Origin of the sequence: Pseudoxanthobacter soli DSM 19599 (genome assembly GCF_900148505.1) — a bacterium.
In the GTDB taxonomy this organism is placed as follows: Bacteria; Pseudomonadota; Alphaproteobacteria; order Rhizobiales; family Segnochrobactraceae; genus Pseudoxanthobacter; species Pseudoxanthobacter soli.
This window is the reverse complement of record NZ_FRXO01000002.1, coordinates 629178-684421: the sequence shown is the minus strand read 5'-3', so window position 1 is coordinate 684421 and position 55244 is coordinate 629178. Positions and strand designations below refer to the sequence as shown.

56 protein-coding genes and 1 riboswitch (2 of these 57 cut by a window edge) are annotated in these 55244 nt (G+C 69.4%); of the genes, 28 read left to right on the top strand and 28 right to left on the bottom strand.

Going from position 1 to position 55244, the window contains the following annotated elements; translation table 11 throughout:
- Positions 1-1525, bottom strand: partial view of an elongation factor G gene (locus tag BUF17_RS07410; RefSeq protein ID WP_084564199.1) — the 5' portion only. 698 nt of this gene lie to the left of the window's left edge; 1525 of the gene's 2223 nt are visible here — the first part of the coding sequence; its start codon is at positions 1523-1525; the stop codon falls past the left edge of the window.
- A 296-nt stretch (positions 1526-1821) separates the two neighbouring features.
- Here BUF17_RS07410 and BUF17_RS07405 point away from each other — a divergent pair, with 296 nt between their 5' ends.
- Entirely contained in the window at positions 1822-2595 is a 774-nt protein-coding gene (locus tag BUF17_RS07405) for a protein tyrosine phosphatase family protein (RefSeq protein ID WP_084564197.1), read from the top strand.
- 84 nt (positions 2596-2679) lie between these two features.
- Here BUF17_RS07405 and folD read toward each other — a convergent pair whose 3' ends face one another.
- The 3 genes from folD to BUF17_RS07390 form a co-directional block, all read right to left on the bottom strand.
- Positions 2680-3558: a bifunctional methylenetetrahydrofolate dehydrogenase/methenyltetrahydrofolate cyclohydrolase FolD gene (gene folD, locus BUF17_RS07400; protein ID WP_073627291.1), complete on the bottom strand. Its 879-nt coding sequence runs from the start codon at positions 3556-3558 to the stop codon at positions 2680-2682.
- A 295-nt stretch (positions 3559-3853) separates the two neighbouring features.
- A complete protein-coding gene (locus tag BUF17_RS07395; protein ID WP_244530798.1) occupies positions 3854-4561 on the bottom strand; it encodes an alpha/beta family hydrolase in 708 nt (235 codons plus the stop codon).
- 20 nt (positions 4562-4581) lie between these two features.
- Positions 4582-5826 (bottom strand): O-succinylhomoserine sulfhydrylase, encoded by a 1245-nt coding sequence (locus BUF17_RS07390; protein ID WP_073627004.1) that lies wholly within the window; start codon positions 5824-5826, stop codon positions 4582-4584.
- Between the two features lie 150 nt (positions 5827-5976).
- Positions 5977-6054, bottom strand: a riboswitch (SAM riboswitch).
- Between the two features lie 164 nt (positions 6055-6218).
- Here BUF17_RS07390 and BUF17_RS07385 point away from each other — a divergent pair.
- The 5 genes from BUF17_RS07385 to BUF17_RS07370 all read left to right on the top strand — a co-directional run bounded on the left by BUF17_RS07385 (position 6219) and on the right by BUF17_RS07370 (position 10968).
- Positions 6219-7316: a 2'-deoxycytidine 5'-triphosphate deaminase gene (locus BUF17_RS07385; protein ID WP_073627002.1), complete on the top strand. Its 1098-nt coding sequence runs from the start codon at positions 6219-6221 to the stop codon at positions 7314-7316.
- 268 nt (positions 7317-7584) lie between these two features.
- The gene (locus BUF17_RS22860; protein ID WP_175563639.1) at positions 7585-7740 is read left to right on the top strand and encodes a DUF5993 family protein; all 156 of its coding nucleotides are present in this window, start codon (positions 7585-7587) and stop codon (positions 7738-7740) included.
- 13 nt (positions 7741-7753) lie between these two features.
- Positions 7754-8362 (top strand): disulfide bond formation protein B, encoded by a 609-nt coding sequence (locus BUF17_RS07380; protein ID WP_073627000.1) that lies wholly within the window; start codon positions 7754-7756, stop codon positions 8360-8362.
- 90 nt (positions 8363-8452) lie between these two features.
- The gene (locus tag BUF17_RS07375) at positions 8453-8929 is read left to right on the top strand and encodes a secondary thiamine-phosphate synthase enzyme YjbQ (RefSeq protein WP_073626998.1); all 477 of its coding nucleotides are present in this window, start codon (positions 8453-8455) and stop codon (positions 8927-8929) included.
- Between the two features lie 284 nt (positions 8930-9213).
- Positions 9214-10968: a glycosyltransferase family 2 protein gene (locus BUF17_RS07370; protein ID WP_073626996.1), complete on the top strand. Its 1755-nt coding sequence runs from the start codon at positions 9214-9216 to the stop codon at positions 10966-10968.
- Positions 10969-11021: 53 nt separating this feature from the next.
- Here BUF17_RS07370 and BUF17_RS07365 read toward each other — a convergent pair whose 3' ends face one another.
- The 3 genes from BUF17_RS07365 to BUF17_RS07355 all read right to left on the bottom strand — a co-directional run bounded on the left by BUF17_RS07365 (position 11022) and on the right by BUF17_RS07355 (position 13449).
- Complete coding sequence (locus tag BUF17_RS07365) at positions 11022-11966, bottom strand: polyprenyl synthetase family protein (RefSeq protein ID WP_073626994.1); 945 nt, start codon at positions 11964-11966, stop codon at positions 11022-11024.
- A gap of 124 nt (positions 11967-12090) precedes the next feature.
- Positions 12091-12624: an alkylhydroperoxidase, AhpD family gene (gene ahpD / locus BUF17_RS07360; protein WP_073626992.1), complete on the bottom strand. Its 534-nt coding sequence runs from the start codon at positions 12622-12624 to the stop codon at positions 12091-12093.
- A gap of 270 nt (positions 12625-12894) precedes the next feature.
- Positions 12895-13449 carry a peroxiredoxin gene (locus tag BUF17_RS07355; protein WP_073626990.1) on the bottom strand — a complete coding sequence of 185 codons (555 nt, stop codon included), beginning with the start codon at positions 13447-13449 and terminating at the stop codon, positions 12895-12897.
- Positions 13450-13799: 350 nt separating this feature from the next.
- On the opposite strand from BUF17_RS07355, the gene BUF17_RS07350 reads away from it, so the two are divergent.
- The 10 genes from BUF17_RS07350 to ptsN all read left to right on the top strand — a co-directional run bounded on the left by BUF17_RS07350 (position 13800) and on the right by ptsN (position 23098).
- Positions 13800-14768: a hydrogen peroxide-inducible genes activator gene (locus BUF17_RS07350; RefSeq protein WP_073626988.1), complete on the top strand. Its 969-nt coding sequence runs from the start codon at positions 13800-13802 to the stop codon at positions 14766-14768.
- A gap of 119 nt (positions 14769-14887) precedes the next feature.
- Positions 14888-15598 carry a transglycosylase domain-containing protein gene (locus BUF17_RS07345; protein WP_428977632.1) on the top strand — a complete coding sequence of 237 codons (711 nt, stop codon included), beginning with the start codon at positions 14888-14890 and terminating at the stop codon, positions 15596-15598.
- Between the two features lie 148 nt (positions 15599-15746).
- On the top strand, positions 15747-15932 hold the full coding sequence (gene rpmF / locus BUF17_RS07340) for a 50S ribosomal protein L32 (RefSeq protein WP_073626986.1): 186 nt from the start codon (positions 15747-15749) through the stop codon (positions 15930-15932).
- Between the two features lie 363 nt (positions 15933-16295).
- On the top strand, positions 16296-16910 hold the full coding sequence (locus BUF17_RS07335; protein ID WP_073626984.1) for a ribonuclease D: 615 nt from the start codon (positions 16296-16298) through the stop codon (positions 16908-16910).
- 149 nt (positions 16911-17059) lie between these two features.
- Complete coding sequence (gene lptC / locus BUF17_RS07330) at positions 17060-17935, top strand: LPS export ABC transporter periplasmic protein LptC (RefSeq protein WP_175563638.1); 876 nt, start codon at positions 17060-17062, stop codon at positions 17933-17935.
- Complete coding sequence (locus tag BUF17_RS07325; protein WP_084564194.1) at positions 17932-18663, top strand: LptA/OstA family protein; 732 nt, start codon at positions 17932-17934, stop codon at positions 18661-18663. Before lptC ends, BUF17_RS07325 begins: the two co-directional genes overlap by 4 nt.
- Positions 18664-18773: 110 nt before the next feature.
- On the top strand, positions 18774-19580 hold the full coding sequence (gene lptB, locus BUF17_RS07320) for an LPS export ABC transporter ATP-binding protein (RefSeq protein ID WP_084564192.1): 807 nt from the start codon (positions 18774-18776) through the stop codon (positions 19578-19580).
- A gap of 111 nt (positions 19581-19691) precedes the next feature.
- The gene (gene rpoN, locus BUF17_RS07315; RefSeq protein ID WP_073626980.1) at positions 19692-21365 is read left to right on the top strand and encodes an RNA polymerase factor sigma-54; all 1674 of its coding nucleotides are present in this window, start codon (positions 19692-19694) and stop codon (positions 21363-21365) included.
- 510 nt (positions 21366-21875) lie between these two features.
- A complete protein-coding gene (gene hpf / locus BUF17_RS07310) occupies positions 21876-22454 on the top strand; it encodes a ribosome hibernation-promoting factor, HPF/YfiA family (RefSeq protein WP_073626978.1) in 579 nt (192 codons plus the stop codon).
- A gap of 179 nt (positions 22455-22633) precedes the next feature.
- A complete protein-coding gene (ptsN, locus tag BUF17_RS07305) occupies positions 22634-23098 on the top strand; it encodes a PTS IIA-like nitrogen regulatory protein PtsN (RefSeq protein WP_073626976.1) in 465 nt (154 codons plus the stop codon).
- A gap of 375 nt (positions 23099-23473) precedes the next feature.
- On the opposite strand, the gene BUF17_RS07300 is transcribed toward ptsN, so the two are convergent.
- The 4 genes from BUF17_RS07300 to leuD form a co-directional block, all read right to left on the bottom strand.
- On the bottom strand, positions 23474-23734 hold the full coding sequence (locus tag BUF17_RS07300; RefSeq protein WP_073626974.1) for a BQ00720 family protein: 261 nt from the start codon (positions 23732-23734) through the stop codon (positions 23474-23476).
- A gap of 66 nt (positions 23735-23800) precedes the next feature.
- Positions 23801-24232 carry an Hsp20 family protein gene (locus BUF17_RS07295; RefSeq protein WP_073626972.1) on the bottom strand — a complete coding sequence of 144 codons (432 nt, stop codon included), beginning with the start codon at positions 24230-24232 and terminating at the stop codon, positions 23801-23803.
- A gap of 296 nt (positions 24233-24528) precedes the next feature.
- Positions 24529-25434, bottom strand: coding sequence for an HpcH/HpaI aldolase/citrate lyase family protein (locus tag BUF17_RS07290; protein ID WP_073626970.1), 906 nt, complete (start codon positions 25432-25434; stop codon positions 24529-24531).
- Positions 25435-25441: 7 nt separating this feature from the next.
- Positions 25442-26047, bottom strand: a complete 606-nt coding sequence (gene leuD, locus BUF17_RS07285) for a 3-isopropylmalate dehydratase small subunit (RefSeq protein WP_073626968.1) — start codon at positions 26045-26047, stop codon at positions 25442-25444.
- A 158-nt stretch (positions 26048-26205) separates the two neighbouring features.
- Here leuD and BUF17_RS07280 point away from each other — a divergent pair, with 158 nt between their 5' ends.
- Both BUF17_RS07280 and pdxY read left to right on the top strand, forming a co-directional pair.
- Complete coding sequence (locus tag BUF17_RS07280; RefSeq protein WP_073626966.1) at positions 26206-26412, top strand: hypothetical protein; 207 nt, start codon at positions 26206-26208, stop codon at positions 26410-26412.
- Positions 26413-26503: 91 nt separating this feature from the next.
- A complete protein-coding gene (gene pdxY, locus BUF17_RS07275) occupies positions 26504-27439 on the top strand; it encodes a pyridoxal kinase (protein WP_244530796.1) in 936 nt (311 codons plus the stop codon).
- A 78-nt stretch (positions 27440-27517) separates the two neighbouring features.
- Here the strand turns inward: pdxY and BUF17_RS22055 are convergent, their stop codons facing one another.
- The 8 genes from BUF17_RS22055 to argH all read right to left on the bottom strand — a co-directional run bounded on the left by BUF17_RS22055 (position 27518) and on the right by argH (position 37284).
- Entirely contained in the window at positions 27518-28222 is a 705-nt protein-coding gene (locus tag BUF17_RS22055; RefSeq protein WP_084564190.1) for a L,D-transpeptidase, read from the bottom strand.
- 152 nt (positions 28223-28374) lie between these two features.
- Positions 28375-29319 carry a YihY/virulence factor BrkB family protein gene (locus BUF17_RS07265; RefSeq protein ID WP_139282443.1) on the bottom strand — a complete coding sequence of 315 codons (945 nt, stop codon included), beginning with the start codon at positions 29317-29319 and terminating at the stop codon, positions 28375-28377.
- 190 nt (positions 29320-29509) lie between these two features.
- The gene (locus BUF17_RS07260) at positions 29510-30004 is read right to left on the bottom strand and encodes a GNAT family N-acetyltransferase (RefSeq protein ID WP_073626962.1); all 495 of its coding nucleotides are present in this window, start codon (positions 30002-30004) and stop codon (positions 29510-29512) included.
- 299 nt (positions 30005-30303) lie between these two features.
- Positions 30304-30612, bottom strand: a complete 309-nt coding sequence (locus BUF17_RS07255; RefSeq protein WP_073626960.1) for an alkylphosphonate utilization protein — start codon at positions 30610-30612, stop codon at positions 30304-30306.
- A gap of 129 nt (positions 30613-30741) precedes the next feature.
- Positions 30742-33489 (bottom strand): TIGR02302 family protein, encoded by a 2748-nt coding sequence (locus BUF17_RS07250; protein ID WP_175563637.1) that lies wholly within the window; start codon positions 33487-33489, stop codon positions 30742-30744.
- 496 nt (positions 33490-33985) lie between these two features.
- Complete coding sequence (gene lysA / locus BUF17_RS07245; protein WP_073627279.1) at positions 33986-35257, bottom strand: diaminopimelate decarboxylase; 1272 nt, start codon at positions 35255-35257, stop codon at positions 33986-33988.
- A 135-nt stretch (positions 35258-35392) separates the two neighbouring features.
- Positions 35393-35635, bottom strand: a complete 243-nt coding sequence (locus BUF17_RS07240) for a lipoprotein (protein WP_073626956.1) — start codon at positions 35633-35635, stop codon at positions 35393-35395.
- 242 nt (positions 35636-35877) lie between these two features.
- Positions 35878-37284 (bottom strand): argininosuccinate lyase, encoded by a 1407-nt coding sequence (gene argH, locus BUF17_RS07235; RefSeq protein ID WP_073626954.1) that lies wholly within the window; start codon positions 37282-37284, stop codon positions 35878-35880.
- A gap of 65 nt (positions 37285-37349) precedes the next feature.
- Between argH and tlpA the strand changes: the two genes are divergently transcribed.
- Positions 37350-38054, top strand: coding sequence for a thiol:disulfide interchange protein TlpA (gene tlpA / locus BUF17_RS07230; RefSeq protein WP_073626953.1), 705 nt, complete (start codon positions 37350-37352; stop codon positions 38052-38054).
- A 52-nt stretch (positions 38055-38106) separates the two neighbouring features.
- Here tlpA and BUF17_RS07225 read toward each other — a convergent pair whose 3' ends face one another.
- The 4 genes from BUF17_RS07225 to BUF17_RS07210 all read right to left on the bottom strand — a co-directional run bounded on the left by BUF17_RS07225 (position 38107) and on the right by BUF17_RS07210 (position 41358).
- Complete coding sequence (locus BUF17_RS07225) at positions 38107-38988, bottom strand: 3-hydroxybutyryl-CoA dehydrogenase (protein WP_073626951.1); 882 nt, start codon at positions 38986-38988, stop codon at positions 38107-38109.
- 168 nt (positions 38989-39156) lie between these two features.
- Entirely contained in the window at positions 39157-39744 is a 588-nt protein-coding gene (locus BUF17_RS07220) for a cob(I)yrinic acid a,c-diamide adenosyltransferase (RefSeq protein WP_073626947.1), read from the bottom strand.
- A gap of 52 nt (positions 39745-39796) precedes the next feature.
- On the bottom strand, positions 39797-39988 hold the full coding sequence (locus tag BUF17_RS07215) for a twin transmembrane helix small protein (protein WP_073626945.1): 192 nt from the start codon (positions 39986-39988) through the stop codon (positions 39797-39799).
- 89 nt (positions 39989-40077) lie between these two features.
- Positions 40078-41358 carry a ubiquinone biosynthesis hydroxylase gene (locus tag BUF17_RS07210; RefSeq protein ID WP_244530795.1) on the bottom strand — a complete coding sequence of 427 codons (1281 nt, stop codon included), beginning with the start codon at positions 41356-41358 and terminating at the stop codon, positions 40078-40080.
- Between the two features lie 209 nt (positions 41359-41567).
- On the opposite strand from BUF17_RS07210, the gene tesB reads away from it, so the two are divergent.
- The 6 genes from tesB to BUF17_RS07175 all read left to right on the top strand — a co-directional run bounded on the left by tesB (position 41568) and on the right by BUF17_RS07175 (position 47955).
- Complete coding sequence (gene tesB, locus BUF17_RS07205; protein ID WP_073626943.1) at positions 41568-42437, top strand: acyl-CoA thioesterase II; 870 nt, start codon at positions 41568-41570, stop codon at positions 42435-42437.
- A gap of 264 nt (positions 42438-42701) precedes the next feature.
- The gene (locus BUF17_RS07200) at positions 42702-43040 is read left to right on the top strand and encodes a P-II family nitrogen regulator (RefSeq protein WP_073626941.1); all 339 of its coding nucleotides are present in this window, start codon (positions 42702-42704) and stop codon (positions 43038-43040) included.
- 643 nt (positions 43041-43683) lie between these two features.
- Positions 43684-44022, top strand: coding sequence for a P-II family nitrogen regulator (locus BUF17_RS07190; RefSeq protein WP_073626938.1), 339 nt, complete (start codon positions 43684-43686; stop codon positions 44020-44022).
- Positions 44023-44069: 47 nt separating this feature from the next.
- The gene (locus BUF17_RS07185; protein ID WP_073626936.1) at positions 44070-45407 is read left to right on the top strand and encodes an ammonium transporter; all 1338 of its coding nucleotides are present in this window, start codon (positions 44070-44072) and stop codon (positions 45405-45407) included.
- A gap of 318 nt (positions 45408-45725) precedes the next feature.
- Positions 45726-46772 carry an HlyD family secretion protein gene (locus BUF17_RS07180; protein ID WP_073626934.1) on the top strand — a complete coding sequence of 349 codons (1047 nt, stop codon included), beginning with the start codon at positions 45726-45728 and terminating at the stop codon, positions 46770-46772.
- Between the two features lie 91 nt (positions 46773-46863).
- A complete protein-coding gene (locus tag BUF17_RS07175) occupies positions 46864-47955 on the top strand; it encodes an FUSC family protein (RefSeq protein WP_073626932.1) in 1092 nt (363 codons plus the stop codon).
- A gap of 18 nt (positions 47956-47973) precedes the next feature.
- Here the strand turns inward: BUF17_RS07175 and BUF17_RS07170 are convergent, their stop codons facing one another.
- Positions 47974-48819 carry a tellurite resistance TerB family protein gene (locus BUF17_RS07170; RefSeq protein ID WP_073626930.1) on the bottom strand — a complete coding sequence of 282 codons (846 nt, stop codon included), beginning with the start codon at positions 48817-48819 and terminating at the stop codon, positions 47974-47976.
- A 264-nt stretch (positions 48820-49083) separates the two neighbouring features.
- Here BUF17_RS07170 and ubiG point away from each other — a divergent pair, with 264 nt between their 5' ends.
- A complete protein-coding gene (gene ubiG / locus BUF17_RS07165; protein WP_244530794.1) occupies positions 49084-49854 on the top strand; it encodes a bifunctional 2-polyprenyl-6-hydroxyphenol methylase/3-demethylubiquinol 3-O-methyltransferase UbiG in 771 nt (256 codons plus the stop codon).
- A 4-nt stretch (positions 49855-49858) separates the two neighbouring features.
- On the opposite strand, the gene truA is transcribed toward ubiG, so the two are convergent.
- The 3 genes from truA to def form a co-directional block, all read right to left on the bottom strand.
- A complete protein-coding gene (gene truA / locus BUF17_RS07160; RefSeq protein ID WP_073626926.1) occupies positions 49859-50623 on the bottom strand; it encodes a tRNA pseudouridine(38-40) synthase TruA in 765 nt (254 codons plus the stop codon).
- A gap of 118 nt (positions 50624-50741) precedes the next feature.
- On the bottom strand, positions 50742-51698 hold the full coding sequence (fmt, locus tag BUF17_RS07155; protein ID WP_175563635.1) for a methionyl-tRNA formyltransferase: 957 nt from the start codon (positions 51696-51698) through the stop codon (positions 50742-50744).
- 75 nt (positions 51699-51773) lie between these two features.
- Entirely contained in the window at positions 51774-52289 is a 516-nt protein-coding gene (gene def / locus BUF17_RS07150; protein WP_073627273.1) for a peptide deformylase, read from the bottom strand.
- Positions 52290-52381: 92 nt separating this feature from the next.
- On the opposite strand from def, the gene BUF17_RS07145 reads away from it, so the two are divergent.
- Entirely contained in the window at positions 52382-53548 is a 1167-nt protein-coding gene (locus tag BUF17_RS07145) for a DNA recombination protein RmuC (RefSeq protein ID WP_073626924.1), read from the top strand.
- Between the two features lie 229 nt (positions 53549-53777).
- Entirely contained in the window at positions 53778-54653 is an 876-nt protein-coding gene (locus BUF17_RS07140; protein WP_073626923.1) for a DUF3825 domain-containing protein, read from the top strand.
- Positions 54654-54923: 270 nt separating this feature from the next.
- On the opposite strand, the gene BUF17_RS07135 is transcribed toward BUF17_RS07140, so the two are convergent.
- Positions 54924-55244: the 3' end of an NACHT domain-containing protein gene (locus BUF17_RS07135; RefSeq protein ID WP_073626922.1), read on the bottom strand. It continues 4056 nt past the right edge of the window; only the last 321 of its 4377 coding nucleotides appear in the window; its start codon lies off the right edge, out of view; the stop codon is at positions 54924-54926.

Below are 55244 nucleotides of genomic sequence, written 5' to 3'. Positions count from 1 at the left end.
AAAGCCGCTCGATGGCTGCCTTGAGGTGCATCTCGCCCTGGCCGCAGAGCCGGATCTCGCCGGTGACGGCATCCGTGACGACCGCGAGGCCGCCGTCCTCTTCGCACAGCCTCTGCAGGGCGCCGGTCAGCTTGGTCTCGTCCTTACGTTCCGCGGGGGCGACCGCGACGGCGAGCACCGGCGGCGGCGGCGCGAGCGCGATCAGGTCAAGCCCGCCGCCCCGCCGGGAGGTCAGCGTCGCGCCGGTGGCGACACCGTCGAGCCGGGCGAGGGCGGCGATCTCGCCGTCGCCGGCCGGGCCGCGCCGCACCGGCTCCCGGCCCTTCTCCAGCCGGTAGAGACCGGTCGAGCGCACCTGTGCGCCCGATGCCGTGAACAGCGTGGCCTGCTCGGCGAGGCTGCCGGACAGCACGCGGGCGAGCGACAGCTTGCCGAGATGGGGGTCGTTCAAGGTCTTCATCACCTGCACGACCGTGCCGCCGGCCGCTTCGAGCCCGAGGCGGGTGCGGGTGGCATCCACGCACGGCGATTCGTGGCGTAGCGCCTTCATCAGGCGGAAGATGCCGTTGCCGCGTGCCGCCGAACCGATGAACACCGGGCAGATCAGTCCCTCCGCCATCTCGCGCGCGAGGTCGTCGAACACCCGGTCGCGCGGCGGCTCGATGTCCGACAGGAGTTCTTCCAGCAGCGCGTCGTCATAGTCCGCGACCCGCTCCAGCATCTCGAACCGCGCTTCGACCTGGCGCGCGCGCTCGATATCGGGGATCGCCATCACCCGGCTCGCCGCGTGCTCGCGATAGACATAGGCCCGCTCCAGCGCGAGGTCGACGAAGCCGGTGGCGATGCCGTCCCGCCAGATCGGCATCTGCCGCAGCACCAGCGGCGTGCGGCTCGCGCTCTGCAGCATCTCCAGCGTCTCGCGGATGCCGCCGTCCGCGCGGTCGATCTTGTTGAGGAACAGCACGCGGGGAATGCCCCGCTCCTCCAAATTCTTGAGGATGACCTGGAGCGCCGGCAGCTTGCGCGCGTCGGCCTCGCACACCACGAGCGCGAGGTCGGCGGCCGCGACCACGCCGTCGATCTCGGCACAGAACTCGATCGAGCCCGGGCAGTCGACCAGGGCGTAGTCGTCGCCCATGAAGGCGAACCCGGTCACCGTCGCCTCGGTGCCCATGGTGTGGACGCGGCTTTCCGGGCTCTCGGCGGCATCGCGAGCGATGGTCTCCGCCCGGCCGGCGTCGTGGCGCGCCGTGGCCGGATGACCGCCCTCGCGGCAGGATGCGGCGCGGACGACATCGTCGCCGCGCAGCCGCATGGCTTCCACCAGCGAGGTCTTGCCGCTGCCGTAGGGACCGACGACGGCGATGCAGCGCGGTGCCGCCGCCCTTGGTGTGGTGACGGGCTGCTCGTCCTCTTCCACGCGAACGTCCCCGAGCACGGCCTCGCCGTCGGGGAGACGGGCGTTCGAGGGTGGCGCCGGGGGCGCCTCGTCTCCGCTCAACGCGCCCCGATCGTTTCCGCTCATCGCCGGTCTCCTCGTTGATGTTCTTGTCGAGGCCTTCGGTTCGGAACTCCACGCCGTGTTTCCACGCGAACGGCATCGTCGCAGCGGTTTGAGGCCGGCGCAAGGGCGCCGCGCGATTCCGCTCCCGTTCCGGATCGTCGTCGAACAAATGTCCGTTATTTCAACGGGATGAGCCGGCTTGTGCCGGTCGGTGCCGCTCTTGCGGCGCCCGCGCGGCGGCCATGCGGGCCCGCGCGCTTGCGCGAGCCGGCCGGATCGGTCAAAAAGCGGCCCGACATGTCAAGAAGCGGCCCGACATGGCGCGGGCTTCACCGCCGCCGAGCCAGCCGATCGAACCGGGTGCGGGATCGTTGAAATTCTTCCGGGACGCCGAGGGCCGAGAGCGGCACCGCGACAAGCTGCGGGCGAAAAGCCGGCGGCCGATCGTCGGCCTGCGCCGACGGGTGAAGGCGTGGTTGCACCTCATCGTCGTCGACGCCGGCATCTTCCGCCTGTTCTACCGCAACCGCCACAGGGTCGACGACCGGCTGTGGCGTTCGGCCCAGCCTTCGCCGCTCGATATCGCGTGGGCGGCGCGCAACGGCATCCGCACGGTGGTGTGGCTCAGGGGCGACCGTGAACTCGGCGCTTTCGCGCTCGAACGCGACGCCTGCGAACGTGAGGGCCTCACGCTCGAATCCCTGCCGCTGTGGTCGCGCGGCGCGCCGACGCGTGAGATGATCCACGATGCCGCCGCCTTGTTCGAGCGCATCGAATATCCCGCGCTGATCCACTGCAAGTCCGGCTCCGACCGGGCGGGGCTCGCCTCCGCGCTCTACCTGATCCTCGCACGCGGAAAGCCGGTCGCCGAGGCGGCGAAGCAGCTCTCGCTGCGGTTCGGCCATGTGCGCTCGTCGAAGACCGGCGTGCTCGACCTGATGTTCGACCACTACCGCGCCGAAGGCGAGCCCGCGGGCCTGAGCTTCCTGGAATGGGTCGACCGCGACTACGATCCGGCACGCATCAAGGCGGCGCACAAGTCGACCTTGTGGAGCGACGTTCTGATCGACCGCGTGCTGCGGCGGGAATAGGCCCAAGCTGCCGGGCGGACATTCTCCGGCCGGAACGGCCCGGCGGCAGCCCGGATGCCTACGCGGCCTGGATGCCTGCGCCGGTCAGATCCCGGCGCGGCGCCGTGCTGCGGTGACGGTGTTGCGCAGGAGGCAGGCGATGGTCATCGGCCCGACGCCGCCCGGAACCGGCGTGATCAGTCCGGCGATGCCCAGGGCTTCCGCATAGGCGACATCGCCGACGATGCGCGTCCTGCCCTCTCCGAGATCCGGCGCCGGCACGCGGTTGATGCCGACATCGATCACGGTGGCGCCCGGCTTGATCCAGTCTCCGCGCACCATCTGTGGCCGGCCGACGGCAGCGACCAGGATGTCGGCGCGGCGGCAGACCGCGGCGATGTCGCGGGTGCGCGAATGGGCGATGGTCACGGTGCAATCTTCCTTGAGGAGGAGCTGCGCCATCGGCTTGCCGACGATGTTGGATCGCCCGACGACGACCGCTTCCAGGCCCGACAGCGAGCCGAGATGGTGCTTCAGCAGCATCAGGCAGCCGAGCGGGGTGCAGGGCACCAGCGCGTCGAGCCCGACGGCCAGCCGCCCGGCATTGACGACATGGAATCCGTCGACGTCCTTGGCGGGGGCGATGGCCGCCAGAACGGCGCGCTCGTCGACGCCCTTCGGCAGCGGCAGCTGCACCAGGATGCCGTCCACCGCCGGATCGGCGTTGAGACGGTCCACCAGCGCGATGAGTTCGGCTTCGGTCGTGGTCGCCGGCAGGCGATGCTCGAACGAGGCCATCCCGGCCTCGATCGTCTGCTGGCCCTTGTTGCGCACATAGACCTGGCTCGCCGGGTCTTCCCCGACCAGCACGACCGCGAGGCCCGGCGTCAGCCCGTGGGACGCCTTCAGCGAGGCGACCTCGGCCTTGATCTCGTCGCGCAGCCCGGCGGCGAACGCCTTGCCGTCGATCGGGCGCGTCTCCACGGCGGCGGAAGGAGCGGGGGAGAGGGAATGCGATGCGCCCACGGCTGCGGATCCGTCTGTGGTTGCGACTCTGTAGTTGCGACATGGCGCCCGGGTCCACCGGCCGAAGCGATCGCGCCGCCGGTCGGACGGGCTGCGTCCGGGCGAGGCGCGCTCCAGGGATGGCGCGGGTCGGGCTCGCCGGTGCTGTAGCGGGTGAGCGGCGGTCTTGTCCACAGGGGCGGGGGCATGGCTGCCCCGATGCCGGTGCGGGGCAGGCCGGCCGAACTTCGACCGCGCGTTGCTTTCGGCAAGCTCAGCCGAGCATGGCCGCCGCGACCTGGGCGGCAGCGCGCAGGTTGCCTTCCCACGTCGCTGGCGAGCCGCCGCGCGGGGCGAGGTCATGGCTGCCGTCCTCACACCAGAGCACGCGCACATTGTCCGGCAGCTTCAGCGCGGACACCTCGTCATAATTGCCGAACGGGTCGCGCTCGCCCTGGGCGATCAGGGTCGGGCGCCGCAGCGTCTCGACCGGGGCGAGCCGGGCCGCGGCGGTGTCGCCCACCGCGTCGCCGGGCGCATGGAAGGGGTAGCCGAGGCAGACGACACCGGCGACCCGCGGGTCGAGATCGTCCTCGCAGCCGAGCATCGCCGCGACCCGTCCGCCGAGCGACTTGCCGCCGATCAGCACGGGACCTTCCGTGACCGCGAGGCACTGGTCGAGCGCCGCGCGGAATTCGCCCACGAGCTTCGCCGCGGCGGGCGGCGGGCGCTTGCGCCCGCTCTGCCGGCGCTCGGCCATGTAGGCGAACTCGAAGCGGTAGATGGTGAGGCCGGCGAGCACGGCATGGCCGGTGAAGCGGTTCATGAATGACGAATCCATCGCCGCCCCGGCACCGTGAGCAAGGAGCAGCGTGCCGACCGCGCCGGTCGGCGGCGTGTTCACCAGGAAGTCGAACCCGGCTCCCGCCGCGCTGTCCTTCCCGCCGCCCGCCTGGGTTCCGCCGGAATCCTCACCCGCCATGTCGGCCCGCCTCCGCCTCGTTATCCGGCTTTCGCCACCCGCGGCCGGCCGGCCGCAACACCCGCCGCCGCAATGCCGGCGTCGATGTCCTCGATCAGGTCCTGGACGTCCTCCAGCCCGACGGAAAGCCTGAGCAGTCCCCCGCCGATGCCGAGCGCCTGGCGCGCCTCTTCCGAAAGGCGCTGGTGCGTGGTGGTCTGCGGATGGGTGATGAGGCTCTTCGCATCGCCGAGATTGTTGGAGATGCGGATGAGTCGCAAGGCATTGGAGAACGCGAACGCCGCTTCCTTGCCGCCTTCGAGCTCGAAGGCGATCAGCGACGAACCGGCGCGCATCTGCCGCGCGACGAGGTCCGCCTGCGGATGATCGGGGCGGCCGGGATAGATGACGCGCGCGATGCCATGCTGTCCGGCGAGGTGGTCGGCGAGCCGGGCCGCCGTCGCCGTCTGGCGTTCCACCCGCAGCGGAAATGTCTCCAGCGCCTTCAGCAGCACCCAGGCATTGAACGGCGACATCGACGGGCCGGTCTGGCGCAGGAAGTTGTGGAGGTGGTCGGCGATCCACTTCTTCGACGACAGGATTACGCCGCCGAGACAGCGGCCCTGGCCGTCGATGTGCTTGGTCGCGGAATAGATCACCACGTCGGCGCCGAGTTCGAGCGGCGACTGGTGCAGCGCGGTCGCGAACACGTTGTCGACGATCAGCGTCGCACCGGCCGACTTCGCGATCTCCGCCACGGCGGCGATGTCGACGAGTTCCAGCGTCGGGTTGGTGGGCGATTCCAGGAAGAACGCCTTCGTTTCGGGCCGCACCGCCGCGCGCCAGGCGTCGAGGTCGGTGCCGTCGACGATGGTGGAGGCGACGCCGAAGCGCGGCAGCAGCTCCTCGATGACGTAGAGGCACGATCCGAACATGGCGCGTGGCGCCACCACATGGTCGCCGGCCTTCAGCATGCAGAGGAGCGCCGAGGTCACCGCCGCCATGCCGCTCGCCACGGCGCGCGCATCCTCCGCGCCTTCAAGGCGCGCCATGCGTTCCTCGAACATCGCGACGGTCGGGTTGGAGAACCGCGAATAGATGAAGCCGGGATCCGCGCCGTTGAACCGGGCCTCGGCGGCCTCGGCGGTCTCGTAGACGAAGCCCTGTGTCAGGAACATCGCCTCGGACGTCTCGCCGAACCCGGAGCGGATGGTGCCGCCGTGGACCAGTTCGGTCGCGGGCCGGTAGCGGCGGGGCGATTGGGGAGCAGTAGTGGTCTTGGTCATGGGTCGAACCTCCGGCGGTTCCCGTTCGGGCATCAAAAAACCCGGCCGACAGATGCCGAGCCGGGTCAACGAACGCCGCGGCGGAACCCCATGACAGGACACGGCGGGCTTCGCCCGATCCGCCATCCAGCACGGGCCCCGCCGTCCGGGACGGATGCCCACTCGGCCTTTTAGCGAGTTGTTTAACGTGGCTGCAAGCCGGCCGGCCAAATCACCACGGAACGTCTTCGTACTTATTCCCCCCGGCCGGGCGCGTCAACGCCGAACGCGGCTTCCTGTACAGGCGGCTCATGATCGGCTAGCAGAAGGAAACGGCGGCGGCACCGTTCGTGCGCGATTTTCCCCGGGGGGCGGGGGCACATCGGCCGGCGCCGCTTCAGCGAGGATGGACGATGAGCGACGCGACGGCCGGCATCCTGCCCCGGCAGGAGATCCGCCACCTGATCGAGGCCGGCATCATTGCGAGCGACGTGCCGGTGACGGCGCGACAGGTGCAGCCCGCGAGCCTCGATCTGCGGCTCGGCAACGTCGCCCACCGCATCCGGGCGAGCTTCCTCACCGGTCCGAACGCCACCGTGGCGGACAAGCTCGGCAAGCTCACGCTGCATTCGATCGACATCAGCCGCGGCGCCGTGCTCGAAACCGGCTGTGTCTATCTCGTGCCGATCGAGGAGCGGCTGGCGCTTCCCGCCGGTATCTCGGCGACCGCCAACCCGAAGAGCTCCACCGGACGGCTCGACGTCTTCACCCGCGTCATCACCGATTCCGGCCGCGCGTTCGACACGGTGCCCGCCGGCTACCACGGTCCGCTTTATGCCGAGATCAGCCCGCGCACCTTTCCCGTGCTGGTGCGCGCCGGTTCGACGCTGTCGCAGATCCGCTTCCGGCGCGGCGAGGCCGGTCTCGACGACCGCGAACTTCTCGCCCTTCACGACCGGGAAGGCATCGTCTTTCCGGGCCGGCCTGTGGTGGCGGGCGGCCTGCATCTCACCGTCGACCTTCTCGGCGGCCACGAGCCCGGCGGTCCGATCGGCTACCGCGCCAAGCGCCATACGGGCGTGATCGACATCGACCTTAAGGGCGGCTGCGACCTCTACGACTTCTGGGAGCCGGTCACCACCCGCGGCGAGGCGAGCCTGATCCTCGATCCGGACGAGTTCTATATCCTCGCCTCCTGCGAGGCGGTGCATGTACCGCCAGAGGTTGCCGCCGAGATGGTGCCGATCGATCCGCTGGTCGGCGAATTCCGCGTCCACTATGCCGGCTTCTTCGATCCGGGCTTCGGCCATGCCGCCGCCGGCGGCTCGGGGTCGCGCGCGGTGCTCGAGGTGCGCAGCCACGAGGTGCCGTTCATCATCGATCACGGTCAGGTCGTCGGGCGCCTCGTCTACGAGCGCATGTCGGCCCGCCCGGACGTGCTCTATGGCCAGGATCTCGGGTCGAACTATCAGGCGCAGGGCCTGAAACTCTCCAAGCATTTCCGCGCCTGACGCGCATTCCGGCGGGCCGCCCTGCCATCCCGGCCTGCCCCAGCGCCCCGCAAGCGGTTTTGTCGCAGCCGCCGACGGCCGCAGTTCCTTCGCTCCGCATGTTTTTCCGTCTGGCCAGACTGCCTGCCGGAGCGAGAATCCTTTAGGATTCCGCACTCTGGCGGCAAGGGCGTCGAACGGCGCCCGGAGCAGCCGGGGCGCCAGGGCACACCGGGCGGGCAGCATCATTTAAGCATCATTTAAAGAGACGGGCTGGGGAGAATTCGACATGATGAGTCTGCCGTTCTTCGCGCAGGCGGCGGCGCTGCTCTGCGTCTGGGCGGGGCGAAGAAACGCCGCCTTCGCGCTTCTGGTGCTGTCGCTGATCGTGACGCTCGTGCTGTTCCGCCTGCACGCGACCGATCCCCTCGCGATCGTGCTTTGAGGAGCGCCGAACGATGTCGCCGTCCCTGTCTCGCACCCTGAACATCCTCGGTCTTCTCGCCGTCGGCGCCGTCCTGCTGATCGGCTTCGCCGCGCAGCTTCTCAACGGCGAACTGCCGTGCCCGCTCTGCCTGCTGCAGCGCAGCGCCTTCGCGGCGGTCATGGTCGGGCTCGCGCTCAACGTGCGGTTCGGCCCGCGCCCCAGCCACTATGGCATCGTCATCCTCTCGGCGCTCGTCGGCGCCGCCATCTCCACGCGGCAGACGCTGCTGCATATCGTGCCCGGCACCGGCACGTTCGGCGATGCGATCCTCGGGCTGCATTTCTACACGTGGGCGCTGGTGCTTTTTATGGCCATCGTGCTTGGCAGCGCTGCTATGCTGCTGTTCGATCGACAGTTCGCGCCGATTCCCGCGGGGGCGAAGATGGGCCTTCTCGGTGTCGTGGCGCTGGTGCTGGCGTTCGCGATGTCGTTCGGCAACGGCGTGTCGACCGTCCTGGAGTGCGCCGGAGGCCTGTGCCCCGACAATCCCGAGGGCTACATCCTGCTTCAGGGCGCGAGCCCTTCGGATGCGACGCCTCCGCCGGCTGCCGCGACGGCCCCGGCCCCGGGCGGAGGCTGACAGCCTCGCCCAACCTGAAGACGAAGGCGATGCCCCGGACGACAGCGCGGCAAGACGCTGCGTCCCGGCATCGGTTGATGGAGGAACGCAATGGCTTCGACCGTCGATGACAAACCAAGCATCAAGACCGTCTTCGGTCCCGGGCTCGCGAGCCGGCAGGCCATTGCCCGCGTGGAGGTGCCGACCACCGGGCGCGGCATGGTCGATATCTCCGGCCTCGTCGATCGGTGGCTGACCTCCGTCCAGGCCGTCGAAGGCCTGCTGACGGTGTTCCTGCGCCACACCTCCGCATCGCTCGCCGTGCAGGAGAATGCAGACCCGAGCGCGAGCGCCGACCTGATGGACGCCTATGACCGCCTGGTCCCGATGGACTGGAACTGGCGCCACTCTCTGGATGGCCCCGCCGACATGGCGGCCCACGTCAAGTCGGCGCTGACGGGTGTGAACCTCGCGATTCCCGTGGTGCATGGCCGCGCCGATCTCGGCACCTGGCAGGGCATCTTCGTTGTCGAACATCGCCTTGAAGGGCATCGCCGCGACGTCACGCTGCATTATCTCGGCACCTGAGGGGCACGTCCGAGGATCGTGCCTGCGGCGTCCGGCAACGTTTGCGCTTTTCTGCCGTTTCCGCTGCAAGCCGATTGCCAACGCAACCTGAAATATCCACACTGATAGGTGGTATCGGGTCGTGAGCGATTGTGCGGGCTGAAGCCCGTCCGTCGGTCCGCGACGACCGGGGATGGGGAATCGGCCGGGATGATGCGGTCCGCCGCCTGAAGGCGGTGGCCACGCCCGGGGGGCGTGGGGCGTTCGTCTTGGGGCGGGACGGTCGGATATCGACGGCCGAGTTGATGGCGGCGGTTCTCGGCCTGCCCATGATCGCCGAAGCGGCGCTCGATGAGGCGCTGCGCACCCTCGACGGCCGCGGAATGCCGGCGACCGGCGAGATCCCGCTGATCGAGATCGGCCACGGGCCGGAGGGTCCCATGGTCGCGGTCGCGGTCACGGCGAAGACCGCCGGCCGGCTCGCCGTGCTGCTCGGCCGCAACCCCAGCCTGCGCCGTCGCATCCGGCTGGTCGATCCGGAGGCACTTGCGGCGGCTTTCGCCCGCATCCGCTCGCAGAAGGGACGATGTCCGGCGCGAGCCAACCTGCGCCGTGTCGCGATTCGCGATGTCGACGACATGCTGGCCGGCCTTGTCGCGGCGTCGGGCGACCGGCTGGCCCGTCGGGCGGCGACGAGGGGGCAGGTCATGCTCCTCGCGCTGTTATCGGCCGCCGTCCTCGCCGGTGTCGCCCTGGCGCCCCGCGTGGTGTTCGACCTCGCCAACATCGCGATGTGCATCGGCTTTCTCGCCCAGGCCGCGCTGCGCGAGACGGCGCGGCGCCTTCTCGCGAAGGGCGGGTTCCAGCCGCCAATGCGGCCGCGCGATGAGTGCGCACCCGGTGCCCTTCCGCCGGAAAAGCTGCCGGTCTACACCGTGCTCGTGCCGCTGCGCGACGAGGCGGCCGTCGTCTCTCGTCTGCTCCTGCACATCTCGGCGCTGCGTTATCCGCGCGACCGGCTCGATATCAAGCTCCTGGTCGAGGACGACGACATCGCCACGCTCCATGCACTCGCCCGCCGCAAGCTCGGGCCGCCGTTCGAGATCGTGATGGTCCCGCGCTGCGGCCCGCTCACCAAGCCGAAGGCGCTCGGTGTCGGCCTCGTCCACGCCCGCGGGGAACTGGTGACGGTGTTCGATGCCGAAGACCGGCCGGACCGCAACCAACTGCTCGATGCGGCGGCGGCGTTCGCCGCAGGCGGGCCTCGCCTCGGTTGCGTGCAGGCCCGGCTCTCCATCGACCATGGCGGCGATGCCTGGATCACCGGCCTGTTCGCCATCGAATATGCCATGCTGTTCGATGGCGTTTTGCCGCTGCTTGCCCACGCCGATCTGCCGTTCCTGCTCGGCGGCACATCGAACCACTTCCGGCTGTCGGTGCTGCGCCGGCTCGGCGGCTGGGATGCGTGGAACGTGACGGAGGATGCAGACCTGGCGGTGCGCATCGCCCATGCGGGCTATCGCTCGACGGTGATCGCCTCCACCACCTACGAAGAGGCGCCATTGACCCTGCGGGCGTGGCTGCGGCAGCGCGGCCGCTGGCAGAAGGGCTGGCTGCAGACCTGGATGGTGCACATGCGCACGCCGGTCGGGCTGTGGCGGGCGCTCGGCGCGCGGGGGTTCCTCGCGCTGCAGATCCAGTTCTTCGGCGGCCTCTTCGCCAACGCGGTGCTGCCGCTCTGGCTGGTTCTCGCAGGGCTCACACTCATGGGCAGGCCCGTCGCCGGGCCGGACGGCTCGTTCCGCGGCGATATCGGCTTCACTCTGGCGATCGCGGCGCTGCTGCTCGGCTATGCCACCGCGGTTTCGCTTGCCGTCGCCGTGCTGAAGGCCCGCCCGATCGGCGTCTCGCCACGGCTGCTGTTCAGCTGGCCGATCTACACGCTGCTGCTGTCGCTCTCGATGCTGCGCGCGACGTGGGAATGGCTTCGCAGGCCCCATCACTGGGCGAAAACCGCGCACGGACTCGCGCGGCGCCCGGTGCGCCCGCCCCGGCTTTAGCGCCTATCCCTGTCGTTCGGATCGACCGATCTGACGATCCGGACAGGACGCCTTCAGGAGCGCCGATCAGCGACGAAGCGGGCCGCTTCGCGGAGCATCTCCGCGGCCGGGCCGAACGGCGCGAGCAGGCCCTCCGCTTCCGCGACGAGGTCGGCGAGGCAGCTGCGTGCCCACGCGGCGCCGTGGAGCGCGACCAGCGTGGCCTTGCCCCGGTCGGCATCCTTGCCGGTGCGCTTGCCGACGTCCTCGGCCGCGGCGTCGACATCGAGCAGGTCGTCCGCGAGCTGGAAGGCAAGGCCGATGACGTCGCCGAAGCGCGACAGCCGCGCCCGGTCTGCGTCGGCCGCGCCGCCGAGCACTGCGCCCATCGCACAGGCGGCGGTGATCAGGGCCCCGGTTTTCATCGACTGGATGCGGCGCACCGTTTCCTCGTTGGGGGCGGCGTGCTCGGCCGCGAGATCGAGCATCTGTCCGCCCACCATGCCGGCGGGGCCGCCCGCGCGCGCCAGGATGCCGACGAGGCAGATGCGGGCAGCCGGGTCCGGGTGGGTCGCGGGATCGGACAGGATCTCGAAGGCGAGGGTGAGAAGCGCGTCGCCGGCAAGGATCGCCGTGGCGTCGTCGAAGGCGCGATGGACCGTCGGCTGCCCGCGACGCAGGTCGTCGTCGTCCATCGCCGGCAGGTCGTCGTGGATCAGGCTGTAGCAGTGCAGCGCCTCGATGGCCGCGGCGGCCTCGACCGCGCCGTCGGGCGGCACCGCGCCGCCGCCGGACAGGCGCGCGCATTCGATCACGAGGAACGGCCGGAAGCGCTTGCCGCCGCCGAGCGTGCCGTGGCGCATCGCAGCGGCGAGCCGGTCGGGGATGTCGGCCGCCGAGAGTCGTTCCGCCAGGCGGCGCTCCACGGTGTCGGCGATCTCGGCAAGCCGGTCGAGCAGCGCCGCGCGGTCAGCGGTGGGAGAGGGGCCGGGCTGCGCCGTCTTGCCGTTCTGCGCCATGGTCCGGTCATCCTCGCTCACGCCACGCTGCGTGTGATCGGATGGCGTCTCTTCGGCCCGGGGTCAAGCCCCGGACCGGATCGGGCAGCGAAGTTCCCGCCGTGCGGCGGAGACCGCAGCCGGCTCAGGCAGCCAGCGCCTCGGCGGCCTCGACGGCGATCGCGGCCGATTCGATGATCGAGGCGTAGCGCACCGCCGTCTGGATGTGGTCGGTCGACATGCCGTGCTTGGCGAGCACCGCCTCATGGGCGTCGATGCACATGCCGCAGCCGTTGATGGCGGAGACGGCGAGCGACCACAGTTCGAAGTCGATCTTCTCGACGCCCGGATTGGCGATGATGTTCATGCGCAGCTTGGCGGGCAGGGTGCCGTACTGCTTGTTCGAGGCGAGGTGCACGAAGCGGTAATAGACGTTGTTCATGCCCATGATCGTCGCCGCCGCCTTCGCCGCATTGAGCGCAGCCGGGCTGAGGTGCGCCGCGGCCTCGCCGATCAGGGCGTCGCGCACGACCGGATTGCGGGACGCGATGCCGCAGGCGACGAACAGGCCGTATTTCTGCTGGGGCGTCAGCGTCTCGTCGCCGGACATCGTCGACAGGTTCAGCCGCACGTCCTTGGCGAAATCGGGAATCTTGTCCTTCAGGGCATCGATCGACATGGAAGCTCTCCTGCACGGGCCGGCGGCGATGCGCGGGCGGCCGCGATGACGCACGCCGGTGCGTCGGCTCGTCCGGACCGGCGGGCGACGGGTTCGCCCGGTGGCGGAAGGCCGGCCGGCTCATGAAACGGCGGCGGGCCTCAAAAGCCCCGCGCCGCCAAGGAAAAGCCGCGGCGGATCCGTCGCGGCTCGTCGTCGTTCGTCCGATAGCGTGGCCGGACCGCCGGCAGCGCGGCCGGGAAACCGGCCGCGGCCTGCGGTCCGAAGGCCTCAGGCGACCTTCAGCACCTCGCCGCCGACCGGGCGGTTGCAGGCGCAGAGCTCGTCGGTCTGCAGAGCGTCGAGCACGCGCAGCGTGTCCTTCGGGTTGCGGCCGACATTGAGGTTGTTCACGTAGACGTGCTGGATCTCGCCGAACGGATCGACCACGAAGGTGGCGCGGTAGGCGACGCCATCGGGCGAGCGCACGCCGAGGCCGTCGACCAGCGAGCCGTTGGTGTCGCCGAACTGCCAGATCGGCAGCTTGTCGAGGTCCTTGTGGTCGCGACGCCAGGCGAGCTTCACGAACTCGTTGTCGGTCGAGCCGCCGAGCACCACCGCGTCACGATCCTCGAACTCCTTGGCGAGCGCCGCGAACTCCGCGATCTCGGTCGGGCACACGAAGGTGAAGTCCTTCGGGTAGAAGAAGATGACCTTCCACTTGCCCGGGAAGCTCGCCTCGGTGATCGTCTCGAAGGCGGACTCGCCGTTTTCCTCGTGGTGGTTGAAGCCCGGCTTCACGCCGGCAACGCTGAACGACGGAAGCTTTTCGCCGATTCCGAGCATCGGTGTTCTCCTGCGAGTAAATGCACGGCGGGCCTACCGCCGCTCGATGAGGGGCGCGCATCCGCGATTGGGAATTCGGAATGCACGGCGGCGGCGGGCCGGGAGGGGCCTGCGCGCCGTCTGGAACCGTTTCAAGCACACGCGGCTTCATCGGTCAAAGTCATAATTCCGAATTGTGTGATCGATAAAAGCGATGCGATAGTGGGGCAGACCAGCGACCCCGCCATTCCGGCGGCCTCTGGGGCATGGAACGCCGTGCGGGGTTCCATGCTTTTGATATCGATCAATTTTCCGCATGCCGTCCGTCACCGGGGTGCGACAATCCGCACCTGCGAGCGCGTCCGAGGCCCATGTCCGCCCTGCCCACCATCCGCCAGATGCAATATTTCGTCGCGCTCGCTGAGCATCGCTCGTTCAGCCGTGCGGCCGAGATCTGCCACGTCACCCAGTCCACCCTGTCGGCGGCGATCCGCGCGTTCGAGGAGGTGATGGAGGCCGACCTCGTCGACCGGTCGAGCCGGGTCGTCGCGCTGACCGCGGCGGGCGAGGCCGTGCTGCAGCGGGTGCGGGGCATCCTGGCCGATACGGAGGCGCTGGTCGGCCTCGCCCGGCCGGCGGGGGCGCCGCTGTCGGGCAAGATGCGTCTCGGGGTGATCCCGTCCATCGCGCCGTTCCTGCTGCCCCGGGCCCTGCCGTCGCTGCGGGAGGCCTATCCCGCGCTCAAGCTGCATCTGCGCGAGGATCTGACGCGCGGGCTGATCGAGGACCTGCGCGAGGGCCGGCTCGACGTCATCCTGATCGCCTTTCCCTATGCGGCCGACAATCTGGAGATCGAGCCGCTCGGGGAGGATCGGTTCTTCTTCGTCAGTGCGCGCGAGCACCCGCTGGCGCGGCGCGGCGCCGTCCGGCCCGCCGATCTCGGCGACGAGCCGCTGCTCCTCCTGGAGGATGGCCACTGCCTGCGCCAGCACGTGCTCTCGGCGGTCGGCGACGGCGTGCTTCGCGAACAGCAGGACATCCGTGCCTCCAGCCTGACGACGCTGGTCCAGATGGTCGACAACGGCCTCGGCGTCACCCTCCTGCCGAAGGTCGCGATCGAAGGCGGCGTCACCGCCGGCACGGATCTGTCCATCGTGCCTTACGACGATCCGCGCGCGGCGCGCACGCTGGCGCTGGCCTGGCGCCGGCGCTCGAGCCGCAGCGAAGAGTTCCGGGCACTCGCCCGCCATCTCTCGGGCTTCGTCGGTCCGCATGCCTCTTCCGCCGCGCAGCCCCCGGCGCGCCGTCCCGCCGCCGTGACCGTCGCGAGGGCGTCATGACGGCCGGCTGGGGTGCGGGCGAGGACGCGGGGCCACCGGCGGGCGACCATCGAACGGCGGAGGCCGCTGTGCCACCGGGCCGGGATGCGGCGGCGGAGCCCGGCGAAGCGGCCGGCGTGGTGCCTGCGGCGGTGCCGTCGCGGTCGGGCCGGCGACGGGTCTGGGCGATGCGGGCGCTCAAGGCCCTCGGCGTGGTCGTGCTCGCCCCATTCGTGCTCACGCTGGTCTACTGGGTGGTGCCGCCAGTCTCCACGCTCATGCTGGCGCGCTGGGTGACATTCCAGCCGGTGACGAGGGACTGGGTTTCGTTCGACGAGATCGCGCCGGCCGCCGTGCGCGCGGTGGTCGTGTCGGAGGATGCGCGGCTCTGCCTCCACTATGGCGTCGATACCGTCGAGTTCGACAAGGTGGTGGACGCCTACATGGACGGCCGCCGCACGCGCGGCGCCAGCACCATCCCGATGCAGGTCGCCAAGAACCTGTTTCTCTGGCCGGGCCGCGACGTGATCCGCAAGGGGCTCGAAATCCCGCTGGCGCTGTGGATCGATCTCGTGCTGCCGAAGCGGCGGATCGTCGAGATCTACATGAACATCGCCGAATGGGGGCCGGACGGCGAGTTCGGCATCCAGGCGGGCGCAGAGCGTGCCTTCGGCAAGGACGCCGCGAAGCTCACCGCGCGCCAGGGTGCGCTGATGGCGGCGGTGCTGCCGAACCCGATCCGGCGCGATGCCGGCAAGCCGTCCCGCACGGTGTCCTCGCGGGCGGCGACCGTCGCCAGCCTCGCCGCACGCTCCGGCGGCACGCTCGGGTGCCTGTTTCCCGACGGCTGACGTCTGTCGGGATCGGTGGCGCAAAGCCACTGGTCAAGTGCGAGAGATGTCTGTATAAGGCCGCCACATTCCCATAAGGGCTGTGGACGCGACGCGCCGTTGCGACGACGAACGGCGGACGGTGCGTGTCGACACCGGAGAGACGACGATGGCAGTTCCGAAGAGAAAAACCTCGCGCATGAAGCGCGGTTTCCGCCGTTCCGCCGACGCGCTGAAGGCCCCGACCTATGTCGAAGACAAGGACTCGGGCGAACTGCGCCGTCCGCATCATATCGATCTGAAGACCGGCATGTATCGCGGTCGCCAGATCCTGACGCCGAAGGCTGAAGCCTGAGGCTCTGATCGGCCCGCGTGACCGCTCTGCGGTCCCGGTCCGGCGGATTTCAGCAAAAAGCGCGTTCGGATCGGCTTCCGGACGCGCTTTTTGTCGTTGTGCAGTGCCGTCCCCGTTTTTCGGGCCGTGCTTCGGAAAGGCACCTCCGCCGGTCCTAAGCCGCCTTACGTTCCTGTGGAGCGGGTTCACGAGCGGTGTGCCGATCCAGTTTGCTCGGCCGATCCAGTTTGCTCGAAGGGCCATGGTCCCGGGCGTTCGGTCTTGCGGCCAGCGCCCATGGCCGCCATCTCTCCCCGCGGTCGTCTTGAAGACGCCGTTCTTTTGGGGCGTCGTCCCGGCGCTTCCGTATCGATCGAGGTGCCGATGACGTTCCGCCTTCACCGCGGCGACCTGCCGGATCTGTCGAACTACGGCTCGTCCGTCGCCATCGACACCGAGACGCTGGGGCTCAATCCCCATCGGGACCGGCTGTGCGTGGTGCAGCTTTCGCCGGGCGACGGCACGGCGGACATCGTGCAGATCGCGCGCGGCCAGCGCGAGGCGCCGAATCTCACGCGCCTGCTCGCCGATCCGTCGGTGACCAAGATTTTCCATTTCGCCCGTTTCGATCTCGCCATCCTCTATGAGACCTTCCGGGTGATGGCGACGCCGGTGTTCTGCACCAAGATCGCCTCGCGGCTGGTGCGCACCTATACCGACCGGCATGGCCTGAAGGATCTGGCGCGCGAGCTGATCGGCGTCGACCTTTCGAAGCAGCAGCAGAGCTCGGACTGGGCCGCCGAGACGCTGAGCGACGCCCAGGTGGCCTACGCGGCCTCCGACGTGCTCTATCTCCATGCGCTCAAGGCCAAGCTGGAAACCATGCTGGCGCGCGAGGATCGTGCCGATCTCGCCCGTGCCTGCTACGAGTTCCTGCCGGCGCGCGTCCGGCTCGACCTTGCCGGGTGGCCGGAAGTCGATATCCTTGCACATTCTTGATGCGTCGGCTGGCAGCGGGCGCGCGATCTGAATTGTAGCGGGGATAAACAGGGGAGGGCCGCGCCCGAGGAAGACTGTCGGGCAGGCCGATCGGGGCGGATGTCGTCGAGCAAGCGTTAGCGGGCATGAGAAGCAGCGAGAGATCCAGGATGCCGGCCGGTAGCGGATCGGGGCCGCGTGTGGATGTCCGGGACAGGGGTGTCCCCGGCGTCGACGATGTCGCCTACCCGGACGACACGGTGCGCGGGCCGCGCCAGCGGTCCGTCGGCTCCAGCACGGATGCGAGCCGTGCGCGGGCGCGCGCCGCCGCGGTCGGCCACAGCCGGCGCGTGCGGCTCCTGCGCATCGCCTTGCCGGTGATCGCTGTCGTGATCCTCCTTGTGTTCGGCGGTATCACGCTCGTGCGCTCCTTGGTTCCGGGCCTCGACATCAGCGCGCTGTCGCTCTCGTCCGAAGGCATCGTGATGGAGCATCCGCGGCTCTCGGGCCACGGGCCGGACCGCTCTTACGAGATCACCGCCGACCAGGCCATCCAGAGCCTCACCGATCCGAATCGGATCGATCTCGTGAAGATTTCCGCCGTCATCACCATGCGGGACGGCAAGGTCGTGAACGTGTCCGCCGACAAGGGCATCTTCGACAACGGCAAGGAAATCCTCAAGCTCCGGGACAATATCCGCTTCAAGTCCACGGCCGGCGAGGACGGCGTGATGTCGAGCGCCGACATCGACCTGAAATCCGGCGACATGACCACGGAAACGCCGCTTCAGATCAAGTCGCAGACGTTTTCGATCAAGGCGGGCGGCGGCGAGAGCGCCAAGAACGGCGACAGCCTGATGTTCCGCGGCGGCGTCCACGTCACCATCGACGGCAAGGCTGAATCGAAGCCGTCCGCATCGAAGCCGTCGGATATGGCACCCGGCGCGGCGGTCTCGCCTTCCGAGCCGGCTCCGGGTACCGTCCCCGCTACCAGTCCAGCCGTGGCCCCGTCCCCGGGCGCCCCTTCAACGGAGAGCCGTCCATGACCGCCATGCTCCCCATGATCGCCGCACGGCGGTTCGCATCCCGCGCGCCTTTCTCCGGCCGCGTCCGCTCGACCGCCGGCGCATGGGGTCTCGCCGCGGTGCTCGCGCTGGCGCTGGCAGGGCCCGCCGAGGCACAGACCACGCCGGCGCCTGCGGCAACCGGCGACGGAGCCGGCGGAAGCGAAACGCCGTTCAGCGGTTTCGGCGGCGGCGGCAAGGGGCCGATCGCCATCGAATCGAACGAACTTGAGGTTCACGACAAGCAGGGCATCGCGATCTTCACCGGCAACGTCATCGCCAAGCAGGCGGAAAGCACGCTGCAGGCCGAGAAGCTCGTCGTCCATTATGTCCAGGGCGGCCAGCCGGCCGCGGGCGGCGCCGCACCGGCGGCCGCGCCCGCCGCTGCCCCTGCGGCTTCCGGCCAGGCGATGAGCGGCGCCGGCGGCCAGCAGATCGAGAAGCTGGAGGCGACCGGGAAGGTGCTCCTGACCGACAAGGACCAGACCGCCTCCGGCGACGCGGCCGTCTACGAGGCGAAGTCCGATACCATGGTGATGACGGGCAACGTCGTCCTCACCCAGAACGGCAACGTGGTGAAGGGCAACCGGCTCGTGGTCAATCTCACGACCGGCGAGGCGAAGGTTTTCGCCAACAAGCGCGTTCAGATGTTGCTGGTGCCGAGCCAGGCGCCGGCGGCCCCCGGCGCTCCGGCCCCGAAGAGCAACTGACGTCGCTGGCCGGCCGCCCGGCCGGCCGCGCGCCGACCCATAGCAGGCCCGTTCGCCGGCGCGCGTTCCGCTGCGCCAGCGTTTGAGGCCCATCAGGAGACCGCTGCCGCATGTCGGTTACCCCCATCCCCTCCCCGGCCGCCGCGCGTGCCTATCCGGCCGACGGCGACGCGAGTCAGATCGGGCACCACGCCGACAGCGAACTCGTCGTCAGTGGCATCGCCAAGAGCTACCGCCGCCGCGCGGTGGTGCGCGACGTCAGCCTGTCGGTGCGGCGGGGCGAGGCGGTCGGGCTGCTCGGCCCCAACGGCGCCGGCAAGACCACGGTGTTCTACATGATCACCGGGCTGATCCGGCCGGACCACGGCGCCATTACCCTCGACGGCTTCGACATCACGCGGATGCCGATGTATCGCCGCGCGCGTCTCGGCATCGGCTACCTGCCCCAGGAGGCTTCGATCTTCCGCGGCCTGTCGGTGGAGGAGAACATCCGCTCCGTGCTGGAAGTGGTCGAGCCCGACCGCAGGCAGCGCGAGCAGGACCTCGAAACCCTCCTCGCCGAGTTCGGCGTGGCGCATCTGCGCAACCAGCCGGCGACCGCGCTCTCGGGCGGCGAGCGGCGGCGCGTCGAGATCGCGCGGGCGCTCGCCACCCGGCCGTCGTTCATGCTGCTCGACGAGCCGTTCGCGGGCATCGATCCGATCGCGGTCGGCGACATCCAGATGCTCGTGCGGCACCTGACCGGCCGCGGCATCGGTGTGCTGATCACCGACCACAATGTCCGCGAGACGCTCGGGCTGATCGACCGCGCCTACATCATCGCCAGCGGCCAAGTGCTGACCGAAGGCCTCCCGGTGGACATCGTCGCCAACCAGGATGTGCGCCGTCTCTATCTCGGGGAACAATTTACGCTTTGAGCGCGGCCAAAGCCGCTGTAACACCTAAGAGAAGAGTTTCTTACGCAAGAAACGGACCAATCCGCAGCGGACAACCGCATCGGCGCAGCAGCGAGGGCGTTCTAGCCAGTCATGGCCCTTTCCCCGAAGCTGGAATTCCGGCAGACGCAGTCCCTGGTCATGACGCCGCAGCTGATGCAGGCCATCAAGCTGCTGCAGCTGTCGAATCTCGACCTCGTTGCCTTCGTGGAGGCCGAGATCGAGCGCAATCCGCTTCTGGAGCGCGAAGACGACACGCCGGATGTCGTCGATTCCGTTTCCGGTCCGAACGATTCAGCCTTCGACCGTCCGGATGGCGATGGCGGCGACCGCCACGTGACCGGCGATGGGCTTGCATCCCATGATTTCGAAGCCGGTGAGTTCTCGGACAGCGCGGCCGTCGGCGCGGACGGACGTTCGGAGGAGGGCGGCGAAACGGCAGGTGCCGCCCACGGGCTCGACCGCGATCTCGACATCGTGCCCGGCCTTGAGGCATCCGACGGCGCCGGGCTGGACCTGCCGCTCGGCGATCTCTTTCCCGACGACGTGCCGCTCGTGCCCGCGTTCGAGCCAAATCTCGACGGGCTCGACCCGTCGCGCCTTGCAGGCGACGCCTGGACGAGTTCCGGCGGCGGCGGCGAAGCCGGGCTTGAGGCGTTCGCGACCGTCGAGTCCACGTTGCGCGACCACCTGTCCCAGCAACTCACGCTCGCCATCCCCGAACCCTCGCGCCGCCTGATCGGACAGGTGCTGATCGATGCCATCGACGAGGCCGGCTACCTGAGGGCCGATCCCGCCCAGGTCGCAGAGCAGCTCGGCACCGGGCTCGACGACGTGATGGCCGTGCTCGCGATCATCCAGAGCTTCGATCCGACCGGCGTCGGCGCCCGCACGCTCGCCGAGTGTCTGGCCCTGCAGCTCCTCGAACGCGACCGGTTCGATCCGGCGATGCGCACCCTCGTCGACCATCTCGATCTCGTCGCCCGGCAGGACCGGGCGCAGCTACGGCGGCTGTGCAAGGTCGATGACGAGGATCTATCCGGGATGCTGGCAGAGCTTCGCGCACTCGACCCGAAGCCCGGGCTCGCCTTCGCACCGAGCGATGCGGTGCAGACCGTGGTGCCGGACGTGCTGGTGCGCCCGACGGCCGATGGCGGATTCCGCATCGAGCTCAACAGCGACACCCTGCCGAGGGTGCTGGTCAACCGCACCTATTACAGCGCCATCGTCCGCTCCTCGCAGGATCCGGCGGAGCGGACCTACCTGTCGGACTGCCTGCAGACCGCCAACTGGCTGGTGAAGAGCCTGGACCAGCGCGCCAAGACGGTGCTGAAGGTGGCGACCGAGATCGTGCGCCAGCAGGATGCGTTCTTCCGCAAGGGCGTGGCCTTTCTTCGCCCGCTCAACCTGAAGATCGTCGCCGACGAGATCGGCATGCACGAATCGACGGTGAGCCGCGTGACCGCCAACAAGTACATGGCGACCACCCGAGGCATCTTCGAGTTGAAGTATTTCTTCACCTCGGCGATTGCTTCCGCCGACGGTGGCGATGCTCATTCGGCCGAGGCGGTTCGCCACCATATCCGTCAGATGATCGATGCCGAGGACCCGTCTGCGGTGCTGTCCGATGACACGATCGTGCAGCGGTTGCGGGACGCGGGCATTGACATTGCCCGCCGCACCGTCGCCAAATACCGTGAATCGATGCGGATTCCGTCGTCAGTCGATCGACGGCGGGAGAAGCGCGCCACGGCGAGAAGCGCGTGAAAGACGGGAGGCTGTCGAACCCGATTCCAGTTCGAATGGACGATTCGTGCGCGGTTCGCGCGCGCTGAAGGCGTCCTCCATGCGCGCCGATCGACACGAAACGAGCGCGCAAACGGGCGTCTGAAGGCGCGCACGCGAACAGGCACCGCCCCGACGGGTAGGGCGATGTTAACGAATGGACGTTGACTTGATGCTATCCCCCGCTTAGAACGCCGCCTCGATTGCGACGATCCGCTGCGGGACGCTCGCCGTGACGGCGAACGTACGGAAGGCAGCCTCCGGCAATTATGGTCTGGCAATTGTGTCAAGACTATCGCAGGCGGCGGGCCTTGAAGGATGAACAACGATCCGCGCGGCCGGTGCGAGAGGCACCGCAGCCTGCGGACCTCCGGCCGGAGAGGCCGGCGACTGTAGGTTCGGCCTCGGCAGGGATGCGCAAGCACCCGGACGGCCGGCGGACACGGCGGTCGATCAGACCGCAGGCATGGATCGGAGCGATCAGGAGAGCCGATGACGCTGCGCGTTTCGGGAAAGAACATCGATATCGGCGAGGCCCTGCGCAGCCGTATCGAGGACCGGATCGAGGAGATCGTCCGGAAATATTTCGATGGCGGCTATGACGGTCACACCACCGTCGAGCCCGAGGGCACCGCCTTCCGGACGGAATGTTCCCTTCATCTCGACACGGGCATCGTGCTGAAGACCAGCGCGCTGGCCCATGACGCCTATCAGAGCTTCGATGCGGCCGCGGATCGCATCGAGCGGCGGCTGAGCCGCTACAAGAGCCGGCTTCGCGGCCGGACCGACCACGGGCGCAACGGCGCGGACGACGCCGCAGCGGCCTACGTGCTGGCCGCCCCCGACGAGGAAGAGGACGTTCCCGTCGATTACAGCCCGCTGGTGGTGGCTGAAACCGCGACCCGGGTGAAGACCATGACCGTCGGCATGGCGGTTCTGGAACTCGACCTGACGGAAGCGCCGGTGATCGTGTTCCGCAACGCCGCCCACGGCGGCGTGAACGTCGTCTTCCGCCGCCAGGACGGCAATGTCGGCTGGATCGATCCGACGCTGTCGGGAACGGGCGCTTGAAAGCGCGCGCGGCTGTCGCACCTGGCCGGAACAGCGCGGTGGCGTCCTGGTTGGGTCGCTTCGCAGGGGCGGCCGGGTTTGAAGTCCGCACGGCCGCGAGCCGGGCGGAAGGGGCACGCAGCGATGCGGGCCGGTTCGGCCCGACGCCATTCCGGCCTCGGGCGGAAGGAGTTTATCCGATGGATTTGAGCGATCTTCTAGGCGTCGAGGCGGTGTTGCCCTCGCTCAAGGCGAGCAGCAAGAAGCAGGCGATCCAAGAGCTTGCCGAGCGCGCCGCGACGCTGACCGGGCTGCCGGCGCGCGAGATCTTCGATACGCTCCTCCAGCGCGAGCGGCTCGGATCGACCGGCGTCGGCCACGGCGTCGCCATTCCCCACGGCAAGCTTCCCGCGCTGCCGCGGATCTTCGGCCTGTTTGCCCGCCTCGACAAGGCGGTCGATTTCGAGGCGCTCGACGACGAGCCGGTCGACCTCGTTTTCCTGCTGCTGGCGCCGGAAGGCTCGGGCGCGGACCACCTGAAGGCGCTTGCGCGGATCGCCCGCGTGCTGCGCGACGGCGCGACGGCCGCCAAGCTGCGCGCGACCACCGACCCGACCGCGCTATATGCGCTGCTGACCCAGCCGGTCGCCTCCCACGCGGCCTGATCCGCGCCGCTCCGGCGCGGCCGTCCGTACTGGCGGGCTTCGGGGACGCCGAAGCGAGATCGGGTGATCCGGCCGGGCGCTGTCGCCCGGCAGACGGGTGCAGCCGGAGCGAGGGCGCCCGCTCGTCGTCCGCCGCGACCGTGACGTCATTCCCCGAAGGCCGCAAAAAGATAGGCGCTGCAATCGCGACGCCGTACCCCGCAAAAGAAAAGGCGCCGCGATCGCGGCGCCCTGCAGGGTCTGAGGCCCAAACACAATCCAGGGCCTCAAAGCCCATGAAATCCAAGACGGCTGGTAGCCAAGACGGCTGGTTCTCAACCCGGCTGGTTCCTGCGTCCGCAGCTCTCCGCATCGCGACCGGCCAGGTGGCGTGCTTCAGTGCACGCTCACGGTCACCATGTCATGCTCGGCCGCATTGGCGATCGCGGCTTCGCGGCTGTCGGTGAGCAGAATCGGGGTACCGTCGGCACCGAGCAGGGCCCAGAGTTCGAGATCGGGGCTCAGTTCCGGCGCCTGCGGGAACAGGGCCGGCACCTCGGCGGAGGTCAGGGACTTGACGTAGGTCAGGCGCCCGGCGCCGATCCCGGCGAGGATCTCCGGCGGCACGGTGCGGGTGGGGCGGTTTTCGGTATTCATGACGCATACTCCTTCCGATCCCCCCTTTCCGGGCGGGATCATGGGAGAAAGCAGGACAGTCGTCCGTCAGTCTCCCGAGGCGATCTGAATCTTCCGTACGATACGCTCCGGTTCCGGTCTGGCGAGGTCGATCGACAGCAGTCCGTCTTTCAACTCCGCTCCGAGGATGTCGATCCCTTCCGCCAGCACGAAAGTGCGCTGGAACTGCCGGGCTGCGATTCCACGGTGCAGGAAATGACGCTCCCGCTCGTCCTCGGTCTGCCGGCCGCGGATCACGAGCTGGTTCTCCTCGATGGTCACCGCGAGCTGGTCCCGGGTGAACCCCGCGACCGCGAGCGTGATCCTGAGAACGTCACCCCGCCGCCCGTCCGGCGGCAGTCGCTCGATGTTGTAGGGGGGATAGCCGTCGTTGGCGGCCTTCGAAACCCGGTCGAGCACGCGTTCGATCTCGTCGAACCCGAGCAGGAACGGACTTGAGAACGTCGTCAGACGCGACATCGCGAGCCCTCGTTCATCCAAGCGGCTTTCATCCTACGGTACCCGCCGCCCGCTTGCGGCGCGGCGGCGAATCGGGCCCGCCGAAGCGGCACCCGGACGGTTCAGATCCTTCCGTCCCGTCGAATATGGCAATGGCGGGGCCACTGTTCAAGGACCGCGCCTGCGGGTCGTGACCCGGGCGGAAGGCGGACCTGACGCAAACGGAAGCCGCCCGTTACCGGGCGGCGGCGGGACGGCGGCGCCGCGGGATCGGTGCCGCCTATCCGGCGTGCCGTGCCTGATGGATCCGGACGGAATCAGGACGCGGCCGCGATGGCCTCGGCCAATGCCAGGGTGCGGCGGGCGATATCGGCGTGGAGCCGCTCCACCATGCGGCCGTCGAGGGCGATGGCGCCCCGGCTGCGGTTTTCCGGCAGCGAGAAGGCATCGATGATGCGCCGGGCTTCCGCGATCTCGCCGGCATCGGGTGCGAACACGCGGTTCGCCGCCTCGATCTGGCTCGGATGGATCAGCGTCTTGCCGTCCATGCCGAGATCGCGGCCGTCGACGCATTCGGCTTCGAACGCGGCGGGATCGTCGAGCGCGTTGCACACGCCGTCGATCACATCGAGGCCGTAGGCGCGGGCGGCGGCGACCGCCGCGGTGAGATAGGGCATGAAGGCCGCCCGGCCGGGCTTCAGCCGCGCGCGGGTCACCTTGGCGAGATCGTTGGTGCCGACGACGAGGCAGGTGAGGCGGGTGTTGACCTCCGCCTCGCGCGCCGCGGCGACCTGCTCGGGCCGAAGCGCGGCGAGCGGCGTCTCGATCATCGCCCAGAGCGAGAGCGTGGCCGGGGCGCCGAGCCGGTCGAGCACGCGACCGGCCTCGATCACCTCGTCGTCACTCTCGACCTTCGGCAGCAGCACGGCATCGGGGCCGGCTTCCGCCACCGCGGCAAGGTCCGCCGCGCCCCACGGCGTATCGGCGCCGTTGACGCGCACGATCACTTCCCGGCCACCAAAGGCGCGGGCCGCCACCCGCTCGGCAACGGCGCGGCGGGCGGGATCCTTCATGTCGGGGGCGACCGAATCCTCCAGGTCCAGGATCAGACCGTCCGCCGGCAGGCCGGCGGCCTTGTCGAGCGCACGGGCGTTGGAGCCCGGGACATAGAGGATGCTGCGGCGCGGACGCAGCGCGACGGCGCGCTTCGGGCTCTGCTGCATCGGGGCCTCAGACCCAGGGACGCTCGGCGGCGATGGCGTGCTCGTGGCCGGCGATGGCGTCCTTCTTCGCGAGCGTCAGGCCGATATCGTCCAGCCCCTCCATCAGGCAGTGCTTGCGGAAGGGATCGATCTCGAAGTGCACCGTGCCGCCGTCGGGGCCCCGGATTTCCTGGGCCTCGAGGTCGATGGTCAGGGTGGAGTTGGCGCCGCGCGCGGCGTCGTCCAGCAGCAGCCCGAGCTGCTCGTGGGTGACGACGATCGGCAGGATGCCGTTCTTGAAGCAGTTGTTGTAGAAGATGTCGGCGAACGAGGTGGAGATCACACAGCGGATGCCGAAATCGAGCAGCGCCCACGGGGCATGCTCGCGGCTGGAGCCGCAGCCGAAATTGTCTTCGGCGACCAGGATCTGGGCGTGGCGGTAGGCCGGCTTGTTCAGAACGAAGTCCGGGTTCTCCGTGCCATCCTCGTTATAGCGCATCTCCGAGAACAGGCCCTTGCCGAGGCCGGTGCGCTCGATCGTCTTCAGATACTGCTTCGGGATGATCATATCGGTGTCGATATTGATCAGCGGCAGCGGTGCGGCGACCCCTGTCAGTACGGTGAATTTCTGCATCGCTCGCGATTCCTCGAACGGAAAGCCGGCCCGCTGTCGAGGTGGCTCGAAAATTCGAGCGGTGCCGGGACGAGGACGGCCGAATTGGAACCGTTCTTTGAGACGTTCATTGCGCCGGGTCAAGAGCGGGATGGGCCGGGGAGGGCGGATAGGCCAGAATGACGCCGCTTGCCGGCTGCGCGAGCGGGCGCGAAGGCGCCCTGTGCGCGCCCGAAAAGGCAAGTTGCTTCAACCGTCCGGGGGCGCGTGACGGCGGCCGCGCGGTGATCCGGCGCGATCCCGTTGCCGACGGGCGGCGCGCTCGACCGGAAGACCTGCATCGGGCGGCAAGCGATGCCGCCGCCGTGCGGCATGGCGTTTTTTGACGGCTTTCCGCCCGCCGCATGATTTAGTCTTGAGCGCTTCCTTCCCGATCGTGTGATTTCATGCGATCTGGAGCGCTCCAAAGGCTTTGAAATGACCGATCCGATGTCCCAGCTTTCCGGCCTCGCGCCGCCCGCCGCCCAGCCGCCCGCCAAGCCGGCGGTCATCGCGGTTTCGTCCCAGGTGGCGCGCGGCGGCGTCGGCACGCGGGCGCTGTCGTTCGCGCTGGAGCGGCTCGGCCATTCCGTGTGGCTGGTGCCGACGGTGTTCCTGCCCTGGCACACCGGCCACGGACCTTCGACGCGCATCCAGCCGCCGGAAGACCGCTTCGAGGCGGCGCTCAACGATCTCGTCCGGCTGGAGTCCCTGAAGGAGGTCGGCGCCATCGTCACCGGCTTCCTCGGCTCCCACGCGCAGGCGACCGCGATCGCCCGCTTCGTGGCGCGCGCGAAGCAGATGAAGCCGGACATCCTGTTCGTCTGCGACCCGGTGATCGGGGACGTCGGCGGCCTCTATGTCTCGCGCGAGACGGCGGACGCGGTGCGCGACGTGCTGCTGCCGATGGCCGATGCTGCGACGCCGAATGTCTGGGAACTCGGGTGGCTGACAGGCATGCCTGTCGAGACCACGGCCGAGGTGCTGGCGGCCGCGCGCGCCCTCGGACCGGAGCGGGTGCTGGCGACGTCGGCGCCCGCGATGATGCGCAATTCCATCGCCACCATGCTCGTCACCCGCGACAGCGCGCTGATGGCCGAGCACCCCGCGTTCTCGGAGGCGCCGAGCGGCACGGGCGACCTCATCGCCGCGCTGTTCACGGCGGGGCTGCTGTCGGGCGCGTCGGCGGAAGCGGTGCTGGTGCGGGCGACCGCCTCGACCTACGAGGTGGTGGCGCGCTCGGTGAAGGCTGGGGCGGACGAGCTTCTGTTCGTGGCCGAGCAGGAGAGCCTGGTGCGCCCGGCCGCGAACATCCACGTTCGCCGCCTCGCCGAGGTTTCCGGACGCCGCGCGCCGACGCCGGTGATCCGGTAGGGGCCGGAGCGCTTGTCCCTCTGAACGGGATAGCCTCTGGCGCCGGCCGGGATGCCGGCGCCGAAGCGGGGGCTGCGATCAGGAGGCCGGGCGGTTGGCGAGCGCGGGCGCCGGCAGCTTCGGCTGCGGCCGGGTGAGGTCCAGCACCGGCGGGATCGGGTAGTTGCTGTCGGGCCCGATCACGATGACCTTGGCGCCGACATTCACGCGCTCGTAGAGGTCGGTGACGTCCTTGTTCTTCAGGCGGATGCAGCCGGAGGAGACGGCGTAGCCGATGCTCCAGTCCTCGTTGGTGCCGTGCACGCGATAGAGCGTGTTGCCGAGATAGAGCGCACGGGCGCCGAGGGGGTTCTTCGGGCCGCCGGTCATGAAGCGCGGCAGATCGGGGCGGCGCGCCAGCATCTCGGCCGGCGGGGTCCAGCTCGGCCACTCGGCCTTGCGCGAGATGCGTTCGACGCCGGACCACTCGAACCCCTCCTTGCCGACGCCGATGCCGTAGCGGATGGCCTGGCCGTCCGGCTGGACGAGGTAGAGGTAGCGGTTGATGGTGTCGATGATGACCGTGCCCGGGACTTCGTTGGTCTCGATCGGAACGACGCGGCGTGCGAACTTTTCCTGCTGGCGGCGCGCCAGTTCTTCGCGCGAGAGATAATAGGTCACCCACGTCTTCGAGCTGGGATCGAAGAACTGGCCGGCCGGCTCCTGCTCATCGGCGATGGCGGGCATCACGGCGAGGCCGGCAGCGGTGGCGCAGGCTCCGATGAAAACGGCTAAACGGCCCATAACCGGCCCCCTCCAAAGCTGAATGGCTGATGGGGGCCCCGCCCTCCACGCACCAACATCGGTCGATACCCCTAATAAACGATGACCGTTTGAAAGGGTTTCAACGCACATGCAGCAATTTTCGGGTGATGGGGGCCGGCGCGCGGCCGGCTTTATACTTTCGGCGGATTGGGACCGGCCGGCTGGCCGGTTCTGCGCTCGGCGCGGCGGATGCCGACGGCGGCGTTGATCTCGGCGCCGGCGAGGAACAGCGTGGAGATCAGATAGAGGAACACGATGGCCACCGTGACGTTGGCAAGCCCGGCATAGGTGTTGGAATAGGTGGCGAAGCGGTGCAGGTAGAAGCCGAAGCCCGCGCCGGCGACGAGCCAGGCCACCAGCGTGACCACGACGCCCGGCAGGATTTCCAGCACGCCGCGCCGGCCGCACGGCAGCCAGACGTGGGAGGCGACGAGCACGATGCCGAGCACCGCGGTGGCGACGCCGAGGCGCAGATAGCGCACGCCGCGCTCCATGTTGGCGAGCCACGGCGCGCGCCAGACGATGGCGTCCCACAGCAGCGGGCCGAACACGACGAGGATCGCCAGCGACAAAAGCCCGAACGCGCCGAGGCAGACGAACAGGAAGCTCTGCAGGCGCCGCATGACGTAGCTGCGCGTCTCGACGAGGCGATAGGCCCGGTTCAGGGCGCTGCGGATGGCCTCCACGCCGTTCGAGGCGAACCAGAACGAGAACAGCAGGCCGAGGGTGATCGCGCTGGTGTGGTTGCGGGTCAAGACCTCGTGGGCCTGCTCGGCGATCGGCCGGGCGACCTCCTTCGGCCAGGTCTCGAACACCAGCTCGGTCACCTCGCCCGCCAGTTCCTCCGATCCGATCGCCCCGGCGATCGCCGCGACGACGATCAGGAACGGGAACAGCGAGAGAAGGATCTGCAGCGCGACGTGGCTCGCCATCGCCCAGCCGTCGTCGTCGTTGAAGTGGGAAAAGGCGCGCGTGAGCACGTCGCGGGTGGCGATCACCCGCCGTCGCCGCCGGCGTGGCGCCTTCCCGGCGGCCTCGTGCGGTCGGCGCGCTCCGGCTGCGCTGTGCTCGCTCATGTCCCTCGCCGCCCTCGGTGAAACGGCCGGCGCCCCGCCACCGGCCCGGGCAGCATGACATTTCATCATGGCGTGCTTCAAGCCGCAGGCGGGTCGTCGTGCCACATCGGGGCAACGCACGGGAGCGGATGCGGTTTCAGCCGGTCGCGGCCTCTTCCGGCGGAACACGCCCGGTGGGAGCGGCCGGCCTTCAGGCGCGGCGGCGCGCCGGACCCTGGAACGGACCCGCCGCGCCCGCAGCCGCGATCATCAGCCGGTTGGCGTCGACCGGGCCGGGCAGGGTGATCGCGCCGGGGGGGACGGGGGCGAAGCCGAGGGGCTCGTAATAGGCGCGGTCGCCGACCAGCAGCACGGGGCCGGCCTGCCGGGCTGTCGCGGCCTCAAGCGCGGCGGCGACGAGGTTGCGGCCGGTGCCGCGGCTCTGGGCATCGGGATGGACGCAGAGCGGGCCGAGCAGGGTCGCGGGCCGCTGGCCGATCAGGATCGGCGTCAGCCGCACGGAGCCGACGATGCGGGTGCCGGCGAGCGCGACGAACGAGAGGGCGGGGTCGCACGGCACGCCTTCCCGCAGCCGGTAGGCCGTCTTGGCGAACCGGCCGGGGCCGAAGGCGATCTCGTGCAGCGCGTCGACCGCAGCGGCATCTTCCGGCAGCTCATGCCGGATCAGAGTGGAAATGGCGAACATCACAGGGGACCGGATCGATGGGGGCGTCTCTCGGAGAGCCGATTGCGCCACCGCGATCCGCCGGTTCAACCCGGCCGACGGCGCGCGCAACGGCAGACGGCGCGCGGCTCGAAGCCGCGACCGATCGGTCGTCGTCGCAGGAGGGTCGGCGCAGGGACCATGGGTCGTCCGGAACACGGGGGCCGGGAAAAGACCCGACCGAGCGTGCTGCTATCACGCCGCCGCGGCCGCATCAAGCGGTTCCGCAAAGGGGGCGGGCGGCGGGCGCGACAGGCAGGCGGCGGGGACGGTGCCGCGGGTCAGCGTTTGCGCACGAATTCCGTGCGCAGCACGAGGCCCTTGATGCCTTCGTAGCGGCAGTCGATCTCGTCGGGATTGTCGGTGAGGCGGATCGAGCGGATCACCGTGCCCTGCTTCAGGGTCTGGTTGGCGCCCTTCACCTTCAGGTCCTTGATCAGGGTGACGGAATCGCCGTCGGCGAGCACCGTGCCGGCGGCGTCGCGCACCACGATCCCGCTGGCCGCGGCGGCTTCCGCCGCAAGCTCGGACGCCGGGCGCCATTCGCCGGTGGCCTCGTCGTAAACGTAATCGTCGTCGCCGTCGGCCATGCTTTCCTCCGCCGCTGTTCCGGCGGGCCGCCGGCAGGCGCCGGAGCGCGCCCCGGCGCGGCCGCTATAGCACCCCGGGAAGGGCGCCCGCCTGCGACACGGGCGCGCTTCGGGACGGAACGACGCCGGTCAATCGTGCGGCAGCAGGCGCTCCAGATAGTCGAGCTCGAACTGCGAGCGGCCGAGTTCGCCGAGGCGGCGGCGCAGCTCGTCGAGGATGCGGCGGGCGCGCTGCACGTCGATCTCGTCCGGCACCTTGACGCTGGTGCCGAAATCCGGGCCCTGGCTGTGGCGCGAACGGCCGAGGGGGTCCTCGCTGCCGGCATAGGGACCGGAGCCGTTGCCGCGCTGCTGGCCGTTCTGGCGGGCCATCTGCTCGGCCATCTGCTGGGCGCCGCGGCGCAGCGCGTCGAGGGCCTCGCCCTGCTGGTCGAGGGCGTTGGCGGTGTCGCGGTTGCCGAGCGAGCGGCCGGCATCGCCCATGGCGCGGCCGGCGCGGCCGAGCGCGTCGCGACCATCGCCGGGCTGACCTTCGCCGGACTGACCATTGCCCGATTGACCTGGCGTCTGGCCCTGGTTCTGGCCCATCTGGCCCTGGCCGGGCGTGTCGCCCTGACCCTGACCCTGACCCTGGCCCTGACCCGGCTGGCTGCCGTTCTGGCGGTTGAGTTCGTCGAGCATCCGGCCGAGCTGCTGGCTCAGCTGATCCTGCCGGCGCTGGAGTTCCTGCAGTCGTCCGCTGCCGTCCTGACCGCTGCCGTTCTGGCCCTGCTGTCCCTCGCCGGTCTGGCCCTGCTGGCCGTCCTGACCCTGTCCGTCGCCGCGGTCGAGACGATAGGTCTCGTCCATCAGCTTCTGCTGCTCCTGGATCATGCGGCCGAGGGCATCGAGCGAACCCTGGCCCTGCTGGCCCGGACCGTTCTGGCCGGGCTGGGCCATCTGCATGTTCTCCAGCATCTCCTGGAGCTGCGACAGCAACTGCTCGGCGGCCTCCTTCGACCCGGTCTTGGACAGTTCCTCGATGCGCTTCAGCATCTCGTCGAGATCCTGCGGGCGCACCATCTGGGTGTCCTGATCGGGCGGGGACTGGGCGGACTGGGGATTGCGGCGGGCCTGCTCGGCGAGCGCGCTCAGATAGCGCTGCATCGCCTGTCGCAGTTCCTCGGTGAGGCGGGCGATCTCCTCGTCGGAGGCGCCGTCCTGCAAGGCCTGCCGCAGCCGGTCCTGCGCGTCGCGCAGCGCCTGGGCGGCGAGGGAGGTGGAGCCGTCCTCGACGGCGAGCGCCAGCTCCCACATCTCGTCGAGCAGGGGCTTCAGCGCGTCGTCGCTGCGGGCCGCGACGAGCTTGCCATAGACCATGCGGGTGCCGAGATAGGCGGTCGGGCTGCGGAAGATGCCGTCGGGCGCGATCATCAGCGCGTCGAGCGCCTCGATCACCTGAAGCTGCGCCTCGGCGTCGAGGGCGAGATCACGGCGCTGCTCGATGATGGCGCGGGCGAGCGGCACGCGGAACGGGCGCTCGGGCAGCGTCACTTCCATCGGCTCGGAGCGGCCTTCCTGGCCGGCCTCGTCGCGCGCGACGAGCACGACGCTGACGCGGCTGCCGGCCCACGGGTGCTTGGTCAGGTTCTCGACCGTCCTGGCGGCACCGCTGCGGGCGGGCTTCGGCGGCAGGGAAAGACGCACCTCGGGCGCGTCCACCAGCGGCCGGCGACCGTCGGCGCCGGGCTCCGGGATCGGCTTGACGAGCGCGAACGCCTCGCTGACCCCGTAATCGTCGGAGACCTGATAGTTGAACTGGAGCGCGTTGCCCTTGTCCGCGGTGGGCGCGCCGGTCCAGGCGATGGTCGGCGGCGTGTCGCGGTCGACGACGAAGTTCCAGCGCGCGAGCTGCGCGCCTTCCCGGGTCACCGTCACGCTGCCGTTCGCGGTCAGCGCGATGCGCCGTTCGGCCGGTATCGCGGCCGTCGCGGTGGAGGCGTCCGCGGGCTTTTTCGCCTCCCCGGCCTTCGCATCGGCCGTTTTGCCGCCGGCGCCTTCCGGCGCCGTCGGCTCGACGACGTGCGAACCCTCCGCGTCCTCGGCCGTCACCCGGGCATCGTTCGCGCCCTGGATGCGCACCACGAGTTCGCTGCCCGACGGCACGCGCACGGTGCGCTCGCCGTTGCCGGCGGTGGCGCCGGTCAGGAACACCGGCGCGCGGCCGGTATAGCCCGGCGGCGTCACCCAGGCGTCGAGGCGCACGGGCGGCGCGGCGACGGGGCTGGCGAACGGCGCGAACGCGGCGGCGATCCGCTCGCGATAGTGGCCGGCACCGGCGAACAGCCCGACGAACAGCACGAGGCCGACGACGGCGCGGACGGCGAACGGATCGCGGCGGTAGAGCTTCGGAGCGGGGGCGCCGGCCTGGAGCGAGGCGATCTCGGCCGCGACGCGGCGGCGGTGGGCGCTCCACAGCGCGCGGGTGGTGGGGTCTGCCTCGGGATCGGCAAGGGAATCGTCGAACGCGGTGAGCGGACGGTGCGGCCGCCCGGAGACCTGCTCGATGCGGGCGATGGCGTCCGTCCGCAGCGGGCGGGCGAAGCGCACGAGGGCGACGAGCGGCACGGCGAACAGCGCGGCGAACGCCGCGAGCAGCACCGCGCGCACCCACGGATCGACAACCGACCAGAGGCCGAGCCAGGACGCGCCGAAGAAAAGCGCGACGATGCCGAGGACGAAGGCCAGCGGCGGCCACGCACGCTCCCACAGGATGGCGAGGCGGGCACGGCGTACCAGCCGGTCGATCGCCGCCTGCGGTCCGCTCTCGCGGGCGGGCCCGCCGGCACCGGATGCTCCGGGCGTGGCGTCGGCCGCTGTATCGGTCGGTCGCGTCATGCGCTTGGCCCCGTCCATTGCTCGTCCCGTCGTGGTGCCCGGCGGCGCCGGCGCAGTCTTCGGGACCGCGAGATCCGGAGTCCAAAACGGGCATCCGGCCGAAATGCGGGGTTCCCCGGCGCCGGCGATGCCGACGGAGCGCCCTGGCGACAAGATGGAAGCCATCCCGTCGCAAAGGTCGTTCCGGCGCGCCCGATGTGTCGCCGGCAGCCGTCGAACGGCCCTCCGGGACTTTAGCAAGAACCGCGCCTGTCTGCGAAGCCGGCATACCCCTCTGCCGCGGCCATGGGCTGCGACAATGGACGATCGGAGCACGAGGACGGGGCAACAATCAGGCAGACACGTCCGATTCCGCGCGTTCAGCGGATCGTGATCGCGCCGCGGCGGCTGCGTTCGGATCGGACCGTTCGTGGCGGCAGCGGCACGCGCGCACCGCGATGACCCCGACCGTCGTCTCCGGGGCGCGCGGGCGACGGGCCCTGCCTCAGGCCGTGTCTCAGTCTTCGAGCCACGCGGGAAGGCGGTCGAGGCCGATCAGCTCGTCATAGGTCGGGCGGGGACGCACCACCGCCCAGGCATCGCCGGAAACCAGCACCTCGGGCACCAGCAGGCGGCTGTTGTAGGTCGAGGCCTGCACGGCGCCATAGGCGCCGGCCGAGAACACCGCGACGAGATCGCCCTCCGCGACCGCGGGCAGGCGGCGCTTCTGGGCGAGGAAATCGCCGGACTCGCACACCGGCCCGACCACGTCGACCACCGCGCGGTCGGCGGACGCGGCGCGCTGGTCGACCGGGCGGATCTCGTGGTGCGCGTCGTAGAGGGTCGGCCGCACGAGATCGTTCATGCCGGCATCGACGATGACGAAGGTCTTGGCGGCGCCATGCTTCACATAGACGACCTCGCTGACGAGGATGCCGGCATTGCCGACAATCAGCCGGCCGGGCTCGAACAGCACGCGGCAGCCGAGCCGGTTGGCGTGGCGCTTCACGACCGCGCCATAGGCGGCGGGATCGGGCGGGGTCGCCGCGTCGTCGTCATAGGGAATGCCGAGGCCGCCGCCGAGATCGACATGCTCGATGGCGTGACCGTCGCCGCGCAGCGCAGTGATGAGTTCGCCGAGCCGGGAGAACGCCGCATCGAACGGCGCGAGCTCGGTGATCTGCGAGCCGATGTGCATGTCGATGCCGGCGACCTCGAGCCCCGGCAGCGCGGCGGCGCGGGCATAGGCGGCGCGGGCGTCCTGCCAGGGGATGCCGAACTTGTTCTCCGCCTTCCCCGTCGAGATCTTGGCGTGCGTCATGGCGTCGACATCGGGATTGATGCGCAGCGAGACGCGGGCGGTGCGGCCCTCGGCGCTCGCGACCTCGGACAGCCGCTCCAGTTCGGGCAGGGATTCGACGTTGAAGCAGAGGATGTCCTGGGCGAGACCGTAGGCCATCTCGTGCCGGGTCTTGGCGACGCCGGAGAACACGATGCGGTTTCCCGGCACGCCGGCGGCGACGGCGCGGCGCAGCTCGCCTTCCGAGACCACATCCATGCCGGCGCCGAGGCGGGCGAGCGTCTTCAGCACCGCCTGGTTGGAATTCGCCTTCATGGCGTAGCAGACGAGGGTCGGCAGGCCGTCCATCGCCGCGGAGAACACGCGGAAGTGCCGCTCGATGGTCGCGGTGGAATAGATGTACACGGGCGTGCCGACCGCGGCGGCGATCTCGGGCACCGCGACGTCTTCGGCATGAAGGATGCCGTCCCTGTATTCGAAATGGTTCACGGCCGGAAACTCACAAGATCGGATGCCGGCCGCCGGACCGGCGGCCGAGGAACGGCTCAACTCAGCGTCTGCGGAGCGCTTTCCCGTCCTTCGGATCGATACCCGACCGACGGGAAATCCCCCGGCCGCCGCGGATCACAGCAGCGGATCGAGGATGAATTTTCGCGGCGGCGCGTAGATGCCGTTGCCGCGGTCGACGGAGCCGGCGGGCGGCTTCACCCCCGGCGGGGTTTCCGGGGCGCTGCGACGGCCGCAGCCGGCGAGCGCGAAGGTCGCGACGAGAACGACGGCGAGCCCGACGGCGAGCGGCGTGCGCCGTGCCCCGCCCCGCCTGCCGGCCGCCGCGCGGCCCGCAATCCCGTTGACGCTGTCACCCAAGCTGTCGCTCCTCACGGCTGGCGCCTCCGTCATGCCGCTGCCGGCCGGAAACCGAACGCACACCCGCCCGGCTCGAACCGATCCGGACGGCAGGACTATACAGAAGCTCTTGCATACGGAACCTTTCCCTTTCGGTGGGCGAGCCATCCGGCCGGGAAATTTTCCGGGAAGACGAGACCAATAGCGCAGTCGCGCCCGCGAGGCGAGACGCAACGGCTCATGCGCCCTGAAGGGCCTTCGGCTCACGCGCCCTGAAGGGCCTTCGCCTCTTTCGCCAGCCGCCGCCGCCACGCGCGGATCTCGCGCCGCACGTTGGCCGGCGCCGTGCCGCCATGGGAGGTGCGGCTCTTCACCGAGCGATCCACAGTGAGGACGTCGAACACCGCCTCGGTGATGCGGTCGTCGACCGCCTGCATGGTGGCGAGCGGGACCCGGTCGAGCGGCAGCCCCGCTTCCGCGGCGGCCGCCACGATGCGGCCGGTGACGTGGTGGGCCTCGCGGAACGGCATCCCGATCACGCGCACCAGCCAGTCGGCGAGGTCGGTCGCGGTGGAATAGCCGCCGCCCGCCGCCTTCTTCATCGCCTTCGCGTCGGGTTCCAGGTCGCGCACCATGCCGGCGGAGGCCGCGATTACCAGCGACAGCGAGGACAGCGCGTCGAAGGTCGGCTCCTTGTCCTCCTGCATGTCCTTGGCATAGGCGAGCGGCAGGCCCTTCATCACGATCAGGAGCGTGTTGAGCGCCCCGATGATGCGGCCGGTCTTGGCGCGGGCGAGTTCGGCGGCGTCCGGATTGCGCTTCTGCGGCATGATCGACGAGCCGGTGGTGAAGCGGTCGGACAGCCGGATGAAGCCGAACGGCGCCGAGCACCAGATCACGATTTCCTCGGCGAGGCGCGACAGGTGCATCGCCGCGATGGAGGCGGCGGACAGGGTTTCGAGCGCGAAGTCGCGGTCGGACACCGAATCGAGCGAGTTCGCGGTCGGCCGGTCGAAGCCGAGCGCGGCGGCGGTGGCGAAGCGGTCGATGGGGAACGAGGTGCCGGCGAGGGCGGCGGCGCCGAGCGGGCATTCGTTGAGGCGGGCGCGGGCATCCTGGAACCGGCCGCGGTCGCGGCCGATCATCTCGACATAGGCCATCAGGTGGTGGCCGAAGGTCACCGGCTGGGCGGTCTGGAGATGGGTGAAGCCCGGCATCACCGTGGCGGCGTGGGCCTCGGCCTTGTCGAGGAGGGCGACCTGCAGGTCGGCGAGCGCGGAATCGAGATCGTCGATGGTGTCGCGCACCCAGAGGCGGAAATCGGTCGCGACCTGGTCGTTGCGCGAGCGGGCGGTGTGAAGCCGGCCGGCCGCCGGACCGATCAGGTCGGCGAGGCGCTTCTCCACGTTCATGTGGATGTCTTCAAGCTCGCGGGAGAACGTGAACCCGCCCGAATCGATCTCCGCGCGGACCGCATCCAGGCCCTCGTCGATGCGCGCGGCGTCCTCCGCCGCGATGATGCCCTGTTTGGCGAGCATGGCGACATGGGCCTTGGAACCGGCGATGTCCTGCCGGTAGAGGGTCTTGTCGAAATCGATCGAGGCGTTGATTTCCGCCATGATGGCGTCCGGGCCGGTGGCGAAGCGCCCGCCCCACATGCGGTTGCTCATTGCGTGGCATCCTCGATCTGTGCGAACCCGGGTCCGGTCAATCTATCCTGCGGAGCGAGGCTGTCATGACGGACGAAAGCGGGACCAGGAAGACGGTAACGCACCGGCGTCGCGCCGGCATCGTCGCCGGGGTGGCGGCAGCGGGCATCGCCGCCGGGCTCGTGGCGGTATACGGGATGAACATGGCCGGTGGCAACGCAGTGCCGGCGGAATGCGCCGGATCGGTCGCCGTGTCGCGCGCGCTCGCGCCGTTCGCCAAGGGCGACGTCGCGGCGTTCATCACCTCCGGCGGGCCGGTCGACGCCGGCGGGCTGGCCTTCCGCGGCCCCGACGGCACGCCGACGACCCTCAAGGCCGTGCTCGGCGACGTGCCGGGCCGCATCGCCCTCGTCAATCTCTGGGCGACGTGGTGCGTGCCGTGCCGCGCGGAAATGCCGGCGCTCGACCGGCTGGAGGCGGCGCACGGTTCCGACCGGTTCGAGGTGGTGGCGGTCAATGTCGACACCCGCGACGACGGCCGCGCCGGGCGCTTCCTGAAGGAGGAGAACATCTCCGCCCTGAAGCTCTATTCCGATCCGACGATGAAGGTGTTCAACGACCTGAAATCGCGCGGCCACGCGGTGGGACTGCCGACGACGGTGCTGGTCGATTCGTCGGGCTGCACCCTCGGCGTGATGCACGGGCCGGCGGAGTGGGACAGCCCGGACGCGGTCGGCCTGATCGGCGAGGCGCTGGCGCAGACGGCGCCGAAGGCGGCCGGGGCGTCCTGAGGACGGCTTCCGGCTTCGCCGTGCGGCGGCGGGATGCCGACCGCGGCGCGGTTCAGCGCGTCGGGACGGGCTTCTCGCCGCGATAGTCGTAGAAGCCGCGGTGGGTCTTGCGGCCGAGCCAGCCGGCCTCGACATATTTCACCAGCAGCGGACAGGGGCGGTATTTGGAATCGGCCAGCCCCTCGTGCAGCACCTGCATGATCGACAGGCAGGTATCGAGGCCGATGAAGTCGGCGAGCTGCAGCGGTCCCATCGGATGGTTGGCGCCGAGCCGCATGGCGGTGTCGATGGCCTCCACCGTGCCGACGCCCTCGTAGAGCGTGTAGATCGCCTCGTTGATCATCGGCAGCAGGATGCGGTTGACCATGAAGGCCGGGAAGTCCTCGGCCACCGCCGCGGTCTTGCCGAGCCGCTTCACGAACAGCTTGGCGGTCTCGAAGGTCTCGTCCTCGGTGGCGATGCCGCGCACCAGCTCGACCAGTTCCATGATCGGAACCGGGTTCATGAAGTGGATGCCGATGAAGCGCTCCGGCCGGTCGGTGGCCGCGGCGAGCCGCGTGATCGAGATCGACGAGGTGTTGGTGGCCAGCATCGCCTCGGGTTTCAGCACCGGGGAGACCTGGCTGAAGATCTTGCGCTTGACCTGCTCGTTCTCGGTGGCCGACTCGATGATGAGGTCGACATCGGCCAGCGCGTCGAGATTTTCCGCCGGGCGGATGCGCGAGAGCGCCTCGCGGCGGGCTTCCTCGGTGATCAGGCCCTTGGAGACCTGCCGGTTCATGTTGCCGGTGATGGTGGCGAGCCCGGACTGGATGCGCTCGGTCGAGACGTCGTAGATCATGACGTCGTAGCCGCTGAGCGCGCAGACATGCACGATGCCGCTGCCCATCTGCCCGGCACCGATGATGCCGATGGTCTTCAGTTCTTCCGCCATCGTCTGCTTTTCCACCATGGTCCGCGTCGCCTCGCACCCGTTGTCCCGAGGTCTGCTCCGGGCGTGCCGGGTGCGGGCTTCAGCCGGTCGCCGGCCTTTGGATCGGTCGCGCGAACGGTAGCGTCGCGCGGCGAGCGGTGTCAACGCGGCCCGCCGCCGGTCCGCGCCTCAAGTCCTTGTCGCGCCTGGAATCCACAATATGTCGCGGGTGCCGTCGGCATTGGCGAGACGGGCGGCGACGAAGAGATAATCCGACAGGCGGTTGACGTAGCGCACCGCCGCCTCGCCGACTGGCTCGCGCTCCGCGAGCGCCACGATCTCGCGCTCCGCGCGGCGGCACACCGTGCGGGCGAGGTGGAGGTGGGCGGCGAGCGGCGAGCCGCCGGGCAGGATGAACGAGCGCAGCGGTGAAAGCCGGGAATTGCAGGCGTCTATCTCGGCTTCGAGGCGCGCGACCTGGGCGTCGACGATCCTGAGCGCCGGCCCCCGCCGCGACGGCGGGGCGTCTTCCGGCGGCTCGGGGGTGGCGAGATCGGCGCCGAGATCGAACAGCTCGTTCTGGATGCGGCCGAGCGCGGCATCGAGATCGGGTTCCGCGCCGGCCGACAGCCGGGCGAGGCCGAGGCAGGCGTTGAGTTCGTCCACCGTGCCGAAGGCGGCGACGCGCAGGTCGGCCTTGGAGCGGCGCTCGCCGTTGGCGAGACCGGTCGAGCCGTCGTCGCCGGTGCGGGTATAGATGCGGTTGAGTGCGACCATGCGGGGCCTCGTGAAGGGATCGGGAGCGCGCCGCCCGCGGCAGGTGCCGGCGTCAGTGGCGCGCGAGCAGGAACGTCATCAGGATGATGACGATGGCGACGAGCTGCAGGATGACCCGAAGCCGCATCAGCCGCTGCGACAGCACCGGGCTGCCGCCGCGCACCATGTTGGCGAGCCCGAGGACGAGCACGATCGCCACCGCGGCGACCGCGAACGGCACGAGGGCGTGAAAGGTGCCGGCCATGGCTCATCCTCCCTGAAGTGCTCCGGCGCTCTGCGGCGCCTTTTGCGGCCGGACGCCGCCCGGCCGGTCGTGTCGCGGCGGGGGCGGTGTCAGATCGCCTCGCCGCGCATCAGCCGGGGCAGCGTGCCGCCGACGCCCGCGGCCTCGCGGATGAAGCGCCGCTTCAGGCCGGGCAGGCGGTCGACGATGCCGAGGCCGATGTCGCGGGCGACCCGGAGCGGATTGATGTCCGTCCGGAACAGCCGGTTCAGGCCGTCGGTGACGAGCCCCATCTCCACCGTGTCGAACCGGCGCCAGCTCTGGTAGCGCGCCAGCACGTCGGCGGCGCCGGGATCGAGGCCGAGGCGCCTCGCCTCGACGACGACCTCGGCGAGCGCCGCGACGTCGCGGAAGCCCATGTTGAGGCCCTGTCCGGCGATGGGGTGAATGCCGTGGGCGGCATCGCCGACGAGTGCGAACCGGTCGGCGACGAAGCTGCGGACGAGGGTGAGCCCGAGCGGATGGGCGCGGCGCGGTCCGTCGACGGTGACCGCGCCGAGCGCGCCGCCGAAACGGCGCTCCAGCTCGATCTCGAAGGTGAAGTCCTCAAGGCTCATCAGCCGCTCGGCTTCCTCGGTGCGCTCGGTCCAGACGAGCGAGGACCGGTTGCCGGTGAGCGGCAGGATGGCGAACGGACCGCTCGGGAGGAAATGCTCCACCGCACGCCCCTCGTGGGGCCGCTCGTGGGCGACCGTGACCACGATGGCGGTCTGCCGGTAGTCGCTGCGGACGACGCCGATGCCGGCAAGCCCGCGCAGCCGCGAGCGGACGCCGTCCGCCGCCACGAGGAGCCGCGCGCGCCGTTCGGCTCCCGAGCCGAGGCGGATGGTGATGCCGGTGCCGTCGGCCTCGAAGTCCGAGACGGTCTCGGGCGCGAGGATCTCGACGCCGGCTTCCACCGCCGCGGCGGCGATCGCCGCCGAGAGGGCGCCGGCCGGCACCATGTGCACGAACGGCTCGCCGGGTTCGAGCTCGCCGTCGAAGGACAGGAACACCGGGCGCACGAGATCGCGCAGGCGGCTGTCGGTGACCACCATTTCCTGCACGGGCTGGGCGAGCGCCTCGACGCGGTGCCAGACGCCGAGGCGGGTGAGCATCCGGCGCGCGGCGGCGGCAATGGCGAGCGCCCGCTCGTCGGACGGGCCGCGCTGGTCGGCGGCCGGCGGCCGCGCATCGATCAGAAGGACGCGGGCGCGCGGGTCGGCATGGCGGATGGCGAGCGCCGCGGTCAGCCCGACCGATCCGCCCCCGCCCACGGCCACGTCGGCCACATCCGGGCGGGACCGGCCCGCCGCGCCGGCGGCATGATCATCGGACATCGGACGCGTCATCTGCCATCTCCTCTGCGGCGAACGCCGGCCCGGCCCTCGCCGCTTGCTCCTCTGCGGCGGACACCGGACAGGCTCCGCCGCTTGCGCGCGGTTGCGCCGGCTTGACACGCCGTGCCCGCCGGGCGCCCCATCTCAACCCCTCCCGCCGGCCGGCAGGCTTCGCCGCGATGGCCGGCAGACGTGCTTATATATAAGTAGAGAGGCCTCTCATGAACGGAGCCGTCTCGGCCCTGCTTTCGATACTCGATCTGGAACGGATCGAACACAACCTCTACCGCGGCCATAGCCCGCAGGACGGCTGGCAGCGCGTGTTCGGCGGCCAGGTCATCGGCCAGGCGCTCGTCGCCGCCTCCAAGACCGTGGACGACGGCCGCCAGGCCCATTCGCTCCACGCCTATTTCCTGCGCGGCGGCGATCCGTCGGTTCCCATCGTCTACGAGGTGGAGAGCATCCGCGACGGCCGCAGCTTCGCCACCCGTCGGGTGGTGGCGGTGCAGCACGGGCAGCCGATCTTCCTGATGTCGGCCTCCTACCACGTCGACGAGCAGGGACTTTCCCACCAGATCGAGATGGCCGACGTGCCCCCGCCGGAAAGCCTCGCCACCCAGCGCGAGCTTCTCGCCGCCTCGATCGACAGCCTGCCGCCGGTGGTGAAGGTCTATTTCCAGCGCGACCGTCCCATCGAGGTCCGCCCCGTCGAGATCGATCACTACGTGTCCTCCACCCCGCTGCCGCCGCGCCAGAAGGTGTGGATCCGCGTCAACGGCCCGCTTCCGGACGATCCGGCGATCCATCGCTGCGCGCTCGCCTACGCCTCGGACCTGACGCTGCTCGACACCTCGCTGTTCGCCCACGGCCGGCGCGTGTTCGATCCCGACCTTCTGCTGGCAAGCCTCGACCACGCCATGTGGTTCCATCGCCCGTTCAGGGCCGACGACTGGCTGCTCTACGACCAGGACAGCCCGACGGTCGGCGGCGGCCGTGGATTCAATCGGGGGCTGGTGTTCGACCGGCACGGCCGACTTGTCGCTTCGACAGCTCAGGAGGGGGTCGTTCGACTGAATGACGGCCGGGACTGACGGATCGCAAACTGCCGCATTATTAGGCAAATAAGCGTCGAACGCAGTGCATATATGCGGCACGAAAGGTTCGGATCGATGGTCGTTCTGTGGACATGGATAAAATTGAAGCAATGAGGCGCGGCACCGCGCAATAGGATTGCGCATGGACGCGGCGATCGTCAGGATGTGGCGGAAACGTGGCATCCTCCCTGCCGCCTGGACCGGGCCGCTGACGCGACCGCGCCCGGACGTACCGATTGCGCTCTGACGGAGTTTTCGACGATGAAGATCGTTTCCGCCATCATAAAGCCCTTCAAGCTTGAAGAGGTGCGCGATGCGTTGATCGGTATCGGTATCGTCGGCATGACGGTGACGGAAGTAAAAGGCTATGGCCGGCAGAAGGGGCACACGGAGATTTACCGTGGCGCCGAATATATCATCTCGCTGGTGCCGAAGCTGAAGATCGAACTGATCGTCGATGACGGTGTGGTCGATGACGTGATCGCCGCCATCGTCGGCTCGGCGAAGACCGGCCACATCGGCGACGGCAAGATCTTCGTCCACAGCATCGACCGGGCCGTGCGGATCCGCACCGGCGAAGAGGATCTCGCCGCGCTCTGACGGAACCGGGCGGCGACCTTCGCCGCCGCCTGCAGGGCGGAAATGTCGCGCCCCGCCGGGCCGGTGCCCGCGCCGGTCATTTCCGCGGCCGAAGTGCGCATTCCGGCACCGGGCCGGGCTTTTGGCCCGATTGAAACCCTGGGCTCCCGGTCCCTCCGAATCCCCCATGCGTCAGACACCCGCCTTCGCGGCCCGGACTCGGCCGGACGAGAGCGGCGTTTTCGCGGTACTGCTTCACCGCGCGCCTGCCGCCGCCGCGATGCGGTGCATGCGGGGCCGTCACGTCGTTGCGTCCGCGCGCGGCGTCCGGTCGGGCGCGTTCGTCGATCTCGTGAGCTTCGTTGAAGATCGCACCCAGCGGTAGCGCGCGGAAGGGCAGCCCCGGACGGGTGGCGGAGCACGGCCCGGCGGGCCGCCGCGGCGCGTGCCTCCGGCTTTTTATTCGCACGAATTGCGGATGCGGCGCCGAGTTGGCACGCGGTTTGATTCCTAGGAGCGCACGGGCATGCCGGGCACGGGGACTTCCCCTCGCGTCGGGCGGGACCCTTGGCGCCGGAGCAGGGCTGCGGTCGGATCGGCGGGGCGGCGCTCCGGGGCAAGCGATCTCGATCAACCTCTCCGATCAATACGAGCGGGAAGCACCATGAAAATCGTGATGGCGGTCATCAAGCCATTCAAGCTCGACGAGGTCCGCGAGGCCCTCATGTCCATCGGGATCCAGGGCCTGACGGTCACGGAAGTCAAAGGGTACGGGAGGCAGAAGGGCCATACGGAAATCTATCGTGGTGCCGAATATGCGGTGACCTTCCTGCCGAAGCTGAAGATCGAGGTGGCCGTCGCGTCGGACGCCGTCGACAAGACGGTCGAGACGATCGTCGGGGCCGCCAAGACCGGCCAGATCGGCGACGGCAAGGTGTTCGTCTACGCGATCGACCAGGCCGTCCGCATCCGCACCGGCGAGACCGACGCCGACGCGTTGTGAGCGGATCGCCTGGCCATTCCCCCCGAATTTCCAAGGAGAGAGAAGTAATGTCCCTTACGGCCCTCACGCGCCGGCTGCTGCCAGCCTCGGCGTTTACCTTGCTCGCCACGGGCGTGGCGTTTGCGCAGGATGCCGCGGCACCCGCCGCGCCGGCGGCTCCGGCCGTGCCGACGATCAACACCGGCGACACCGCCTGGATGATGGTTTCGACGGTGCTGGTGCTCCTGATGACCATTCCGGGCCTGGCGCTGTTCTACGGCGGCCTGGTGCGCACCAAGAACATGCTGTCGGTGCTGATGCAGGTGCTGACGATCACCGCGGTGCTGGTGGTCGTTTGGTGCGTGTACGGCTACAGCCTCTCCTTCACCAGCGGCAACGCCTTCATCGGCGGCTTCGAGAAGCTGTTCCTCGCCGGGGTCACGCCGGCCTCCGTCTCGGGCACCATTCCGGAATATGTCTTCATCTGCTTCCAGATGACCTTCGCGGCCATCACGCCGGCTCTGGCGGTCGGTGCCTTCGCCGAGCGCATGAAGTTCTCCGCGGTCATCCTGTTCGCGATCCTGTGGGCGACCTTCGTCTACTTCCCGATCGCGCACATGGTGTGGGGCGGCGCTGGCAGCCTGATCTTCGACTGGGGCGCGCTTGACTTCGCCGGCGGCACCGTCGTTCACATCAACGCCGGTGTGGCCGGTCTCGTGGGCGCCATTCTGGTCGGCAAGCGCATCGGCTACGGCAAGGAAGCGCTTCCGCCGCACTCCATGACCCTCACCATGGTCGGCGCCTCGCTGCTGTGGGTCGGCTGGTTCGGCTTCAATGCCGGCTCGGCGCTCGCCGCCAACGGCACCGCTTCGCTGGCGATGATCACCACCTTCACCGCCACCGCCGCCGCCATCGTCTCCTGGGCCGTCGTCGAGGCCATCGCCCGCGGCAAGCCGAGCATGCTCGGCGCGGCTTCCGGCGCGGTTGCCGGCCTCGTCGCCGTCACCCCGGCCGCCGGCTTCGTCGGCCCGATGGGCGCCATCGTCCTCGGCCTCGTCGTCAGCCCGATCTGCTACTTCTTCGTCTCCACGGTGAAGAACTCGCTCGGCTATGACGACAGCCTGGACGTGTTCGGCGTGCACGGCATCGGCGGCATCGTCGGCGCCATCGCCACCGGCATCCTGGTTTCGCCGGCTCTCGGCGGCGTCGGCCTCGACGGCTACTCCATGGGCCATCAGGTGTTCGTGCAGATCAAGGCGATCGTCGTCACCCTGCTGTGGACCGGCATCGGCTCGCTGATCATCTTCAAGGTCATCGACCTGATCGTCGGCCTGCGGGTCCCGGTGGAAGCCGAGCGCGAGGGCCTCGACGTCTCGTCCCACGGCGAGTCGGCCTACCACTACTGACCGGATGGTCTCACCGGCCGGGCCTTCGGGCGCCGGCCGGACCGAGGCAGCCGGTCCCCCCCCCCGCCTCGCGGGGCAGACACTCCCGGACGGCCCGCCGAGCGATCGGCGGGCCGTTTCTTTTTCGCCGGGCGCGCCCGGATTGTTTCGCCATGCGTCCGGATCGGCGGCTGCCACCTTCTGTCGCTTGCCCGCGCCCACGCCTTCCTGCAAAACAGTCGGATGCCCCGGGCCGTTCGGCCCGCCGGCGGCATCGCAAGCCTCCCGCGGCCGATCCGGCCATGGGTCGCGCCGTCCCGAAACGGAGATACGACGCGTATGCGGGCCTTCCTCCGCGATCATCTGAGTCTGGCGGTGATTTCCGGCGCCGTCGTGCTGTTCGTGCTCTACTACGTCGTCACCTCGTTCGTGCTCTATACGTGGGACGGGTTCGTGCTTTCCAACGTGGTCGGCGTCGCGCCCCAGGTGGAAGGCCGCATCGTGTCGATCGAGGCCCGGCGCAACCAGCCGGTCAAGGCGGGCGACCTGCTCGCCATCATCGATCCGCAGCCGTTCCAGATCGCCGTCGACAAGGCGGTGGCGAATGTCGAATACGCCAAGGCCAACGTGGCCGATGCCGAGGAACAGGTCTCGGTGGCGGACGCGGACATCGTCGGCGCCAAGGCCAAGCAGGCGGACGCCCAGCTGATCAAGGAGCGCATCGCGGCCATCGTCGGCAGCGGCTCGGTTTCCGAACAGGATCTGAACAACGCCGAGCGCGACCTCGACACCGCCAATGCCGCGGTGGCCTCGGCGATCGCCACGGCTGAGGCCGCGCGGCGGACGGTCACCGTGCGGCAGTCCTCGGTCAAGGTCGCGGAGGCGGAACTGGCGCTGGCGAAATACAACCTTTCGCAGACGCGGGTCGTGGCGCCCGCCGCGGGCGTGGTCGCGCCGTTCCTCGCCCGCGCCGGCGATTTCCTCAAGGTCGGCGATCCGCTGCTCGCCATCGTCACCGACACCGGCTGGCGGGTCGTGGCCAATGTCGAGGAGCAATATGTCCACAGCATCCTGCCGGGGCAGAAGGTCTATATCCGGCTCGCCTCGGACCCGTGGCGCATCCACACCGGCACGGTGCGCAGCCTGTCGCGCGGCGTTTCACGGGCCAAGGAAAGCGCGAACGTGATGCCCTATGTGTCGCTCGACACCAACTGGGTGCGGTTGCAGCAGCGCTTCCCGATGGAGGTCGATCTCGGCGACCTGCCGCAGCGCCTGAACCTGTTCACCGGGGCGGACGCCAGCATCCTGATGTTCGTTCGGCCGCAATCGGCCGACCGGGACACGCCGTCCGATCCGGCGTCGGCCGCCGAGGGGAACGCGCCGTGAGCCGCGGCGGGCGCTTTCCCGGCCATGTCGCCCCGTCCGCGGGCGGGGCGTGACGGCGATGGCCGCCGCGGGGGAATTGGCTTCTGGGGCAGTGGCCGGGGATGGCGCCGCGGCGTCCACGGCCGTGCAGCCGCCGCTGCCGTTCCGCCACACGCCCGGCTACCACGCGCTGGTGCTGGCGCTCGGCGTCTGGGTCGCGGTGATGGCGTCCTTCGTGCTGCATCTGCCGGACCCGTGGTGGGCCGGCATCTCGGCCTGGATGATCGGGCAGGCCGGGCAGGACCGCAAGGCGATGCTGGACAAGGCATCGATGCGCTTCGCCGGCACCATCATCGGCTGCATCCTCGGCTTCGAGATCGGCGGCCGGCTGATCGGGTTCGGGCCGCTCGCGGTCGCGCTGGTGATGTCGGTGGTGTTCTGGTTCGCGACGCGCAAGCGCTTCACCAGTCCGCATTCCTATGCCTGGCTGGTCGCCTGCCTGACATTCGCGATGTCCGTTCTGGGGGCGGTGGGCAATCCGGCCGATCTTGCCGCGTTCGTGGTCGCGCGCGGGATGGAGATCACGGTCGGCATCCTCGGCACCACGCTCGTCGTGCTGCTGCTGGCGCCGCCGGCACGGCCGCCCGGACCGCAGAACGCCGTCAAGGCGCCGCCGGGATCGGTGCAGGCGATGGAAATCGAGCATGTCGCCATCATCAGCGCCGTGACGGCGCCGGCGATCATCGGCCTCGTCATCCTGCTCGACCTGCCGAGCGCGATGCAGATCTTCGTCAGTTCCATCGCCGTGACGGATAGAAGCCTCGGCACCATGCAGACCAAGGCGCTGCAGCGCCTGATCGGCTGCGTGCTGGGCGGCGTTCCCGGCATCGTGCTGGCGCTGCTGCTGCCGGGTCACCTGTTCCCGTGGTCGCTGGCGCTGTTCACGGGCATGTTCCTGTTCACGTTCCTGCACCAGGGCGATCCGAAGACGTCCTATTTCGGCACCCAGGCCGGCATCGCCTTCCTGATGGGCCTGATCACCGGCTCCGGCCCGCCGACCAGCATCGGGCCGGTGCTCGAGCGCGTGATCGGCATCATGCTCGGCGTCGCCATCCTGCTGCTGGTGACGATCGTGCTGAAGCCGCTGCTGGCCGGGCGGATCCGCGCCGGCCGTCACGTCGTCGTCGAGACCGAACGGGCCTGAGACGTGGGCTGCCGCCGCTCAGGCGGCGGTCGCCGCGGCGACCGCGTCCTCCAGCGCCGCCTTGAGGCCGGGATCGAGCTTCAGACGGGCGGCGAGCAGCGCGAGATAGGCCCCGCCGACCGCCGTGTCGCCGTCGAGCACCAGCAGCGAGGCGGCGTAGATCTCGGCGGCGAGTTCCGGCGTCGTGGCGCTGGCGACCACGCCGTCGATGTCGAGTGGCTTGGAGAGTTCGGCATCGAGGAAGGTGCGCTCGTCGGCATCGATGTCGAACCGCTCGAGCTGCGAGAGGATGCGGGCCTTCTCGGCGTCGTCGACGTGGCCGTCGGCCTTGGCGGCGACGATCATCGCGTGCACCAGCGTGTGGGCGAGGGCCTGTTCGCCGCCCGGCGTGGAGCCGGGATGGAACGGCGTTTCCGGCGGCGGCAGCACCGGCACGGAGGTCGCCTGCCGGGCGGCGGCGGGCGCGGACGCCGGGTGGGACGCCTGGGGCTGCGATTGCTGGCCCGCCTGCCAGTTGCGATAGGCGGTGTAGGCGATCGCGCCGACGGCGGCGAGGCCGCCATAGGTCAGCACCTTGCCGCCGATCTTGCGAACCTTCTTGGAGCCGAGCAGCACGGAGACGAGGCCGCCGGCCAGTGCGCCGCCGGCAAGCCCGCCCAGGCTGCCGCCGCCGAGAGAGCGGCTGGCCGCCCCGGCCTTGTCACCGAGCCCGCCGAGGCTGCCCTGGATCGCCTTGCCGATGTCGGAATTGGCGAGGCCCGACAGCCCGCCTTGCAAGCCACCTTGCAATCCGCCCTGCAATCCCCCCGCCTGTGCGCCTCCCGCGCCGAGGAACTGGTCGAGAAGCTTCTTGGTATCGATCATCGGGGTCGGTTCTCCGGGGTGAAGGGCAGGCGTTCGATTCAACGCAAAGGTGGAGAGGGCCCGCGGCACGCGCAAGCCGGCTCCCAAATCCGTGATCGGCGGCGCGCCGGGCGGTTCGGTCCCGGGGGCGTTCTTGTCTGGCGTTCTCGCCTGTCGTTCTTGCAGGACGGACCGTGCTCCGTCGGCCCGCGCCGATTTCCTCCCGCGGCAAAGCCCTCTATGGTGCTGGCCCGAACGATCCGATGTCCCGAGGAGCCGAACGCCGTGACCGAAGCCGAATCCCGCGCGCCGAGCGTCGATCCCGCGGAGGTCGCCCGCTTCTCGGCGATCGCCGACGAGTGGTGGGACGTGCGCGGCAAGTTCGCGCCGCTGCACCGCTTCAACCCGGTGCGCATCGCCTACGTGAAGAACGCGATCTGCCGGCATTTCGGCCGCGACGAGATGGATACCGAGGCGCTCGGCGGCCTCTCCATCCTCGATATCGGTTGCGGCGGCGGCCTGCTCAGCGTGCCGCTCGCCCGCCTCGGCGGTCGGGTGACGGGCATCGACCCGTCGGAAACCAACATCGCCGTGGCGCGGCTCCACGCCGAGAAGGTTGGCCTCGACATCGACTTCCGCGCCGTCACCGCCGAGGCGCTGGCGGAGACGGGCGCGCGCTTCGACGTCGTGCTCGCCATGGAGGTGGTGGAGCACGTCACCGACGTGCCGGCCTTCGTCGCCTGCTGCGCGTCGCTGGTGCGGCCGGGCGGACTGATGTTCGCGGCGACGCTGAACCGAACCACCAAGGCGTTCCTGCTCGCCATCGTCGGCGCCGAATATGTGCTGGGATGGCTGCCCCGAGGAACCCATTCCTATTCGAAGTTCGTCCGCCCGGAGGAACTGGAAGCCGCGATGACGGACGCCGGGCTTGCGATGGTGGAGCGCACCGGCGTGACGTTCGATCCGGTCAGCGGGCGCTGGACCCGCAATCCGCGCGACCTCGACGTCAATTACATGCTGCACGCCGAGCGGCCGCGGGCGCTTTCGGCCGCGTGAGCGCTCAGGGCGCCGGCGGCCGGGCCGTCTCGCCGTAATCGACGCGGATCAGGCTGAGCCCGTCCGGCGGCGCCACCGGGCCGCAGCGGGTGCGGTCGCGCGCTTCGAGCGCGGCGGCGAGGTCGTCCGCCGTCCATTTTCCCTCGCCCACCTGCACGAGCGATCCGACCATCGAGCGGACCTGATTGTGCAGGAACGAGCGCGCCGACGCCTCGACGGCGATGCGCTCGCCGTCCGCGATCACCACGAGGCGTTCGAGGGTGCGCACCGGGCTCTTCGCCTGGCATTCGGCGGCGCGGAAGGTGGTGAAGTCGTGCCGGCCGACCAGCACCCCGGCGGCGGCCGCCATCGCCGCCGCGTCGAGCGGCTTCGGCACCCGCCAGATGTGGCCGCGATCGAGCGCCGCCGGGGGGCGGCGGTTGAGGATGCGGTAGCGATAGTGCCGCTTCACCGCCGAGAACCGCGCGTCGAAGGCGTCGTCGACCGCCTCCGCCGCCAGCACCGAGATCGGCTGCGGGCGCAGATGCGCGTTGATGGCGTCGCGCACGGTATCGGTGCGCCACGGCCGCGACAGGTCGATGTGCGCCACCTGGCCCTCGGCGTGGACGCCGGCATCGGTGCGGCCCGCGCCGGAAACCGTGACGGTTTCCCCGGAAAACCGCGTGATCGCCGCTTCCAGCTCGCCCTGAACCGACGCGCCGAAGCCCTGGCGCTGCCAGCCGACGAACGGGCCGCCGTCATATTCGATGGTGAGCTTGTAGCGCGGCATCGTCTTCGTTATGTTCCGCTTTAGTTCTTATTTTGGTCTAGTGAGCCGGGGAAGGATACCCGCAATGGGGCCCGTTTCCGCCGTTCGTTCTTCCTGTGGTTGGCCGGGCGGCGCGCCTTCAGGCGAGCGCGCTTCCGGCGGGCACCGGCGTGCCGCGCAGGAAAACGTCCGCGGCCATCGGCGCCTTGCCGGCGCGCTGCACCTCGACAAGGCGGACCGCGCCTTCGCCGCACGCCACCGTCAGCCCGTCGTCGAGCACGGTGCCGGGGGCGGCCGTGCCGGAAAGGGCGGTGGGGGAGACGACCGTGCGCAGCACCTTCAGCCGCTCCGGCTTGCCGCCGATGACGAGCTCGCAGAACGCGCCGGGGAACGGCGACAGGCCGCGGACATGGTCGTGCACCGCCTGGGCCGGCCGCGTCCAGTCGATCCGCGCTTCCGCCTTGTCGATCTTGGCGGCGTAGGTCACGCCCTCCGCCGGCTGGGGCTCGCTGCCGAGGCTGCCGCGGGCGAGCGCGGCGAGCGCGCGCACCATCAGGTCGGCGCCGAGCCGGGCGAGCCGGTCGTGAAGCTGGCCGGCGGTCTCGTCCGGGCCGATCGACACCCGCTCGCTCAGCGCGACGGGGCCGGTGTCGAGCCCTTCGTCCATGCGCATCACCATCACGCCGGTTTCCGCATCGCCCGCCATGACGGCGCGGTTGATCGGCGCGGCGCCGCGCCAGCGCGGCAGCAGCGAGGCGTGCAGATTCAGGCAGCCCTCGGCCGGCAAGGCGAGGATGGCGGGCGGCAGGATCAGCCCGTAGGCGACCACGACCGCCACGTCGGCCTCATGCGCCGCGAATTCGGCCTGGGCCTCTTCGGTGCGCAGGCTGCGCGGGGTGAACACGGGGATCGCGAACCCCGCGGCGAGATCGTGCACCGGCGAGCGCCGCTCGGCCATGCCCCGGCCGGCCGGCTTCGGCGCGCGGGTATAGACCGCGACGACCTCATGGCCCTGGCCGAGGATCTCGACCAGCGTCGGCACCGCGAAATCGGGCGTGCCCATGAAGACGATGCGCAGGGACGTCGAAGCCGGCATGGGCGGCGAACCTCGGGTTTGGAGAAGGGCGCGGCCTCGCGCGCCGCGGGGGCGCGGCCGGTGCCTCCGCCCGCCTCAGCGGGTGGAGAGCCGCGCCTGCTTCTGGAACTTCTTGATCACCCGGTCGCGCTTCAGCTTCGACAGGTGGTCGATGAACAGCACGCCGTTGAGGTGGTCGATCTCGTGCTGCAGGCAGGTGGCGAGCAGGCCGTCGGCCTCCAACTCGCAGTCCCGGCCCTCGCGGTCGAGGAACCGCACCCGGACGCGGGCGGGGCGCTCCACCTCCTCGTAATAATCGGGGATCGAGAGGCAGCCCTCGTTGTAGGCCGAGATCTCGTCGGAGCTCCAGACGATCTCCGGGTTGATCACGCCGAGGGGTTCCGGCGGCGTGCCGTCCTTGGCGATGTCGATGACGAGCACGCGCTTCGGCACCGCGATCTGGATCGCCGCGAGCCCGATGCCGGGCGCGGCATACATGGTTTCCAGCATGTCGTCGACGAGGGTTCTCACCGTGTCGTCGACGGTTTGCACGGGTTCGCTGCGCTGCCGGAGCCGTGCGTCCGGCAGCACGATGATGTCGCGTTTTGCCATGGCCGCAGACATAGGAAATGGCGCGGTTGCGGTCAACGAATCGTATGCGGAATCGCGGGGCCTGCCGGCCGCGCGGGGAAGGGAAGGCGGACATGACGTGGGCGGATGCGGTGCCGGTGGCGCTGGGAATCGGCGGGCGGGTGTTTTCGGGCCCCGTGGTGCTCGTCGGGGCGGTGCTGGCGCTGGGGCTGGCTTTTTTTGCCGGCTACCGGCTGGGGCGCCGCGCGGGCTTCGTCGGCGACGATGCCGGCGCGCTCGACCGGCGCCTCGCCGAGATCGGCCGCGCCCAGTCGGAAACGGCCGGGCGGCTTGCGACAATGGCCGAGATCTTCGGCAGCCGGCAGGCCGACCTCGCCCGCGCGCTGACAGAGCGGCTCGACGGGCTCGGCCACCGCATCGGCCAGTCGATGACCGAGAGCACCCGCGCCACCCACGAGAACCTGCGCCGGCTGGCCGAGCGGCTGGCGGTGATCGACCGCGCCGACCGCACCATCGGCGAGCTGACCGGCCATGTGGTGGCGCTGGAGCGCATCTTTTCCGACAAGCAGGCCCGCGGCGCGTTCGGCCAGGGGCGGATGGAGGCGATCGTGCGCGATGCCCTGCCGGAGGGCGCCTATGCCTTCCAGGCGACGCTGTCGAACGGCACGAGGCCCGACTGCGTGATCCGGCTGCCGAACGGCCAGCCCGCGCTCGCCATCGACGCCAAGTTCCCGCTGGAGGCGTGGAACCGGGTGCGCGCCGCCGAAACCGCCGAGGCGGTGAAGCTGGCCGAGGCGCAGTTCCGCCGCGACGTCGGCAAGCATGTCGACGATATCCGCGCCCGTTACCTGCTGCCCGGCGAGACCCAGGACACGGCTTTGATGTTCGTGCCCTCCGAGGCCTTGTTCGCCGACCTGCATGAGCGGTTCGGCGACGTGGTGGACCGCGCGCTTTCGGGCCGGGTGGTGGTGGTGTCGCCGTCGCTGCTGATGCTGTCGATCCAGGTGGTGCAGTCGCTCTTGCGCGACGAGCGGATGCGCGAGCAGGCACACATCGTGCAGGCCGAAGTGCGCCGCCTCATCGAGGATGTCGGCCGCCTCGCCGACCGCACCGCCGCGCTGGAACGCCATTTCGCCCAGGCCGTGCAGGACGTCGACCAGATCGCCATCTCCGCCGACAAGATCGCCCGCCGCGGCGCCCGCATCGAAAGCCTCGAACTCGGCACGGCCGCGCCGGGGGTGGGAGAGGAACCGGCGCCGAGGCGGGGGGCGAGGGGGTGAGGGGGGCATATGAAGGCGAAGTCGTTTTTGGATTGAGTTTGACTTATAGCATGCCGCGCGGCTGCTTTCTCATCGTCGGTTTGCGACCCCATTGCGGACATTTGAGCATCAATAGTGCCATCCGTGAAGCCGCCGTTCCCATTGGTGGGTTCTGCGTCGCTAAAAAAAATTCACTCGTTTGCGTTTTCTGGTTATCTAGAATTGAAACTCGGCTTTGGGAGGATAGCGAATGAGAATTTTTGATTTTGCTCGAGTAGCCGATTGGGATGACCGCCTTGCAACGCTCGCGGAACTTGCCGAGCCGGAGCGCTGGAATAATCGTCATCTTTCTTCTAAAAACAATTACCCCATTCTTGACCGTTATGTGGCAAACACTTTCATCAGAGCGTATGATCAGCAGAAGATCGTACTCGCCGATCATATTGCGTGTTTCAATACTGGACTTCTCACTCCTGGACAGGAAGAAATTTTTGGAGTTTTTACTATCTCCGAAACCTACGATAGGTCTCGACCCGCAGGACAGGAGAACAAAAAGTGGTGGTTGAAGACTTGGGCTAGGTCGGGCGACCGAGTCCTGACTGACTTTATGGAGTTTCCGGCCCTCGTCGAGTACTGGAGCGAACCAAAAGATCTGATTTTTGATCCGAAGCTGCAGGTCCAGCTCAATCTGGACCATATAATTCGCGACAACCTCAAGAGATTCCCTGAAGAACTCGGTGGACAGGTCGGAAAAGACGGTAGACCAGTCGAAGAAGAACCTGAGGACGGCTCAGAGGCTGAGGCCGAGGCAGCCAACGATAAGCAGATTCCGGTTGCAACACGAAATGCACTTGAAGGGGCAGTCAAGCAAAGCATACGATTAGCAAAGAGAAGCTATCGAATCGCTGTTCCCCAGTTCTACAGAAATAAAATTCAACTTCTGCTGCCAATCTACCTGAGAGACTCGAATGAGCCAGACCTCGCACTGACGCTTGAGCGTCATGGAGGGTGGTACAGGGCGGCCACCGTCCTTTATATGGATTGGGCCTACAGCCACGCTCGACTTCTTGCGCGGCCAAACAGCGAGTGGCTCGGGGGCTTCAAGTCCGGCTCTCAAGATGCTTGAGCTTGGACGGTATAAGCACTGAATAGCCGGATACACTTTGGCGCTAAAGTTGCGATCTCCAGCGGTCGTTTCTTGAAGCCTCCATCCTGCAAGCGGACTGTCCGCTTCCCACCCCCCCAGCAGGTCATGGCCGCGGGAGATGCCCAACACCAGCGAAACGGCGCAATCGGGGCCGTGAACAGACTGGCGGCTTTGCGATGAGAGAGCCGGAAAAGCAGACGCACGCTCCCTTTCGGGCCGACATTTCGCCCGGATCGTTCACCTACAGATTCAGCTCCCGTCCTCGGCGTCGAGATCGGGCGTCAAGATCGGCCAACGGCGCCCTGATGCAAGATCGGGATGACGTGGTTCCGATTCTGGCGCACCGTACTCGTCCCGGAGCTTATCTATGATGTTGAGACAGCGGGTGGCGGGGTCATCCTTGCCGCCGCTGCCCGTCATCGCCAGCAACTTCCGGCGCAGCTCGACCGCCGGGACGGGCACGACATTGTAAGCGCCTTCCCAGTTCTCGGCCGGCACGTGCTCCGTGACGGCCCTTTGGATCGACTGCCACGTCATGAACGAACGTCCGGTCTTCATCTCAAAATCAAT

Excerpts from the sequence above, each read along its gene's own strand:
- BUF17_RS07405 (WP_084564197.1), top strand. The coding sequence starts at position 1,822 with ATGGCGCGGGCTTCACCGCCGCCGAGCCAGCCGATCGAACCGGGTGCG.
- BUF17_RS07395 (WP_244530798.1), bottom strand. The coding sequence starts at position 4,561 with ATGGCGGGTGAGGATTCCGGCGGAACCCAGGCGGGCGGCGGGAAGGAC.
- BUF17_RS07390 (WP_073627004.1), bottom strand. The coding sequence starts at position 5,826 with ATGACCAAGACCACTACTGCTCCCCAATCGCCCCGCCGCTACCGGCCC.
- BUF17_RS07385 (WP_073627002.1), top strand. The coding sequence starts at position 6,219 with ATGAGCGACGCGACGGCCGGCATCCTGCCCCGGCAGGAGATCCGCCAC.
- BUF17_RS22860 (WP_175563639.1), top strand. The coding sequence starts at position 7,585 with ATGATGAGTCTGCCGTTCTTCGCGCAGGCGGCGGCGCTGCTCTGCGTC.
- BUF17_RS07380 (WP_073627000.1), top strand. The coding sequence starts at position 7,754 with ATGTCGCCGTCCCTGTCTCGCACCCTGAACATCCTCGGTCTTCTCGCC.
- BUF17_RS07375 (WP_073626998.1), top strand. The coding sequence starts at position 8,453 with ATGGCTTCGACCGTCGATGACAAACCAAGCATCAAGACCGTCTTCGGT.
- BUF17_RS07370 (WP_073626996.1), top strand. The coding sequence starts at position 9,214 with ATGGCGGCGGTTCTCGGCCTGCCCATGATCGCCGAAGCGGCGCTCGAT.
- BUF17_RS07365 (WP_073626994.1), bottom strand. The coding sequence starts at position 11,966 with ATGGCGCAGAACGGCAAGACGGCGCAGCCCGGCCCCTCTCCCACCGCT.
- ahpD (WP_073626992.1), bottom strand. The coding sequence starts at position 12,624 with ATGTCGATCGATGCCCTGAAGGACAAGATTCCCGATTTCGCCAAGGAC.
- BUF17_RS07355 (WP_073626990.1), bottom strand. The coding sequence starts at position 13,449 with ATGCTCGGAATCGGCGAAAAGCTTCCGTCGTTCAGCGTTGCCGGCGTG.
- BUF17_RS07350 (WP_073626988.1), top strand. The coding sequence starts at position 13,800 with ATGTCCGCCCTGCCCACCATCCGCCAGATGCAATATTTCGTCGCGCTC.
- rpmF (WP_073626986.1), top strand. The coding sequence starts at position 15,747 with ATGGCAGTTCCGAAGAGAAAAACCTCGCGCATGAAGCGCGGTTTCCGC.
- BUF17_RS07335 (WP_073626984.1), top strand. The coding sequence starts at position 16,296 with ATGACGTTCCGCCTTCACCGCGGCGACCTGCCGGATCTGTCGAACTAC.
- lptC (WP_175563638.1), top strand. The coding sequence starts at position 17,060 with ATGCCGGCCGGTAGCGGATCGGGGCCGCGTGTGGATGTCCGGGACAGG.
- BUF17_RS07325 (WP_084564194.1), top strand. The coding sequence starts at position 17,932 with ATGACCGCCATGCTCCCCATGATCGCCGCACGGCGGTTCGCATCCCGC.
- lptB (WP_084564192.1), top strand. The coding sequence starts at position 18,774 with ATGTCGGTTACCCCCATCCCCTCCCCGGCCGCCGCGCGTGCCTATCCG.
- rpoN (WP_073626980.1), top strand. The coding sequence starts at position 19,692 with ATGGCCCTTTCCCCGAAGCTGGAATTCCGGCAGACGCAGTCCCTGGTC.
- hpf (WP_073626978.1), top strand. The coding sequence starts at position 21,876 with ATGACGCTGCGCGTTTCGGGAAAGAACATCGATATCGGCGAGGCCCTG.
- ptsN (WP_073626976.1), top strand. The coding sequence starts at position 22,634 with ATGGATTTGAGCGATCTTCTAGGCGTCGAGGCGGTGTTGCCCTCGCTC.
- BUF17_RS07300 (WP_073626974.1), bottom strand. The coding sequence starts at position 23,734 with ATGAATACCGAAAACCGCCCCACCCGCACCGTGCCGCCGGAGATCCTC.
- BUF17_RS07295 (WP_073626972.1), bottom strand. The coding sequence starts at position 24,232 with ATGTCGCGTCTGACGACGTTCTCAAGTCCGTTCCTGCTCGGGTTCGAC.
- BUF17_RS07290 (WP_073626970.1), bottom strand. The coding sequence starts at position 25,434 with ATGCAGCAGAGCCCGAAGCGCGCCGTCGCGCTGCGTCCGCGCCGCAGC.
- leuD (WP_073626968.1), bottom strand. The coding sequence starts at position 26,047 with ATGCAGAAATTCACCGTACTGACAGGGGTCGCCGCACCGCTGCCGCTG.
- BUF17_RS07280 (WP_073626966.1), top strand. The coding sequence starts at position 26,206 with ATGACGCCGCTTGCCGGCTGCGCGAGCGGGCGCGAAGGCGCCCTGTGC.
- pdxY (WP_244530796.1), top strand. The coding sequence starts at position 26,504 with ATGACCGATCCGATGTCCCAGCTTTCCGGCCTCGCGCCGCCCGCCGCC.
- BUF17_RS22055 (WP_084564190.1), bottom strand. The coding sequence starts at position 28,222 with ATGGGCCGTTTAGCCGTTTTCATCGGAGCCTGCGCCACCGCTGCCGGC.
- BUF17_RS07265 (WP_139282443.1), bottom strand. The coding sequence starts at position 29,319 with ATGAGCGAGCACAGCGCAGCCGGAGCGCGCCGACCGCACGAGGCCGCC.
- BUF17_RS07260 (WP_073626962.1), bottom strand. The coding sequence starts at position 30,004 with ATGTTCGCCATTTCCACTCTGATCCGGCATGAGCTGCCGGAAGATGCC.
- BUF17_RS07255 (WP_073626960.1), bottom strand. The coding sequence starts at position 30,612 with ATGGCCGACGGCGACGACGATTACGTTTACGACGAGGCCACCGGCGAA.
- BUF17_RS07250 (WP_175563637.1), bottom strand. The coding sequence starts at position 33,489 with ATGACGCGACCGACCGATACAGCGGCCGACGCCACGCCCGGAGCATCC.
- argH (WP_073626954.1), bottom strand. The coding sequence starts at position 37,284 with ATGAGCAACCGCATGTGGGGCGGGCGCTTCGCCACCGGCCCGGACGCC.
- tlpA (WP_073626953.1), top strand. The coding sequence starts at position 37,350 with ATGACGGACGAAAGCGGGACCAGGAAGACGGTAACGCACCGGCGTCGC.
- BUF17_RS07225 (WP_073626951.1), bottom strand. The coding sequence starts at position 38,988 with ATGGCGGAAGAACTGAAGACCATCGGCATCATCGGTGCCGGGCAGATG.
- BUF17_RS07220 (WP_073626947.1), bottom strand. The coding sequence starts at position 39,744 with ATGGTCGCACTCAACCGCATCTATACCCGCACCGGCGACGACGGCTCG.
- BUF17_RS07215 (WP_073626945.1), bottom strand. The coding sequence starts at position 39,988 with ATGGCCGGCACCTTTCACGCCCTCGTGCCGTTCGCGGTCGCCGCGGTG.
- BUF17_RS07210 (WP_244530795.1), bottom strand. The coding sequence starts at position 41,358 with ATGACGCGTCCGATGTCCGATGATCATGCCGCCGGCGCGGCGGGCCGG.
- tesB (WP_073626943.1), top strand. The coding sequence starts at position 41,568 with ATGAACGGAGCCGTCTCGGCCCTGCTTTCGATACTCGATCTGGAACGG.
- BUF17_RS07200 (WP_073626941.1), top strand. The coding sequence starts at position 42,702 with ATGAAGATCGTTTCCGCCATCATAAAGCCCTTCAAGCTTGAAGAGGTG.
- BUF17_RS07190 (WP_073626938.1), top strand. The coding sequence starts at position 43,684 with ATGAAAATCGTGATGGCGGTCATCAAGCCATTCAAGCTCGACGAGGTC.
- BUF17_RS07185 (WP_073626936.1), top strand. The coding sequence starts at position 44,070 with ATGTCCCTTACGGCCCTCACGCGCCGGCTGCTGCCAGCCTCGGCGTTT.
- BUF17_RS07180 (WP_073626934.1), top strand. The coding sequence starts at position 45,726 with ATGCGGGCCTTCCTCCGCGATCATCTGAGTCTGGCGGTGATTTCCGGC.
- BUF17_RS07170 (WP_073626930.1), bottom strand. The coding sequence starts at position 48,819 with ATGATCGATACCAAGAAGCTTCTCGACCAGTTCCTCGGCGCGGGAGGC.
- truA (WP_073626926.1), bottom strand. The coding sequence starts at position 50,623 with ATGCCGCGCTACAAGCTCACCATCGAATATGACGGCGGCCCGTTCGTC.
- fmt (WP_175563635.1), bottom strand. The coding sequence starts at position 51,698 with ATGCCGGCTTCGACGTCCCTGCGCATCGTCTTCATGGGCACGCCCGAT.
- def (WP_073627273.1), bottom strand. The coding sequence starts at position 52,289 with ATGGCAAAACGCGACATCATCGTGCTGCCGGACGCACGGCTCCGGCAG.
- BUF17_RS07145 (WP_073626924.1), top strand. The coding sequence starts at position 52,382 with ATGACGTGGGCGGATGCGGTGCCGGTGGCGCTGGGAATCGGCGGGCGG.
- BUF17_RS07140 (WP_073626923.1), top strand. The coding sequence starts at position 53,778 with ATGAGAATTTTTGATTTTGCTCGAGTAGCCGATTGGGATGACCGCCTT.